The organism is Fictibacillus sp. b24 (assembly GCF_030348825.1).
Lineage (GTDB): Bacteria > Bacillota > Bacilli > Bacillales > Fictibacillaceae > Fictibacillus.
This window is the reverse complement of the sequence record NZ_JAUCES010000005.1, coordinates 1268018-1325688: the sequence shown is the minus strand read 5'-3', so window position 1 is coordinate 1325688 and position 57671 is coordinate 1268018. Positions and strand designations below refer to the sequence as shown.

At 40.0% G+C, this 57671-nt stretch carries 58 protein-coding genes, 2 tRNA genes, 1 riboswitch and 2 other annotated features (2 of these 63 running past the window's edge); of the genes, 8 read left to right on the top strand and 52 right to left on the bottom strand.

The genetic code is table 11. The annotated features are described in order from the left end of the window. The 25 genes from QUF49_RS06705 to QUF49_RS06585 form a co-directional block, all read right to left on the bottom strand. Window positions 1-480, bottom strand: partial view of a hypothetical protein gene (locus tag QUF49_RS06705; protein ID WP_289494940.1) — the beginning only. It extends 534 nt beyond the left edge of the window; the window shows 480 of its 1014 coding nt (coding positions 1-480); it begins with the start codon at window positions 478-480; the stop codon falls past the left edge of the window. Between the two features lie 263 nt (window positions 481-743). After that, window positions 744-1697, bottom strand: coding sequence for a threonine ammonia-lyase (ilvA, locus tag QUF49_RS06700; RefSeq protein WP_289494939.1), 954 nt, complete (start codon window positions 1695-1697; stop codon window positions 744-746). 43 nt (window positions 1698-1740) lie between these two features. Next, window positions 1741-2334, bottom strand: coding sequence for a 3-isopropylmalate dehydratase small subunit (leuD, locus tag QUF49_RS06695; protein ID WP_289494938.1), 594 nt, complete (start codon window positions 2332-2334; stop codon window positions 1741-1743). Beyond that, window positions 2321-3757 carry a 3-isopropylmalate dehydratase large subunit gene (leuC, locus tag QUF49_RS06690; RefSeq protein WP_289494937.1) on the bottom strand — a complete coding sequence of 479 codons (1437 nt, stop codon included), beginning with the start codon at window positions 3755-3757 and terminating at the stop codon, window positions 2321-2323. Before leuC ends, leuD begins: the two co-directional genes overlap by 14 nt. A gap of 12 nt (window positions 3758-3769) precedes the next feature. Beyond that, window positions 3770-4864: a 3-isopropylmalate dehydrogenase gene (gene leuB, locus QUF49_RS06685; RefSeq protein WP_289494936.1), complete on the bottom strand. Its 1095-nt coding sequence runs from the start codon at window positions 4862-4864 to the stop codon at window positions 3770-3772. Between the two features lie 18 nt (window positions 4865-4882). Continuing rightward, window positions 4883-6424, bottom strand: a complete 1542-nt coding sequence (locus QUF49_RS06680) for a 2-isopropylmalate synthase (RefSeq protein ID WP_289494935.1) — start codon at window positions 6422-6424, stop codon at window positions 4883-4885. After that, complete coding sequence (gene ilvC / locus QUF49_RS06675; RefSeq protein WP_289494934.1) at window positions 6411-7436, bottom strand: ketol-acid reductoisomerase; 1026 nt, start codon at window positions 7434-7436, stop codon at window positions 6411-6413. Before ilvC ends, QUF49_RS06680 begins: the two co-directional genes overlap by 14 nt. Window positions 7437-7451: 15 nt before the next feature. After that, on the bottom strand, window positions 7452-7970 hold the full coding sequence (gene ilvN / locus QUF49_RS06670) for an acetolactate synthase small subunit (protein ID WP_066243502.1): 519 nt from the start codon (window positions 7968-7970) through the stop codon (window positions 7452-7454). After that, entirely contained in the window at window positions 7967-9685 is a 1719-nt protein-coding gene (gene ilvB / locus QUF49_RS06665; RefSeq protein ID WP_289494933.1) for a biosynthetic-type acetolactate synthase large subunit, read from the bottom strand. The genes ilvN and ilvB overlap by 4 nt, the downstream gene beginning before the upstream one ends. A gap of 242 nt (window positions 9686-9927) precedes the next feature. Further along, window positions 9928-10196, bottom strand: a binding site (T-box leader). A gap of 3 nt (window positions 10197-10199) precedes the next feature. Further along, on the bottom strand, window positions 10200-11867 hold the full coding sequence (gene ilvD, locus QUF49_RS06660) for a dihydroxy-acid dehydratase (protein ID WP_289494932.1): 1668 nt from the start codon (window positions 11865-11867) through the stop codon (window positions 10200-10202). Window positions 11868-11891: 24 nt separating this feature from the next. Next, entirely contained in the window at window positions 11892-12794 is a 903-nt protein-coding gene (gene ilvE, locus QUF49_RS06655) for a branched-chain-amino-acid transaminase (RefSeq protein ID WP_289494931.1), read from the bottom strand. Window positions 12795-13042: 248 nt separating this feature from the next. After that, a complete protein-coding gene (locus QUF49_RS06650) occupies window positions 13043-13183 on the bottom strand; it encodes a hypothetical protein (RefSeq protein WP_289494930.1) in 141 nt (46 codons plus the stop codon). Window positions 13184-13346: 163 nt separating this feature from the next. After that, window positions 13347-13423, bottom strand: a tRNA-Arg gene (locus QUF49_RS06645). Between the two features lie 189 nt (window positions 13424-13612). Further along, window positions 13613-13686 (bottom strand) — tRNA-Gly (locus QUF49_RS06640). A 71-nt stretch (window positions 13687-13757) separates the two neighbouring features. Then, window positions 13758-14300 (bottom strand): metallophosphoesterase family protein, encoded by a 543-nt coding sequence (locus QUF49_RS06635; protein WP_289494929.1) that lies wholly within the window; start codon window positions 14298-14300, stop codon window positions 13758-13760. Next, window positions 14285-15064, bottom strand: a complete 780-nt coding sequence (locus tag QUF49_RS06630; protein ID WP_353958299.1) for an XTP/dITP diphosphatase — start codon at window positions 15062-15064, stop codon at window positions 14285-14287. Before QUF49_RS06630 ends, QUF49_RS06635 begins: the two co-directional genes overlap by 16 nt. A 524-nt stretch (window positions 15065-15588) precedes the next feature. Further along, entirely contained in the window at window positions 15589-16635 is a 1047-nt protein-coding gene (locus QUF49_RS06625) for a GerMN domain-containing protein (RefSeq protein ID WP_289494928.1), read from the bottom strand. Window positions 16636-16756: 121 nt separating this feature from the next. Then, window positions 16757-17551 (bottom strand): glutamate racemase, encoded by a 795-nt coding sequence (gene racE, locus QUF49_RS06620; RefSeq protein ID WP_289497593.1) that lies wholly within the window; start codon window positions 17549-17551, stop codon window positions 16757-16759. Between the two features lie 48 nt (window positions 17552-17599). After that, entirely contained in the window at window positions 17600-17746 is a 147-nt protein-coding gene (locus tag QUF49_RS06615; RefSeq protein ID WP_289494927.1) for a hypothetical protein, read from the bottom strand. 162 nt (window positions 17747-17908) lie between these two features. Further along, window positions 17909-19621, bottom strand: a complete 1713-nt coding sequence (gene ptsP, locus QUF49_RS06610; protein WP_289494926.1) for a phosphoenolpyruvate--protein phosphotransferase — start codon at window positions 19619-19621, stop codon at window positions 17909-17911. Next, a complete protein-coding gene (locus tag QUF49_RS06605; RefSeq protein WP_289494925.1) occupies window positions 19621-19887 on the bottom strand; it encodes a phosphocarrier protein HPr in 267 nt (88 codons plus the stop codon). The genes ptsP and QUF49_RS06605 overlap by 1 nt, the downstream gene beginning before the upstream one ends. A gap of 13 nt (window positions 19888-19900) precedes the next feature. Further along, entirely contained in the window at window positions 19901-21973 is a 2073-nt protein-coding gene (ptsG, locus tag QUF49_RS06600; protein WP_289494924.1) for a glucose-specific PTS transporter subunit IIBC, read from the bottom strand. Between the two features lie 214 nt (window positions 21974-22187). Further along, on the bottom strand, window positions 22188-23033 hold the full coding sequence (glcT, locus tag QUF49_RS06595) for a glucose PTS transporter transcription antiterminator GlcT (RefSeq protein ID WP_289494923.1): 846 nt from the start codon (window positions 23031-23033) through the stop codon (window positions 22188-22190). 233 nt (window positions 23034-23266) lie between these two features. Further along, entirely contained in the window at window positions 23267-23491 is a 225-nt protein-coding gene (locus QUF49_RS06590; protein WP_066243534.1) for a helix-turn-helix domain-containing protein, read from the bottom strand. Between the two features lie 154 nt (window positions 23492-23645). Beyond that, window positions 23646-24113 (bottom strand): acyl-CoA thioesterase, encoded by a 468-nt coding sequence (locus tag QUF49_RS06585; RefSeq protein ID WP_289497592.1) that lies wholly within the window; start codon window positions 24111-24113, stop codon window positions 23646-23648. A 291-nt stretch (window positions 24114-24404) separates the two neighbouring features. Here QUF49_RS06585 and QUF49_RS06580 point away from each other — a divergent pair, with 291 nt between their 5' ends. Then, window positions 24405-24593 (top strand): hypothetical protein, encoded by a 189-nt coding sequence (locus tag QUF49_RS06580; protein ID WP_289494922.1) that lies wholly within the window; start codon window positions 24405-24407, stop codon window positions 24591-24593. Window positions 24594-24609: 16 nt separating this feature from the next. Here QUF49_RS06580 and sdhB read toward each other — a convergent pair whose 3' ends face one another. Genes sdhB through QUF49_RS06565 form a run of 3 tightly spaced genes read right to left on the bottom strand, consistent with a single transcriptional unit; the run spans window position 24610 to window position 27752 of the window. Beyond that, window positions 24610-25365, bottom strand: a complete 756-nt coding sequence (gene sdhB, locus QUF49_RS06575; RefSeq protein WP_066243540.1) for a succinate dehydrogenase iron-sulfur subunit — start codon at window positions 25363-25365, stop codon at window positions 24610-24612. 2 nt (window positions 25366-25367) lie between these two features. After that, window positions 25368-27128 (bottom strand): succinate dehydrogenase flavoprotein subunit, encoded by a 1761-nt coding sequence (gene sdhA, locus QUF49_RS06570; RefSeq protein ID WP_289494921.1) that lies wholly within the window; start codon window positions 27126-27128, stop codon window positions 25368-25370. A 15-nt stretch (window positions 27129-27143) separates the two neighbouring features. Continuing rightward, window positions 27144-27752, bottom strand: a complete 609-nt coding sequence (locus tag QUF49_RS06565; RefSeq protein ID WP_289494920.1) for a succinate dehydrogenase cytochrome b558 subunit — start codon at window positions 27750-27752, stop codon at window positions 27144-27146. A gap of 302 nt (window positions 27753-28054) precedes the next feature. Here QUF49_RS06565 and QUF49_RS06560 point away from each other — a divergent pair, with 302 nt between their 5' ends. Next, complete coding sequence (locus QUF49_RS06560) at window positions 28055-28501, top strand: YslB family protein (protein ID WP_289494919.1); 447 nt, start codon at window positions 28055-28057, stop codon at window positions 28499-28501. 39 nt (window positions 28502-28540) lie between these two features. Here the strand turns inward: QUF49_RS06560 and QUF49_RS06555 are convergent, their stop codons facing one another. Together QUF49_RS06555 and uvrC are read right to left on the bottom strand one after the other, a co-directional pair. After that, complete coding sequence (locus QUF49_RS06555; protein ID WP_289494918.1) at window positions 28541-29779, bottom strand: aspartate kinase; 1239 nt, start codon at window positions 29777-29779, stop codon at window positions 28541-28543. A gap of 238 nt (window positions 29780-30017) precedes the next feature. Further along, a riboswitch (Lysine riboswitch) is annotated at window positions 30018-30206 on the bottom strand. Window positions 30207-30272: 66 nt separating this feature from the next. Continuing rightward, window positions 30273-32060: an excinuclease ABC subunit UvrC gene (gene uvrC, locus QUF49_RS06550; RefSeq protein WP_289494917.1), complete on the bottom strand. Its 1788-nt coding sequence runs from the start codon at window positions 32058-32060 to the stop codon at window positions 30273-30275. A gap of 261 nt (window positions 32061-32321) precedes the next feature. Between uvrC and QUF49_RS06545 the strand changes: the two genes are divergently transcribed. Next, window positions 32322-32465, top strand: a complete 144-nt coding sequence (locus QUF49_RS06545; protein ID WP_289494916.1) for a hypothetical protein — start codon at window positions 32322-32324, stop codon at window positions 32463-32465. A 237-nt stretch (window positions 32466-32702) separates the two neighbouring features. Here QUF49_RS06545 and trxA read toward each other — a convergent pair whose 3' ends face one another. The 10 genes from trxA to polX form a co-directional block, all read right to left on the bottom strand. Further along, the gene (gene trxA / locus QUF49_RS06540) at window positions 32703-33014 is read right to left on the bottom strand and encodes a thioredoxin (protein WP_066396676.1); all 312 of its coding nucleotides are present in this window, start codon (window positions 33012-33014) and stop codon (window positions 32703-32705) included. A 114-nt stretch (window positions 33015-33128) separates the two neighbouring features. Then, window positions 33129-33722, bottom strand: coding sequence for a histidine phosphatase family protein (locus tag QUF49_RS06535; protein WP_289494915.1), 594 nt, complete (start codon window positions 33720-33722; stop codon window positions 33129-33131). 64 nt (window positions 33723-33786) lie between these two features. After that, window positions 33787-34758, bottom strand: coding sequence for an electron transfer flavoprotein subunit alpha/FixB family protein (locus QUF49_RS06530; protein WP_289494914.1), 972 nt, complete (start codon window positions 34756-34758; stop codon window positions 33787-33789). Between the two features lie 12 nt (window positions 34759-34770). Beyond that, entirely contained in the window at window positions 34771-35541 is a 771-nt protein-coding gene (locus QUF49_RS06525; protein ID WP_289494913.1) for an electron transfer flavoprotein subunit beta/FixA family protein, read from the bottom strand. Between the two features lie 14 nt (window positions 35542-35555). Continuing rightward, complete coding sequence (locus tag QUF49_RS06520; RefSeq protein ID WP_289494912.1) at window positions 35556-36329, bottom strand: enoyl-CoA hydratase; 774 nt, start codon at window positions 36327-36329, stop codon at window positions 35556-35558. A gap of 28 nt (window positions 36330-36357) precedes the next feature. Continuing rightward, complete coding sequence (locus QUF49_RS06515) at window positions 36358-36957, bottom strand: TetR/AcrR family transcriptional regulator (protein WP_289494911.1); 600 nt, start codon at window positions 36955-36957, stop codon at window positions 36358-36360. A 193-nt stretch (window positions 36958-37150) separates the two neighbouring features. Then, window positions 37151-38842: an AMP-binding protein gene (locus QUF49_RS06510; RefSeq protein WP_289494910.1), complete on the bottom strand. Its 1692-nt coding sequence runs from the start codon at window positions 38840-38842 to the stop codon at window positions 37151-37153. Between the two features lie 258 nt (window positions 38843-39100). Then, a complete protein-coding gene (locus QUF49_RS06505; RefSeq protein WP_289494909.1) occupies window positions 39101-39505 on the bottom strand; it encodes a DUF350 domain-containing protein in 405 nt (134 codons plus the stop codon). Between the two features lie 89 nt (window positions 39506-39594). Then, window positions 39595-41952: an endonuclease MutS2 gene (locus tag QUF49_RS06500; protein WP_289494908.1), complete on the bottom strand. Its 2358-nt coding sequence runs from the start codon at window positions 41950-41952 to the stop codon at window positions 39595-39597. A 30-nt stretch (window positions 41953-41982) separates the two neighbouring features. Then, window positions 41983-43698: a DNA polymerase/3'-5' exonuclease PolX gene (gene polX, locus QUF49_RS06495; RefSeq protein WP_289494907.1), complete on the bottom strand. Its 1716-nt coding sequence runs from the start codon at window positions 43696-43698 to the stop codon at window positions 41983-41985. A 143-nt stretch (window positions 43699-43841) separates the two neighbouring features. On the opposite strand from polX, the gene QUF49_RS06490 reads away from it, so the two are divergent. Beyond that, window positions 43842-44084, top strand: coding sequence for a hypothetical protein (locus QUF49_RS06490; protein ID WP_289494906.1), 243 nt, complete (start codon window positions 43842-43844; stop codon window positions 44082-44084). Here QUF49_RS06490 and QUF49_RS06485 read toward each other — a convergent pair. Together QUF49_RS06485 and zapA are read right to left on the bottom strand one after the other, a co-directional pair. Further along, window positions 44023-44559 (bottom strand): CvpA family protein, encoded by a 537-nt coding sequence (locus QUF49_RS06485; protein WP_289494905.1) that lies wholly within the window; start codon window positions 44557-44559, stop codon window positions 44023-44025. The two genes, QUF49_RS06490 and QUF49_RS06485, sit on opposite strands and share 62 nt — an antisense overlap. Window position 44560: 1 nt before the next feature. Continuing rightward, complete coding sequence (gene zapA, locus QUF49_RS06480; protein WP_289494904.1) at window positions 44561-44824, bottom strand: cell division protein ZapA; 264 nt, start codon at window positions 44822-44824, stop codon at window positions 44561-44563. Window positions 44825-44980: 156 nt separating this feature from the next. Between zapA and rnhC the strand changes: the two genes are divergently transcribed. Further along, window positions 44981-45925, top strand: a complete 945-nt coding sequence (gene rnhC / locus QUF49_RS06475; RefSeq protein WP_289494903.1) for a ribonuclease HIII — start codon at window positions 44981-44983, stop codon at window positions 45923-45925. 245 nt (window positions 45926-46170) lie between these two features. Here rnhC and pheT read toward each other — a convergent pair whose 3' ends face one another. The 3 genes from pheT to QUF49_RS06460 all read right to left on the bottom strand — a co-directional run bounded on the left by pheT (window position 46171) and on the right by QUF49_RS06460 (window position 50745). Next, on the bottom strand, window positions 46171-48594 hold the full coding sequence (gene pheT / locus QUF49_RS06470) for a phenylalanine--tRNA ligase subunit beta (RefSeq protein WP_289494902.1): 2424 nt from the start codon (window positions 48592-48594) through the stop codon (window positions 46171-46173). 18 nt (window positions 48595-48612) lie between these two features. Further along, complete coding sequence (gene pheS / locus QUF49_RS06465) at window positions 48613-49647, bottom strand: phenylalanine--tRNA ligase subunit alpha (protein ID WP_289494901.1); 1035 nt, start codon at window positions 49645-49647, stop codon at window positions 48613-48615. 41 nt (window positions 49648-49688) lie between these two features. Beyond that, window positions 49689-49911, bottom strand: a binding site (T-box leader). 66 nt (window positions 49912-49977) lie between these two features. After that, window positions 49978-50745: a TrmH family RNA methyltransferase gene (locus tag QUF49_RS06460; RefSeq protein ID WP_289494900.1), complete on the bottom strand. Its 768-nt coding sequence runs from the start codon at window positions 50743-50745 to the stop codon at window positions 49978-49980. A 108-nt stretch (window positions 50746-50853) separates the two neighbouring features. On the opposite strand from QUF49_RS06460, the gene sspI reads away from it, so the two are divergent. Beyond that, on the top strand, window positions 50854-51060 hold the full coding sequence (sspI, locus tag QUF49_RS06455; RefSeq protein WP_066243600.1) for a small acid-soluble spore protein SspI: 207 nt from the start codon (window positions 50854-50856) through the stop codon (window positions 51058-51060). Window positions 51061-51340: 280 nt separating this feature from the next. Here sspI and QUF49_RS06450 read toward each other — a convergent pair whose 3' ends face one another. After that, entirely contained in the window at window positions 51341-51835 is a 495-nt protein-coding gene (locus QUF49_RS06450; protein ID WP_289494899.1) for a dUTP diphosphatase, read from the bottom strand. A 97-nt stretch (window positions 51836-51932) separates the two neighbouring features. After that, on the bottom strand, window positions 51933-52535 hold the full coding sequence (locus QUF49_RS06445; RefSeq protein WP_289494898.1) for a TVP38/TMEM64 family protein: 603 nt from the start codon (window positions 52533-52535) through the stop codon (window positions 51933-51935). Window positions 52536-52679: 144 nt separating this feature from the next. Here QUF49_RS06445 and QUF49_RS06440 point away from each other — a divergent pair, with 144 nt between their 5' ends. Together QUF49_RS06440 and QUF49_RS06435 are read left to right on the top strand one after the other, a co-directional pair. Next, window positions 52680-54020 carry a cytochrome ubiquinol oxidase subunit I gene (locus QUF49_RS06440; RefSeq protein WP_289494897.1) on the top strand — a complete coding sequence of 447 codons (1341 nt, stop codon included), beginning with the start codon at window positions 52680-52682 and terminating at the stop codon, window positions 54018-54020. 16 nt (window positions 54021-54036) lie between these two features. Continuing rightward, window positions 54037-55062 carry a cytochrome d ubiquinol oxidase subunit II gene (locus tag QUF49_RS06435; RefSeq protein WP_289494896.1) on the top strand — a complete coding sequence of 342 codons (1026 nt, stop codon included), beginning with the start codon at window positions 54037-54039 and terminating at the stop codon, window positions 55060-55062. Window positions 55063-55070: 8 nt separating this feature from the next. Here the strand turns inward: QUF49_RS06435 and QUF49_RS06430 are convergent, their stop codons facing one another. The 5 genes from QUF49_RS06430 to thrS form a co-directional block, all read right to left on the bottom strand. Next, window positions 55071-55322, bottom strand: a complete 252-nt coding sequence (locus tag QUF49_RS06430) for a DUF1294 domain-containing protein (protein WP_289494895.1) — start codon at window positions 55320-55322, stop codon at window positions 55071-55073. Between the two features lie 73 nt (window positions 55323-55395). Further along, window positions 55396-55755, bottom strand: coding sequence for a 50S ribosomal protein L20 (rplT, locus tag QUF49_RS06425; RefSeq protein WP_251311360.1), 360 nt, complete (start codon window positions 55753-55755; stop codon window positions 55396-55398). A gap of 38 nt (window positions 55756-55793) precedes the next feature. After that, window positions 55794-55997, bottom strand: coding sequence for a 50S ribosomal protein L35 (gene rpmI / locus QUF49_RS06420; protein WP_066243622.1), 204 nt, complete (start codon window positions 55995-55997; stop codon window positions 55794-55796). A gap of 24 nt (window positions 55998-56021) precedes the next feature. After that, window positions 56022-56525 (bottom strand): translation initiation factor IF-3, encoded by a 504-nt coding sequence (gene infC, locus QUF49_RS06415; protein ID WP_289494894.1) that lies wholly within the window; start codon window positions 56523-56525, stop codon window positions 56022-56024. Between the two features lie 572 nt (window positions 56526-57097). Continuing rightward, window positions 57098-57671, bottom strand: the 3' portion of a protein-coding gene (gene thrS, locus QUF49_RS06410) for a threonine--tRNA ligase (protein WP_289494893.1). It continues 1337 nt past the right edge of the window; the window shows 574 of its 1911 coding nt (coding positions 1338-1911); its start codon lies beyond the right edge, outside the window; its stop codon occupies window positions 57098-57100.

Sequence of the window (57671 nt, the reverse complement as noted above, 5' to 3'; positions counted from 1 at the left end):
AAAATCTGGATTAGGATTTACCGTTGCTTCAGGATCTTTTTTAACTTCTGGAACTCCTTCTTGTTCGATTACTTTTCTGCTGAATTGAAGGAGCTGGTAAAACGTTTCTGCTTTGTCAGCTGGAATCTTCTGCTCTTCTAAGACCGCTTCAATAACAGAAACCACGGTTATGTATTCAGATAGCTGCACTAAAATGCTTAAATAAATCTGAAGAACATCGTAATATTCACCGATTCCTTCTTTAAGCATTCGGTCACATCTCATTTTTGCCTCGTGTAATCTGCCCAACTCAACCAAACTTAATACGAGCCCAAGGTTGCCTTGTGAATGCATAGGATCAGAATGAAGCAATTGTTCAAAACAAGAAAGTGCTTCATCGTATTTTTTGTTTTTTAATGAATCCATGCCTTTTTCTAAAAGTCGTCCATTTAAATTAGGAAACCGAATGATTTTGTTTTTGTTGCTCTTATCGTTTGTCATCACAACTCTCCGCTTCCGTTAATGTTTGACTAAAGAATAGCAGGTTCACGAGGGGAACTCAAGACAACCTATTGTAATGTGACAGATTTCCTTTATCACATAAAAAGTGGTCGATATCACATAAAAAACGTCTGCCATCACATAAAAAATGACTTATATCATATAAAAATTGTACATCATCATATAAAAATCTTTCTCTTTTATGAAGATACCGTAAAAAACCCCTCAGAGAAGAAAGTTCCTTCTCTAAGGGTTTTATACACCTAACTTATTCTCTTCATATTCAGCTTGTCGGCCATCCCTTTGTACAGCGACCATTTTACAGGATCCACATTCCCTCCGCTTATGATGAGCCCAACTTTCTGATCAAGTGCAAGGTGACTATGAAACAGGACTGCCGCTAGACTTGCAGCGCCTGCACCCTCCACGACCACTTTTTCTCGTTCGAGCATAAACATCATAGCGTATGCGATTTGTTCTTCTGTAACAGTGACCATTTCATCTACATATTTTGAAATCACAGGAACGGTAATCTCTCCGGGTTTAACAACCGCGATCCCATCCGCAATCGAAGTACAGCGTGATAATGTTTTTTTAGAAGTACACGTGAAGGCTTGATAAACAGCACTGGCGTTAACAGATTGCACGCCGACTACTTTCACGTCTGGTCTGACAGATTTAACTGCCAAAGCGATGCCTGCTAGTAAACCGCCCCCTCCTACTGGTACGACAATCGTTTTTAATTCAGGGTTTTGCTGAAGCATCTCAAGCGCAACCGTACTTTGACCTGCAATCACGTCATAATCGTCAAATGGATGAACAAAAACACCGCCGTTCACCATCTCTTCTCTCTTAGCTGCTTCATATGCAGCTTGATAATTATCACCTTCTAAGACAATATCTGCGCCATATGATTTTACTGCTTCGATTTTGGAAAGCGGTGCATTTTCCGGCATAAAGATTTTTGATCTGATACCACGCAATGAACAGGAAAGCGCCAATCCTTGTGCATGGTTGCCTGCTGAAGCAGCAATAACACCTCTTGCGCACTCTAACTCATTTAATGTAGAAACTTTATAATAAGCTCCCCTTAGTTTGAAAGAGCCTGTTTTCTGCATGTTTTCAAGCTTCATATACACATTTCCGCCCGTCCACTTGTTTAACGTTGTAGATTGTTTGAGTGGTGTACGGTGCGCAATTTTTGACACTTCCTCCATCGCGTGAAATAAACGTTCCCCTGTGATTGTTAAATTCCCATTGTCAGTTCACAATCCTCTCATCTTCATATTTTTTAATGTTTGCTTCCTGTTGAAGAGTGACAGAAATTTCATCCCATCCGTTCAGGAGCATCTTTTTCCAATACGGGTCAAACTCAAACCAGAAAACCTCTCCATTTGGATTCGCAACGTGCTGTTCTTCCAGATTCACTTTCAGGTTCTCAATAACTTGTTTTGAAGAATTCTTACGAAGCTGTTGGATCTCATTTTCGGATAACCTGATAGGCAATATTCCATTTTTTACACAGTTGTTAAAAAATATATCAGCGAAACTTTCTGCGATAATTACTTGAAAACCATAGTCCTTAAGTGCCCATGGTGCATGCTCTCTCGATGAACCGCATCCAAAGTTTTTACCTGTAACTAAAATGGAAGCTCCTTTTGTTTCTTCTTGATTTAATTCGAATGCTGAGTTTTCGCTCCCGTCAGAGAGATATCTCCAGTCATAAAACAAAAACTCACCGTACCCTGCTTTATCAATTTTTTTCAAAAATTGCTTTGGGATGATTTGATCGGTATCTACATGATTACGGTCAAGAACTGCGGCACTACCCGAATGTGTCTTAAACCCCGGCATAACGATTCACCTCCAGTTCCTTAACAGGCAGTACAGAACGAACATCTGTAAATTTTCCTTTCAAGGCAGCAGCAGCGGCCATAATTGGACTAACTAGGTGTGTTCTCGCCCCTTTTCCTTGTCTTCCGGCAAAATTCCGGTTCGAAGTAGATGCACATCTTTCTCCTTCTGGAACGATATCATCATTCATCCCAAGACACATTGAACAGCCTGATTCTCTCCATTGAAATCCTGCATCCAAAAAAATCTGATGCAAGCCGAGTTTCTCAGCTTCTTTTTTAACTGATTGTGAACCAGGTACTACGATTGCACGTACATCAGGATGAACTTTCAAACCCTCTACAACTTTTGAAGCTTCGATTAAATCACTGAGCCTAGAGTTCGTACATGACCCAATAAACACATGCTGAACAGGTATCTCTTCTATTTTTTCATTGCCTTTAAAGCCCATATAAGTGAGAGCATTTTGCAAAGATTGTTTTTCTTCACTTGAGAATGACGGATCATCTGCAGGAATCACTCCACTGACCGGCAGACACATTGAAGGCGTTGTACCCCATGTGACCATTGGTTCAATCTCTGAAGCATTGATTTCAATAACGTGATCAAACTTTGCTTCTGGATCACTTGCTAGCTTACTCCAGCTCTCACAACTTTGTTTAAAATCTTGATCTTTCGGGGAATAGCGCTTGCCCTCGATATATTCAAAAGTGGTCTCATCAGGAGAGATAACCGATGCTTTGGCACCTGCCTCGATCGACATATTACAAAGCGTCATTCTTTCTTCCATCGAGAATTCTCTGACTGTACTGCCAGAAAACTCAATGATATATCCTGTGCCAACATTTGTTCCAAATTTCGCAATGAACCATAAAATCACATCTTTAGCTGTGACGCCAAAACCTAAATCCCCTTCAATATTGACCTTCATCTGTTTCGGTTTGTTCTGCCATAGTGTTTGAGTAGCAAGAACATGCTCCACTTCACTCGTGCCGATTCCAAATGCGAGTGCTCCAAACGCACCGTGTGTGGAAGTGTGGCTGTCTCCACACACGATCGTTTTACCTGGCAGAGTCAATCCCAGTTCAGGTCCAATAACGTGAACGATTCCTTGCTGTTCAGAATTCAGTCCTTCGAGCTGGATACCAAATTCTTCACAGTTTTTTTCAAGTGTTTCTACCTGCAAGCGGGATGTCTCATCTTTTATATTGAAACGGTCTACTGTCGGGATGTTATGATCCATCGTGGCAAAACATAAATCCGGTCTTCTAACTGTTCTGTTTTTTTCTCTTAATCCAGCAAAAGCTTGAGGTGATGTCACTTCATGAATTAAATGGAGATCAATGTAAAGAAGGTCTGGTTTATTTTCTTCTTTTACAACAACATGGCTATCCCAAAGTTTATCAATTATTGTTTTACTCAAAGAAATTCCTCCTTACACATAAACCTCTAGAAGTGTTGCGCTTGTTGAATCCTCAAGCATTCTAAAATGAATTTGATTAACCATTTCTTTTGTCGAAACGAGAGTGCCCGTTCCATCATAAATATCCTTTGTGCGATAACCTGCTTGAAGTGTTTCAAACACAGCCAATTCTACAGCTGCCGCTTCTTTTTCTAATCCAAAGGAATGGCGAAGCATCATCCCAACACTTAGAATCATTCCAATAGGATTTGCTTTTCCCGTTCCTGCAATATCAGGTGCTGAACCATGGATGGGTTCATAAAGGCCTGGACCGCTCTCACTAAGAGAAGCAGAAGGCATCATGCCCAGGGATCCGGTAATTACAGAAGCTTCATCAGACAAAATATCTCCGAACATGTTTTCCGTAACGATTACATCGAAACTTGAAGGATCACTTATCATTCTCATAGCAGCATAGTCTACCAGCACGTGCTCTGTTTCTACAGTTGGGTATTTTTCCGCCGTTTCTTCAACGATCTCTCTCCACAACTTGCTTGTTTCAAGAACGTTTGCCTTATCGACAGAAGTTACTTTTTTTCTTCTTGCAACAGCCAGTTCATACGCTTTTTCTACGATCCTCGTAATCTCTTCTCGCGTATAAGATAACGTATCAACTGCTCCGTCACCGTTTCTTGTCTTCGGTTCCGAAAAATAGATTCCGCCCGTTAATTCCCTAACAAAAACAAAATCGGCTCCTTTAACCCTGCTTGATTTAAGAGGAGATAGATGTTCAAGGCCAGGAAAGACTTGAACAGGTCTTACGTTGGCAAAAACATTTAATGCTTTTCTTAATGCTAATAATCCCTGTTCTGGCCGGACGTTTCCTTTATCCCATTTCGGACCGCCGACTGCTCCAAGCAGTACAGCATCACTTCCTTTACAGAATTCTAATGTGTCATCCGGCAAGGGAGTGCCTTCCTGGTCAATAGCAGCACCTCCAAATACTTTTTCAGTCGTTTCGAATTGATGACCGAACCGTGTTGCTACACCATCCAGCACTTGCAGAGCACCCTTGACCACTTCTGGTCCGATGCCGTCACCAGGCAAAACTGCTATCTTCTTTTTCATCTAACATCCCTCCTAAATTTAAATACTGATCTGTTCGTAACTCTTCTTCTCAGAATGGAGCTGCAGTTTATTAAATGCATGAACATAGGCTTTAGCCGAAGCTTCCAAAACATCTTGAGCTGTACCGCTGCCATTGATTTCATGACCGTCACTAACAATCTGAACAAAAACTTGTGCAAGTGCATCTCTGCCAGCACCGACAGATTGAATTCTATAATCTGTTAGTTTGAGTGATGATGGCAGCATCTTGCTAAGCGTATTGTAGATTGCTTCAACACTTCCCGAGCCTGTTGCTGCGTCTTGAATTAATGTGCCATCTGGAGTCAGCAATCGTAATGTCGCTGTTGGAATTTGATTCGTTCCGTAGTTCACTTGAATATCTTTTAACTGATACAGCGGTACTTCCGGCTGGATTTTATGGTCGATCAACAAGGCAAAGATATCTTCTTCTGTCATTTCTTTTTTTCGATCAGCTAACTGTTTAAAATCCTCAAAAAGAACTTTTAGTTTGCTGTCATCAGGATGAAACCCTAGTTTGTGCAGGTAATCCTTAAAAGCATGTCTTCCGGAATGTTTACCTAGCACAAGTTGATTAGACGGAACTCCAACAAGTTCTGGTGTGATAATCTCATACGTTGATTTTTCCTTTAGTACACCATCTTGATGAATACCTGATTCATGAGCAAAAGCGTTCTTTCCAACTACTGCTTTATTTGGAGGAACCGCAATTCCAGTCAACCGGCTCACAAGCTGGCTCGTACGGCTAATCTCATTTAATTTCAGGTTCGTTTTTGCTTTATAAAAGTCTTCACGAATGGCTAATGCTACGGCAATCTCCTCAAGTGATGCATTTCCAGCTCTTTCACCGATTCCGTTGATCGTACATTCCACCTGATTAGCACCATTTTCAATAGCTGATAAAGAGTTAGCTACTGCCATTCCTAGATCGTCGTGACAATGTGCTGATAAAATAGCGTTTTCTATATTAGGTACATTATTTAAAAGAAAACGGAAAATCTTACCGTATTCTTCCGGATTCGTAAAACCAACTGTATCCGGTATGTTAATCACCGTTGCTCCTGCATCAATGACCTTCTCTACGATACGAGCTAAAAACACAAGATCCGATCGGCAGGCATCTTCAGCAGACCATTGGACTACCGGGAATTTTTGACGAGCGTATTTTACCGCTCCAACAGCAATCTCTACTACCTGGTCAGGTGTTTTCTTTAATTTATACGTCATATGGATGGGAGACGTTGCAAGAAAGACATGCAGCCTTGGTTCGGCAGAATTCTTTAGAGCTTCCCATGCGTAATCAATATCACTCGTGTTTGATCTCGCCAATCCTGTAACCGTTGAGTTTTTCACGGTAGAGGCAATTTTTTTTACAGCTTCTAAATCACCTTTAGAGGCAGCAGGAAAGCCTGCCTCCATTACATCAACACCAAGCCGTTCAAGCCTTTTCGCTATTTCAAGTTTTTCAGCTGTATTCAGGTTGACTCCAGCTGTCTGCTCACCATCCCTCAATGTTGTGTCAAAGATTTTAATTTTTCGCACTAGCTACGGCCTCCTTCTTTTGTTTGGCCTTCACGAATGGCATCATTTCTCGTAATTCCCTCCCTACCTTTTCAATAGGGTGGTTTTTCTCACGGTTGTTCACCACATGGAAGACAGGTCGGTTAGCTTGATTCTCTAAAATCCAGCCTTTAGCAAACTCACCGGATTGAACGTCTTTTAATACTTCTTTCATAGACTCTTTTACTCTTTCATCAATAACGCGCGGTCCTGATTGGAAGTCACCCCACTGCGCGGTATCTGAAATGGAGTATCTCATACCTTCTAATCCACCTTCGTACATCAGGTCAACAATCAGTTTCAGTTCATGTAAACATTCAAAGTAAGCAACTTCAGGCTGATAACCAGCTTCTGTTAGTGTTTCGAATCCTGCTTTTACTAGAGAAGATAACCCGCCGCAAAGAACAGCCTGTTCTCCAAAAAGGTCAGTTTCTGTTTCTTCTTGAAAGCTCGTTTCAAGAACACCCGCTCTAGCCGATCCAATTCCTTTTGCATAGCTAAGAGCTGTTTCCCGAGCTGTTCCTGTAGCATCTTGATATACTGCAAAAAGTGCCGGTACACCTTCTCCTGCTTCAAAAGTACGTCGGACCAAATGACCTGGTCCCTTTGGAGCGACTAAGAAAACATCTACATCTTGAGGAGGTACCACTTGGTGATAATGAACATTGAATCCGTGAGCAAATACGAGCGCATTGCCAGCTGATAGTTCTGGCAGGATCTCATTTTTGTACACTTCAGGCTGCCTTTCATCCGGAAGTAAAACCATAACAACGTCAGCAAGCCTTGCTGCTTCACGAACTGGATATACGTCAAAACCATCTTTAACTGCTTCATCAAAAGAGCGACCTTCACGTACACCGACAACCACATCATATCCGCTTTCTTTTAAGTTCAATGCGTGTGCATGCCCTTGTGATCCGTAGCCTACTACCGCTACCTTCTTATTCTTTAATACGTCGTTAGAAAGATCGTTTTCGTAATATACTTTAGCCATTTTAATGAGTCTCCTTTACATAATAGAATAGGGATGAAGTTCAAGTACTTTCTTTTGTGTTCCACGCGGTATAGCAGTGACACCTGTTCTTGAAATTTCTTTGATGCCATATGGACGGAGCAGTTCGATAAGTGCATCGATTTTTTCACTGTCTCCCGTAACTTCAAGCGTCACATTTTCAAGGGAAACGTCCAGCACTGTTGCTCTAAAAGGTTCAATCAGCATTTTGATCTCACTCCTTGTGTCCGGAGTAGTCAACACTTTAATGAGTGCTAATTCCCTTGAGACAAGCGCCATATTGGTTAAATCTCGTACTTTTAAAATATTGATTTGCTTATGGAGCTGTTTAACGAGCTGTTCAGCTTTTCGGTCATCTTCTACCCAAACGGTAAGAGTCACTTTTGAGACAGCTGGGTCTTCTGTATGCCCTACTGTAATGTTTTCAATGTTAAATTGGCGTTTTGTCAGCAACCCGGTTAAACGGTTCAACACACCGCTTTCGTTTAATACGGTTGCCGAAATGATGCGTCTCATCCTCTCACTCCAATCATTTCATGAAGTCCTTTTCCTGGTGCAATCATCGGATACACATTCTCGTCTGCTGAAACGACACAATCGAGAACAAAAGGTTTCTTTGACGCAAGAGCAGCAGTTAGAGCTTCTCTTACTTCATCTTCATTTACAGCAAGTTTCCCATCAATACCGTAAGCAGAAGCTAGCTTTACAAAGTCGGGCTGAATATCAAGAAGAGAATGAGAGAATCGTTTTTCGTAAAATATTTCCTGCCACTGTCTAACCATCCCGAGCGATTTGTTATTGACGATCACAACGATTACAGGCAGCCCCCAATCTTGAAGTACACCAAGTTCTTGAAGTGTCATCTGAAAGCCGCCGTCACCAACAACTGCGATAACAGGAAGTTCAGGTCTTCCTACTTTTGCCCCGATTGCTGCTGGAAAGCCGAAGCCCATGGTCCCTAAACCACCTGATGTGATCCATCTGTTAGGGTCTGAAAACCTATAATATTGTGCCGCCCACATTTGGTGCTGCCCTACATCTGTAGCAACGATTGCTCCTCCTTGTGTAACTTCGTGAAGAATTTGCATTAATTTCTGTGGTTTCAGTTCAGAATCATTTGTTTTATAGGTTAGCGGGTACTCACTCTTAAATTGCGAAAGCTGTATTACCCAATCGTTATAGTCTCCTTGTTCAGCTGCAATCTGATTTAGTGCTGACAGTGTTTCTTTTGCACAACCTACAATCGGAATCTCAGTCGGAACATTCTTTCCGATTTCAGCTGGATCAATATCGATATGTGCAATCAATGCTTTTTTGGCAAAATGATCAAGATTTCCTGTTAACCTATCATCAAATCTAGCACCTACACCTATTAAAAGATCACAATCGTAAAGTGCCATATTTGCGGCATATGTGCCATGCATACCAGCCATCCCTAAACACAGTGGATGTTCTGCAGCAAAGCCTCCCAACCCTAAAAGTGTTTGAGCAACTGGAATCTGATGATATTCAGCGAATGCTACTAACTCTTTTTCTGCTTTTGCTGCCAAAACCCCAGCTCCTGTTAAAAGAACAGGTTTTTCGGCTTGCAGCAGCGCTTCATTTAACCTCTTAACTTGAAGGATATTAGGCTTTAAGGTCGGCTGGAATCCTGGGAGATGTATCCCAGGATCTTCTTTTACTTCAGCTGTTTTTACCGCAACATCTTTCGGTATGTCGATTAATACAGGACCTTTCCTTCCTGTATTTGCAATGTGAAATGCTTCCTTCATGATCCTTGGTAAGTCTTCCGCTCGTTGAACTTGATAATTGTGCTTTGTGATCGGCATCGTAATCCCGACAATATCGGCTTCTTGAAAAGCGTCAGTACCAATTACGTTCGTTGCTACCTGACCTGTAAAGATAACAAGAGGAATCGAATCAATCATGGCGTCAGCGATACCTGTGACTAAGTTGGTAGCACCTGGCCCTGAAGTAGCAAGGACAACTCCTGGTTTTCCTGTTACTCGCGCGTATCCTTGAGCTGCATGAATGGCTCCTTGTTCATGTCTTGTTAGTACGTGCTTCATTTCAGCTTTGTATAGTGCATCGTAGATCGGTAATACTGCACCGCCCGGATATCCAAACAAGACCTCTACGTCTTCATTCTGCAATCCTTGTATAAATAGTTCAGCACCAGAGACTAAGGAAGTATCAACTGAATTTTTTTCAGCCACCCAACTGGCCTTCATTTTCATTCCTCCTTTTACTTCGAACCTTTATTTAATAAATTTGGCTACTTTCGTATTCATTGCAGCTTTTGAAAGTAGTTGATTTCCGTTCCAGATGCTCGCTTTCCGCGGGAGTCTCGCACCTTGTACTCCAATCAACTTGTCGAAGAAGCGAATGAACAAAAAAGATTAAAAAGCAACAATCCTTTAGAAAACAGCCAATAAAAAAACTTCTCCACCCAAATGGACAGGTTAATCCTATCCAAAGGGGTGAAAAAGTTTATTTTTTCCACGGTACCACCCTTTTTTCACGGTACTTGTTCTTATTGCATACAAGGACCGCCTTAAGACGGACGAGCCGTCATTTGATAACAAGCGATAAAAAATGGAGTATCGCTTGGCCCTTCCTACTAAAATTCTTTCAAAAGGGCACTCAGGAGGGATGTCCTGGTATTAGGAATAACCGGTTCACAGCAACCACCGGCTCTCTGTGTATTCCACATCTACCATTGTTCTCCGTCATCGTTTTATAGTATTAAATTTTTAAGATTCCTCCAGTGTTAGCAGATGTTACGAGTGCGGCATACCGAGCTAAATAGCCTTTCTTGATCTTCGGCTCAGGTTTTACCCAGTTTCCTTTTCGTTCGATCCAATCTTCTTCCGTTAACAAAACTTGAATCGTTCTATTTACTAGATTGATTAGAATCGGATCTCCATTATTTACAAAAGCGATTGGTCCGCCTTGAGCAGCTTCAGGTGATATATGGCCGATTGAGATACCTCTTGAAGCTCCAGAAAATCTGCCGTCTGTTATTAACGCCACCTTAGTGCTTAACCCTCTACCCGCTATCGCTGATGTAGGAGTAAGCATCTCTGGCATTCCCGGGCCACCCTTTGGTCCTTCATATCGAATGACCACGACATGGCCTTCCCTAACTTCTCCATTATTGATACCTTGGATCGCCTCTTCCTGTGATTCATAGACGATCGCCTCACCTTGAAATGTTTTTATGGAAGGATCAACTGCTCCCACCTTGATGACACAGCCATCTGGCGCAACGTTTCCGTAAAGGATAGATAAGCCGCCAACTGGTGAATAAGCGTTTTCTTTTCTTCGGATAACATCGTCATCTAAAATTTCAGCGTGACGCACTCGTTCCTCCAGCGTTTTTCCGGTAATCGTTAATCGATCGTTATGAATAGCACCTTCCATTTTACAAAGTTCATTGATGATAGCGCTGACACCACCAGCTCTATGAACATCCTGCATGGAATAATCTGAAGCTGGACTAATCTTTGAGAGATAGGGAATTCTTTCTGCAATTTCATTGATTCGCGACAAGTCATAATCAATCTCAGCTTCATTTGCTATCGCAAGCATATGGAGAACAGTGTTAGTTGAGCCACCCATCGCCATATCTAATGCAAAAGCGTCATCAATAGCTTCTTTTGTGATAATATCTCTAGGTTTAATGTCGTTTTTCACAAGATCCATAAGTGATACTGCAGCTTCTTTATACAATGCTTTTCTATCATCTGATGTAGCTACGAGCGTACCATTGCCTGGTAATGTAATTCCTAGCATCTCCATAATGGAATTCATGCTGTTAGCGGTAAACATACCAGAGCATGATCCGCAAGTCGGACAGGCACTCGTCTCAAGTTCCAATAGTTCTTCGCGAGTCATCTTTCCAGCAAGGTGAGATCCAACCCCTTCGAAGACCGAGGCAAGAGAAAGCGATTTTCCTGCCATTGATTTACCAGCTTCCATCGGACCGCCTGAAACAAATACGGCTGGTACATTCGTTCGAACAGCCGCCATCAGCATACCAGGTGTGATTTTATCGCAGTTTGGTATATAAAACACACCGTCAAACCAGTGGGCATTAATCACGGTTTCTGCAGCGTCTGCAATGACTTCTCTGCTCGGAAGCGAATACCTCATTCCAATATGCCCCATCGCAATACCGTCATCTACGCCAATCGTATTAAATTCAAAAGGTATTCCGCCTGCTTCTCTAATGGCTTCTTTTACCCACTCACCAACTTTGTTGAGATGCATATGCCCCGGAATAATATCAACATAGGAATTACAAACACCGATAAATGGTTTATCCATATCCTCTGGTGCAACTCCCGCTGCGTGGAGAAGACTTCTGTGCGGGGCTCTATCGATTCCTTGTTTGATCATATTACTGCGCATATCTGTAACACTCCTATACTTCTTTTATCCCGCTTGAACGGATTGATTTGAATAAACTTTCACACCTTCTTCAACTACTTTTTTTCTAAAGGATTCTAAAAGTTTGTTTGTATGCTCACCTGGAGCACCGTTTCCGATAACTCTGCCATCCACTTTTACAACTGCTATAACTTCAGCAGCCGTACCGGTTAAGAATACTTCATCCGCTACATAAACATCGTGCCTCGTAAACGGTTCTTCCACCATGTTGTAGCCCTGGTCGCGTGCAATCTCGACAATCGCGTTTCGCGTGATTCCTTCTAGAGCTCCTAAGTAACCTGGAGGCGTCTTAATGGTATTGCCTTTTATAATAAATACATTGTCAGCTGAACCTTCCGCCACATAGCCTTGATCGTTTAGCATAAGCGCTTCACTTACACCTGCAAGACTCGCTTCGATCTTGACTAAAATATTGTTTAAGTAATTTAATGATTTTACTTTAGGACTTAATACATCCGGACGATTTCTTCTGCTTGCCACCGTGATGATTTCTAAGCCAGTCTCATATAGTTTCTTAGGGAAAAGAGCAAGCTGCTCTGCAATTACGATGACACCCGGCTGGCCGCAAGAGAAAGGATCCAGTCCTAAATTTCCTTTTCCTCGTGAGATAACTAATCGAATATAAGCATCACGATATTCATTTTTCTGGAGCGTTTCGACAATGATGTCTGTTAACTCTTCTTTAGTGTGTGGAATTTTAAGCATAATGGATTGAGCCGATTCGTATAAACGTTGAAGATGTTCGTCCAAACGGTATACATTGCCGTTGTAAACACGAATACCTTCAAACACCCCATCTCCATATAAAAATCCATGATCATAAACTGAGACTTTGGCGTCTTCCTTTAATACGTACTCACCATTAACGTAAACCCATTGCTCCTGCATCGTGATCCTCCTTTTCTTTACATTTCAAATTATTAGAATTTTTTAAAAATAACTTAATAATTGTTGACAATATTACGCCCATATTCCGTAAGGGTCAACCATGAATTTATAGTTTTTTTATTATATTCTGACTTTTCAGTTATTTTGTATACGCTTACATTCCCATGGACATAAGGATATTGAGTCATATAAAAACGTATTGTAAACATTTATAAAGCGCTTACAATTAGTGCGATAAAAAAAGAGCCTTACACAATCATTGGTGGTTTTGAAAGTAGTTGATCTTCGTTCCAGGTGCTTCGCTTTCCGCGGGGCAGCCGGTGAGCCACATTTGGACATTTCATTCTCAAGTGTCTCACCTGCCCGCCTGTCCCGCAGGAGTCTCGCACCCTGCACTACAATCAACTTATCAATGAAGTGATTCAAATAAATGCCTCAACAGCATCCCTCTTTTAGAAAAGAGCAAAAAAAAATTAACAAACAAAAAAACACACCTTATGTCCTTTAATGGAGGACATAAGGTGTGTCGATAATTGTTGTATGTAAGTATTATGGCGTCCCAGGAGAGATTCGAACTCCCGACCGTACGCTTAGAAGGCGTATGCTCTATCCGGCTGAGCTACTGGGACATATGTATTGGAGCCCATTCCGCATAGCAATGCGCTTTCCGCAATTACCATGCGCTGCGGGCACACAGTGATTTGTTCCACCTGTCGACCGTGGATACAAATATGTTTTTATGACATGCATTTTAAATGTAAGATCTGTAAACTTTAGATGTAACTTTTCATGTGCCATTTGAACGTGAGAAAAACAAATGGAGCGGGTGATGAGAATCGAACTCACGACCAGAGCTTGGAAGGCTCTTGTTTTACCACTAAACTACACCCGCAGACAATTTAGATCTTGTCGCGACGACATAACTAAATATACATGATATCTAAAAAAGAGTCAACCATTTTCTTAAACTTTTTTATTTTTATTATTTATCTTTTCCCCAAAGGTCTTACATAACTGATCTATACGTATACCATCTAGTGAATAAAAACTTACTGAGACTATTCCTTCTTCAATCTCAAGAACTGCATATGTCTTTTCAAATGTCCCTCTTGGCAGTCTTATACTTCCTGGGTTGATGAAAATCATCCCTTCACGTTCAAAGGCTTCAGCAACATGTGAGTGTCCAAAACAAGCTATCTTTGCCCCAGTTTCTTCGGCTCGATAAGCAAGAGAAAGGTATGACATCTTCACATCATACAAATGACCGTGTGTTATATATATACATGTTTGTCCTAACAGTTCAATCGCTTCATTGGGGAAATCATCGCCTAAATAATCCATATTTCCTTTTACAGTTACAAATCCAGACAGTTCTTCTGCATTTGTCGATAATTCGGAATCACCGCAATGTATCATTAAGTCAACTTCACTGTCAAAACGCTTCTTTAACGTTACTAATTCATCTGTTAAACCATGACTATCACTAACGATTAAGGCTTTTCCCATAGCAGATCCTCCTCATTGATCAGGTTCTTTAGTTTCATTAGGGCAACAGCTCTGTGGCTTATTTTATTTTTTTCTTCTTTCGCAAGTTCGGCCATAGAACGATTTAATTCAGGAACAAAGAAGATAGGGTCGTACCCAAATCCTTGAGATCCTCTTTTTTCTCTCAAAATTCCACCTTCACATTCACCTTTTACAACAATGGTCTTTCTATTCGGCCTTGCGAAAGCCAACGCACATACAAATCGAGCACTTCTTTGTGTTTCAGGTACGTTTTGAAGTTCAGCTAAAACTTTGTTCATATTATCTTCATCACTTTTCTGCAGCCCTGCATATCTTGCGGAATAAACGCCAGGCTTTCCTTCCAAAGCATCGATCTCTAAGCCTGAGTCATCAGCTATCACGGGTATGTTCATCTGGAGAGAGATTGTTTCCGCTTTTAAGATAGCATTTTCTTCAAACGTCGTTCCTGTTTCTTCGACATCAGGACTTCCTTCAATATCTGATAAAGAGAGGATCTCACACCCAAGATTCTCAAACATGGATTGAAATTCCTTTACTTTTCCTTTGTTTTTTGTAGCGATTAAGATCTTCATTATGTAAAACCTCCGTTTTCTAAATAGTTCTTTTCGTAAAATTTTGTCGTTATGGAAGTAGTTGATTTCCGTTCCAGATGCTCGCTTTCCGCGGGGCACGCGGTGAGCCACATTTGTACGTTTCACGTATAAGTGTCTCACCTGCCCGCCTGTCCCGCAGGAGTCTCGCATCTTACACTCCATTCAACCGTCAAAGAAGAAAAGAAAAATAAGGAGTGAAAGCACAAACTTTTTTAAAAAAACCCTTCCAAAAGTTTGCTGCAATAGGTGCCACCTGAGAGGCTTTTCACTGGTCAAAAGGCGAAAAAGTCCCTTCACTGCTATTTCTCGCTAGCAGACAATGCAGCTCACAGCACACCCCTAGAAAGAGACAACAAGAACTAAAATCAACTATTTTTTCAATAACTACAAAAGATAACAGCCTTTAATTGGCCCTCTTTTAAATAATTTGTTTCATTCATTTGTTTGTGTTTGTCCATTCTTCATTGACAAGTTGATTGGAGTGTAAGGCGCGAGACTCCTGCGGGACGAGTGATCAGGTGAGACCCTTAAAGGTGCAAAGCGGCAAGGGGCTCACCGGTCGCCCCGCGGAAAGGGAGCGGCTGAAACGGAAATCATCTACTTACAGAACAACATACCTCATTAAAAAAGAGACGATTCTCTCGTCTCTTTACTGTATCACAACCTATTTGATTTTAAAATTCACCTGTATTTACTTCTTTTGGTCTTGAAACCGGTGCTGTAAGTTCCTTGCCTTTTTCATTAAAGATTTTCGATTTACCATCTACTTTAATCGCTACTTTCTTTACTTCTGAAAGTTCAGTTAAAGAAAGAACGATAGAATTCAATACTTCATCCGCAATCATGCTCTCTTCTTTGTTATCTAGCAAAGCGCCGTTAAAGTTTAGTGTAACTACACCATCTTTAACTACAGGTGTACTCAATAGCTTCACATCTGTTCTAAAGTCTGTAAGAAGGCTGCTTTCTGCAGACGGGCCATCGATCAAATGTTTGATCGTTGCGGTAACTTTATCTGTTCCTTCCTTTGCTACTCGGCGTGTGACCGGAACATAATACGTCTGGTCTTGAGTCTGAGCCAAGAAATACAGAGTTACGAGTTCACTGTTTGTAATATCAGCAACGCTGCCATTCTCGAGGTTAATCCCGTCTACCCTGCTTACACCGTCACCCACAGGGGTATTGTTTACAGGCATTGAATTTTGGTTCTTTCCGTCGATTTGAATTTTCACCTTTTTAATATTATCGAACTGAGTAAGTGTAAATGTAATAGCTTGGAGAATTTTCATTTCATCTGTAGCATTATATTCAGTAAATTCTTTAGAGAAGTTTGCAGTCGCTGTCCCCTTTTTAATGTTTACAGATAGAACCTCTGTATCTGCGGGTAATACTGCTTGAAATCCATTAGGCAGAATATTGCTTACAGGACCATCTTTAACAAGATACTGCAAGACTTGCTTTGCTGTTTCATCATTTTTTGGAAGAGCCAAGACTTGTGGCACAACCATTCCATTGCTGTCGAATAAAAACAACTGTCTTTTTTGTGTTTGTTCAGCGCTTGCCGCTTTATCTTTCTTGCCAAGCGACTGCCCTTCCTTCACATAGTTCACTTTTGGGGGATCAAGCTCGTTTCCTGCTTTCTCTCCCCCAATTCCGCAACCCGATACCAGCAAAGACACTGACAACAAAAGCAACGGAGCCCCTGATTTCATCATTTTGCGCATACTTTCCCTCCTCAAGTGGTTGTACTATTATGTATACGAGCCATATTGTTCTGTTAGACCACTTGTACAAAAAATAAAAAGAGCAGAACCTTTAATAATGGATTCTGCTCTCTTTTGCATCTTATAATGAAACGCACTCTACTTTTTCAATTTTACGGTCAAGCCAATGGTTTGCGATTTGAAGAAAATGACTGCTTTCTGCTGTAGCTATGAATCGGTGGTTAGGTCTCGCGTCTTTTGTATTCAAAAGGCCACTATGATCGAGGATGACAGAAACCTCACGTGCTGTTTCTGCACCAGAACAAATCAGCTTAATGTGCTCTCCCATCACCTGCTGAATTACTGGGCGTAATAGCGGGTAATGTGTACAGCCGAGTATTAACGTATCAATGGAAACATCTTTTAATGGATAAAGAGTTTCTGAGACAACGTTGAGTGTTTCTTCACCTGAGAGTTTTCCTTGTTCCACTAAAGGTACGAATAGTGGACAAGCTAAACTTTCAACAATAACATCGTTGCGAATCTGCTTAAGAGCCTGCTTGTATGCCCCACTATTAATAGTACCCACAGTCCCTATTACGCCAACATGATTGTTTCGAGTTGCTTTTAAAGCAGAACGCGCCCCTGGATGTATGACCCCGAGAACAGGAATATTCAGCTCTTTCTTGGCTTCTTCTAATACGGCAGCCGTTGCTGTATTACATGCTATAACTAGCATTTTTATCTCCTGTTTTAACAGATAGTTAATCATTTCCCATGTATACGCCCTAACCTCTTCAAATGGTCTTGGACCGTATGGACACCTTTTTGTATCCCCTAAATAAATAATTTCTTCTTTTGGGAGCTGCTTCATGATCTCTCTTGCTACCGTTAAGCCTCCCACTCCAGAATCAATGACTCCGATCGGTCTGTTCAAAAACATCGCCTCATCTCTATATACCATACTGGCGTTAATCATTGTTTTCTATTTTGCTAATAATCTTATGAAATTGCAATAATAATCGTTAAAAAAACAATATTTGCATTCTTGCAGCTCGTGAAAGTGGTTGATTTCCGTTTCAGGTGCTCGCTTTCCGCGGGGCAGGCGGTGAGCCACATTTGAACGTTTCACTCTTAAGTGTCTCACCTGCCCGCCTGTCCCGCAGGAGTCTCACACCTTCCACTCCAATCAACTTGTCAATGAAGCGTGACCAAAACCACTTTAAAGTAACCAGCTTTTTGAATCAACCTAAAGAAAAGGACTATGGAATCTCCCATAGTCCCTTCTTCTTATTTAGAAGTTTTCTTCTGCAAATTTAACGACATCTTCCATCGTTTCCATTTGTAAAATTTGATCGATGTGCGAGCTGATCTTTTCTTTAGATAAACCTAAGATCTGACTGCGTGCTGGTAATACAGAAGTGGCACTCATTGAGAATTCATCGAGCCCTAATCCTAACAGAATAGGAATCGCGATTGGATCTCCGGCCATCTCACCGCACATTCCGGCCCATTTACCTTCTTTGTGAGCCGCGTCGATAACCATTTTAACTAGTCTCAAAATAGCAGGGTTGTATGGCTGATACAGATAAGATACCTGTTCATTCATACGGTCCGCCGCCATTGTGTATTGAATCAAATCGTTCGTACCGATGCTGAAAAAGTCTACTTCTTTAGCAAATGTGTCAGCCATCACAGCAGTTGATGGAATCTCAACCATGATACCAACTTCGATCGAATCAGAAACTTCAATTCCTTCTGCGACGAGCTTTTCTTTTTCTTCTGTTAAGATTCCTTTAGCTGCACGGAATTCTCCAAGTGTCGCGATCATAGGGAACATAATTTTCAAGTTTCCATAACGGCTAGCTCGAAGAAGTGCTCTAAGCTGTGTACGGAAAATATCCTGTTCTTCTAAGCAAAGACGAATCGCACGGAATCCAAGGAAAGGGTTCATTTCTTTTGGAAGATTTAGATAAGGAAGCTCTTTGTCACCACCGATATCAAGCGTACGGATAACAACAGGTTTTCCTTCCATTTTCTCTAGAACTTCACTATAAGCTTTGAACTGCTCTTCTTCTGTAGGTAGCTGGTCACGGCCCATGTACAAGAATTCTGTACGGTATAATCCTACACCTTCAGCTCCGTTTTCCAATACACCTTTAACATCTGCAGGTGTACCAATATTTGCAGCAAGTTCTACTTGAACGGAATCGCTTGAGAATGTTTTTTCATTCACTAGCTTTGCCCATTCCTCTTTTTGTTTTTGATATTGTTTTTGTTTTTCTTCGTAAGTAGCAATTTCATCTTCAGAAGGGTTTACAATAACATGTCCATCTAAACCATCGATGATTATCATTACACCGTTTTCAACTTTTTCAGTAATCGTTTTAGTCCCAACTACTGCAGGAATTTCCATCGAACGAGACATAATCGCAGAGTGAGAAGTTCTCCCTCCGATGTCTGTTGCAAAACCTTTAACGAAATTACGGTTTAATTGAGCAGTATCAGAAGGAGTCAAATCTTCAGCAAGAATGACAACTTCTTCAGAAATACTTGCAGGTGTAGTAAAAGTTACATTTAACAAGTGTGCTAAAACGCGCTTTGAAACGTCACGGATATCTGCTGCACGTTCTTTCATATATTCGTTATCCATTGATTCGAACATATTAATGAACATAGATGACACATCGTCCATTGCTGCTTCAGCATTCATTTTTTCATTTTCAATCTTTTGTTTTACAGCATCAACTAGTTCTGGATCGCTTAATACTAGAAGATGGGCAGCAAAAATAGCTGCCTTATCTTCACCTAGTTCTTTGTTCGCTTTTTCTTTAATAACAGAAAGTTCTTCTTTTGAGACAGAAAGCGCCGAATCAAAACGCTCGATTTCACTCGCTGAATCTGTAATTGATTTTCTTTCAATCGTTAATTCAGGGTTTTGAAGAACGAACGCTTTAGCGATTGCGATGCCGGCTGATGCTGCAATACCTGAAATTTTTTCAGACATTACTCACCAAGCCCTTCCTTTTTCATAACATCTTCTAATGCTGCAATTGCTTCTTCTGCATCTGAGCCTTCTGCTTTAATCACGATTGAAGATCCTTGTTGGATTCCAAGGCTCATAACACCCATGATTGATTTTAAGTTAACGCTTTTTCCGTTGTAATCAAGTGTAATATCTGAGCTGAATTGACCTGCTTGGTTAACTAATGTTGTTGCTGGACGTGCGTGAATTCCTGATTCGCTAGTTACTTTGAATGTTTTTTCTGCCATGATAATTACCCCTTTATTTTTTAAATGTAATAATATTTTCTTCTTCAATAGCGACAGTTCCTGTTTTTTCAACGGAAACCGTTTCACCCGATAAGTTCGTAAACACGATTGGCGTGATGATAGATGGAGCATTTTCCTTAACAAAGTTCAGATCGACCTTTAGGATCTTTTGGCCAGCTTTCACTTTGTCACCTTCAGAAACAAAGCTCTCAAATCCTTCACCTTTAAGTTTGACTGTGTCGATACCAAAATGAATTAGGATTTCTTTACCTGAGTCTGACTCAATACCAATGGCATGTTTAGTCGGGAAGATATTGATTATCTTACCATTAACCGGTGAAACCACCAAGCCTTCCGCTGGCTCAATTGCAAATCCGTCACCCATCATTTTTCCTGAGAATACTTGATCAGGAACTTCTGTGATCGAAAGTATTTTCCCTTTAATCGGTGAAACGAAACGATCATCAGTAGAAATTGAAGATGTTGGATTAACAACTTCCGTTTCTTTCGTATCAACAACTTTTCCTTGTTCAGGCGTCTTCTCGATATTTTTCGGCTTAGCTACTGTCTTACCATTAATAATATCTTGAATTTCACTCTTAATCGTATCAGAACGTGTTCCGAAGATAGCTTGGATGTTGTTGCCCATTTCAAGGACCCCGGAAGCTCCAAGCTTTTTCAAACGATTTTTGTCCACTTCCTTAGGATCATTAACAGAAACCCTTAGTCGTGTAATACACGCATCAAGGTTAGATATATTGGATTCTCCGCCAAGGCCTTCTAAAATGTTCGCTGCAAGAGAATCTTTATTGGACGCACCAATATTCGTTTCAACTTCATCATCAACGATCTCTCGTCCTGGTGTCTTCAAGTTCCATTTGCGAATCGCAAAACGGAAACCGAAATAATAAATAACAGCAAAGACTAGACCTACAGGAATAACGAGCCACCAATCCGTACGGTTAGGAAGAACTCCGAACAGCAAGTAGTCAATTACACCACCAGAGAATGTCATCCCTATTTTAACATTTAACAAGTGCATGACCATAAAAGAAAGTCCTGCAAAAATAGCATGAATTCCAAAAAGTACTGGAGCAACAAATAAGAACGTAAACTCAAGCGGTTCAGTAATCCCTGTTAAGAAGGATGTTAGAGCTGCTGAACCCATGATACCTGCTACAACTTTCTTGTGCTCAGGACGTGCTTCGTGATACATAGCAAGAGCCGCGGCCGGAAGTCCAAACATCATGAACGGGAACTTACCTGTCATGAATGTACCAGCCGTTAACTCAACGTTATCTTTTAACTGTGCAAAGAAGATTGCTTGGTCACCGCGCACAAGTCCTTCAGCAGCAGACTTGTAAGAGCCGAATTCGAACCAAAACGGTGAGTAGAAAATGTGATGCAAGCCGAATGGAATCAATGATCTTTCAATTACTCCAAAAATAAAGGCTGCAACAGTTAAGTTTGAATTGATCATACTTTCAGAGAACGTATTAAGTCCATGCTGAACTGGAGGCCAGATGAACGTCATTACGATACCAAGTGCTAAAGCAGATACAGCAGTAATGATTGGAACAAAACGTTTACCCGCAAAGAACCCTAAGTACTGGGGAAGTTCAATATTGTAAAAACGCTTGTATAGATATGAAGCCAAAATACCAACGATGATACCTCCAAACACACCTGTTTGAAGCGTTGGGATACCTAGTACGTTCGCAAAAGAAGGATCTTTTCCGATCATATCAGGTGTAACCCCTTCAATAACACTCATCGTCACGTTCATAATTAAGTATCCGATGATCGCAGCTAATCCAGCTACACCTTCACCGCCAGCAAGTCCAACGGCAACACCTACTGCAAATAGCAAGGATAGATTGGCAAAGACAATATCACCAGATTTCTCCATTACATCTGCAACAAGCTGAAACCATGATGCATCTAATGCTGGTATTACTTTAATCAATGCTGGGTTCTTGAACGCATTACCAAAGGCAAGCAACAAACCTGCAGCTGGCAGAATTGCTACCGGCAGCATAAGTGCTTTACCTACGCGCTGTAAAACACCAAAAAGTTTTTTCCACATAGGAAGTCCTCCTTTTATTATGATAACCCTTCCATTTACTTCCGCATAAAACAAAAAAAGACATAAATAAGAAACATGAGCAAATTTGTCTAATCAGATATTAATATATCCTAATTAGATGACTGCTACACTTTTGTTTCTTACTTATGCCTGATCGAATCAGTAACACGTAAAAACGATGTATGGTATATTCATTTACTTATTACAGTTTGTCTTAATTGTCATAACGCGAAAGCCTTTGCAAATGCATGGTTAAATAAACAGCTTCTGCATGTGGCACGGGTTTGTTTAAGGTGTTTTGCATCACCTTTATTAACTTCCAAGCCAAATTGTAGCATATCGGATATTCTTCTTTCAACACTTTTGCTAACTTTTCTTGTTCTTCCATAATATCACCCATAGATATCCGCTCTATCGCATGACGCAAATGGCGAACAAGCCGCAAATAATTGATGCTTTTTGTATCAATCGTCAAGTTTAATGAATGCTGAACCATCTGCATCAGTGTATTAATCAATTGAGAATGTTTTTTAATATCCGTCACACTTTTATTCGTAATTGCACTATGAATATGGAGTGCAACAAATCCAATCTCCCCTTCAGGAAGGTGAATGCAAAGAGACTTGTTAATGATCTCAATAACTTCTTCTGCAACCGTATATTCTTTAGGGTATAGTGTTTGAGTCTCGGTGAGAAATGGATTTTTTATATCCAGACCTTGCTCCAATCGTTTAATGGCAAATGTGATGTGATCTGTTAAAGCTACATGAATATGTTCATTCAAGTCATTCTCAAATCTTGCTCTTATATGAACGATAACATCATTAATCAATTCAACAATTTTTTCATCTATATGATTCAAAAGAGTCTTATATTGTTCCTGCTCGTTTTCATCTTTTAAAACAAACAGCTTGTCCACTTGATCAGGCAGAATCGGTTCGCCTTGCTTTTTTCCAAAGCCGATCCCTTTTCCAATTACGATTCGTTCTTCGCTCGTAGAATCAGTGACAATTACCACATTATTGTTAAGAACTTTTTTTACTTGGAGGTTTTTGTTCATGAATTTTCACCTTTTTCATTTAGGTCCATAAACCATTAACATCATAACCTTCATCATAGCTGAAAAAGGTCAGAAAAATCAATTACACTTTTTGCCTGCAAGGAAACCTGGGCAGATAAAATCTCTGCAGCTTCTTTAAAAAGCAACAAAGCATACGAAAACAGCTTCATAAAATTCCGCATACTTTCTTCATGCAAACTGAAAACGGCTTTCGCTTGAAAGCCGCTTTCTGACTAAATCTCGAGTTCTCCAAGCCTCAATAACTCTACAACGGCTTGAGAGCGTCCTTTAACCCCAAGCTTTTGCATGGTATTCGAAATATGGTTTCGAACTGTTTTCTCACTAATGAACAGCTGTTCTGCAATCTCTTTTGTAGTCTTATCTTGGACCAATAGTTCGAAAACTTCTCTCTCTCTTTTTGTAAGTAGAGGCTTCGGTCGGTAGTGTTTATCTTTCAATGAATTCACCCCTCCTTGCTAGGGTTTAGGAACCGCCAACGAATATTGGAAGTATTTAGTCAACATATAGTATGTAAAAAGGCAGATGTGAGTGACTTGGTTCAATCAAAAAGATGAATAATATTAAACATATACAATAAAAAAAGCCCATTTTTTAAACACGGGCTTTGTCAGAAAAATTATTTAATTGTTGTTTTAGCTCTTCATTCCACTTGGCAGGACGTCCACTTTTCCTAGAAATCTGTACGATTGCACCTCTTCCAGTAAAAACAGGAACTTGCTTTTCATTTATACCTAAGTAATGAATGTCGATGGAAGATGATCCTACTTCATTGATTTTTACATGTACTCTTAATTTTTCGTCGTACATGATCTGAGCCAGATAATCACATTGAAGGTCTGCGACAACCGGAATTTCTACCGAATTAGGAGCTCCCCAATCAGCCATTAATCCCAATTCCTTAAACATCGCTATTCTCGCTTCTTCCATATAGGTGAAGATATTCGTATTATTCACATGTCCAAATCCATCGATCTCACCAAATCTAACTTGCAATTCGTGATAAAAAGAAAAACCACTGCTCCACTCATCCATATTTGATATGTAATCTTGTCTAGCCATCATTTACCGCCTCTCTCAAATAGAAAATCTAATGGACACCACTCTATAAACATTGCATTTGTACAATCTTGTTAAGAGAATATCCTGTCTTATTGAAGAGTTTTTTCTGAAAAATGGTTACTGTTGGGTTGTCTTGTCTTGAATGTCCATTTTTTTGGAGACTCTTTGTACGCTCCCTTGAAAGCCAATATTCTGAAACGACGATCAACTATATTTTAAATGGCTCTTTTCTATAAGTATTTCTTTGAGTTCTATTTTTCTCTTCATTTGCAAATTGATTGAAGCGCAAGGATGCGAGACTCCTACGGGACGAGCGGTCAGGTGGAGACTCCTAATGGCGCAGAGCGGCAGGAGGCTCACCGTACGCCCCGTGGAAAGCGAGCATCCTGGAGCGGAAATCAATTACTAACAAAAGCAACATTGTATAAGAAACAGCCTTGTAAAAAAAGCTTCTCCCTAAAAGAGAGAAGCCTTGTTTAATTCATATAACAGATCCTTAACGATCGCTTCCAAAGAAGTTTTTAAATGCTTGGAAACTTGTATCACGATTTAGTGCTGCAATCGATGTTGTCAAAGGAATACCTTTTGGACATGACTGTACGCAGTTTTGAGAGTTACCGCAAGAAGCAAGTCCTCCGTCATCCATGATCGCATTCAAACGTTCTTCTTTGTTCATTTCACCTGTTGGATGTGCATTGAACAGACGAACTTGTGATAATGGTGCAGGACCGATAAAGTCTGACTTTGAGTTAACGTTTGGACATGCCTCTAAGCATACTCCGCAAGTCATACATTTTGATAGCTCATATGCCCATTGGCGTTTCGTTTCAGGCATACGAGGACCAGGTCCAAGATCGTACGTACCGTCAATTGGAATCCAGGCTTTAACTCGCTTAAGCGCATCAAACATTCTGCTTCTGTCGATTGCCAAGTCACGGACAACCGGAAAAGTTTTCATTGGTTCAAGACGAATCGGCTGTTCTAATTGATCAACTAGAGCCGTACATGATTGTCTAGGCTTTCCGTTGATCACCATTGAACAAGCACCACAAACTTCTTCTAAACATCCCATCTCCCACGTTACGGGAGTCGTAGCTTCCCCTTTTGAATTTACTGGGTTTCTACGAATTTCCATAAGAGCAGATATTACATTCATATTCGGACGATGAGGAATCTCAAACTCTTCTAAATATGGGGCAGTTTCTGGGTTATCCTGTCTAGAGATGATGAATTTCACCATTTTTGTGCTCATACTTACACCCCTGCCTTCTTCTTAGAATAGTCACGTTTACGTGGCTGGATAAGCGAAACGTCTACTTCTTCATATTCAAAATCTGGTCCGTTTGTCGCAGGATTGAATTTCGCTTTTGTTGTTTTTAACCATTGCTCGTCATTACGTTCTGGGAAGTCAGGCTTATAATGTGCTCCACGGCTCTCATCACGGTTAAGCGCCCCAAGAGTAATAACACGAGCAAGCTGCAGCATGTGCCAAAGCTGACGAGTAAACGACGCACCTTGGTTGCTCCACTTAGATGTATCGTTAATATTGATGTTCTTGTAACGCTGCATCAACTCTTGAATTTTTTCATCCGTTTGCTTTAACTTATCGTTGTAGCGAACCACTGTTACATTGTCCGTCATCCATTCACCTAGCTCTTTATGGATCACGTATGCATTTTCAGTTCCATCCATAGAAAGGATATTGTTGTATACTTCTTGATCTTTTTTCACTTGGTTGTCAAATACAGAAGAAGAAACATCTTCAACCGTTTTTTCCAATCCTTTAATATACTTAACAGCAGATGGACCTGCCACCATACCTCCGAAAATAGCAGAAAGCAATGAGTTTGCTCCTAATCTATTAGCGCCATGGAATTGATACTCACATTCACCAGCGGCAAAAAGACCCGGAATGTTTGTCATTTGATCATAATCTACCCACATGCCACCCATTGAATAGTGAACAGCCGGGAAGATTTTCATTGGAACTTTACGTGGGTCATCACCCATGAACTTCTCATAGATCTCGATAATTCCGCCAAGCTTAATATCTAATTCCTTAGGATCTTTGTGGGAAAGATCAAGGTATACCATGTTCTCGCCATTAATTCCTAACTTTAGATCTACACAAACGTGGAAGATTTCACGAGTTGCAATATCACGAGGAACAAGGTTACCGTAAGCTGGATATTTCTCTTCAAGGAAGTACCAAGGCTTCCCATCTTTATATGTCCAAACACGTCCACCTTCACCACGTGCTGACTCACTCATTAGACGGAGCTTGTCATCACCAGGAATAGCAGTTGGGTGAATTTGAATAAACTCACCATTTGCGTAATAAACACCTTGCTGATAAAGAGAAGATGCAGCGCCACCTGTGTTAATGACAGAGTTTGTTGACTTACCAAAGATAATACCAGGGCCACCAGTTGCCATAATAACAGCATCAGCAGGAAAACTTACGATCTCCATCGTTTTTAAGTTTTGAGCCGTAATTCCGCGGCATTGGCCTTCGTCATCAATGATTGCAGATAAGAATTCCCAGCCTTCATACTTCGTTACAAGACCCGCAACTTCATGACGTCGAACTTGCTCATCAAGTGCATATAATAATTGCTGACCTGTTGTAGCACCTGCAAATGCTGTACGGTGATGCTGAGTGCCACCGAAACGACGGAAATCAAGCAATCCTTCAGGCGTTCTGTTGAACATAACACCCATACGGTCCATTAAGTGGATGATTCCTGGTGCCGCATCACACATTGCTTTTACAGGCGGCTGGTTTGCTAAGAAGTCTCCTCCGTAAACAGAGTCATCAAAATGCTCCCACGGTGAATCTCCTTCACCTTTTGTATTTACAGCACCGTTTATACCACCTTGAGCACAAACAGAATGCGAACGTTTTACTGGAACTACTGAGAAGAGGTCAACATTAACACCAGCTTCAGCTGCTTTAATTGTAGCCATTAATCCGGCGAGACCTCCGCCAACAACAATAATTTTTTGATTACTCAATTTGTCTCACCCCTTTTAAATGAATGCAAAGATTGTTCTAACGCTAACAATAGCAAGAGCTACGAATACAGCCATTGTTACGTATGTTGAAATTTTCTGTGAACGAGGCGAAACTGTAAGGCCCCAGCTGACAAAGAACGACCATAATCCGTTAGCAAAATGGAATACCGCAGATAAAACACCTACAAGATAGAAGGCAACCATGAATGGAGAACTTAATATATCTGCCATCATATTGAAGTTTACTTCTTGTCCCAATGCAGCTTGTACGCGTGTTTCCCAAACGTGCCAAGCGATAAAAATCAATGTGATCACACCTGTTACACGCTGAACAAGGAACATCGCATTTCGGAAATAGCCATAACGGGTAACGTTATTTTTTGCTTGGAACGTAATGTAAAGTCCAAACACTGCATGAAACAAAAGTGGTAAATAGATAACAAACGTTTCTAGGAAAATACGAAACGGTAAACTTTCCATAAAGTGCGCCGCTTTGTTAAATGCTTCAGCATCCCTTGTTGCAAAATGGTTTACAACTAAATGCTGAACGAGAAAAAGCCCGATCGGAATTACTCCTAATAATGAATGAATTCTTCTGTTAATAAAATCTCTACTGCCAGCCATTTTCTTGCCCCCTTCAAATTTAGCCTCTCTCTGGCTGCTAATCTTTGTTCCTCTCCACATGTAAGCGTTTTAAGTTTCCTCTTTTAGAGGATGAGTGTTAAACAATTAGTTTAATTAACTAGCAACATGTCCATTTTACTCCCATCGTTTGACACCGTCAAGAAAACGCTAACAACTTAATGCGTAAATTTTATTGATAAATCAACGTTTTTTCCTGCTAAGATTTTCGACAAATACCGATAGTTGCTCTAGAGTTTAAACAGCATTCCCGTTATAATGAAAATAGAAAGAAGGGATGCAGAATGTTTAAACAAAAAACAAAGGATGATAACACCCCTGTAGAACAGCTTTCTGTTTCAGCTTTTGGGTATGAGATCCTTCGAAGCGATTTGTTGCCTGAACTTCTCGGTAAACAAGAACGAAATATTCTATATTGGGCAGGAAGACACTTAGCCAGAAAATATCCTTTACATACGATGGAAGAAGTACATGCATTTTTTATTGAAGCAGGCTGGGGTAATCTTGAAATGATTGAAGCATCAAAAACAGAGATGCTGTTCTCCTTACACTCTGTTCTCATTGAGCAGCGAATCGAGAATTTCAATCACCAAACGTTTAGCTTAGAAGCAGGTTTTCTGGCAGAACAAGTCCAGCTGCAAAAAAAATGTACGACCGAAGCATTAGAATCTGTTAAACGGAACAAAGTTTCCATCACCGTTCAATGGGATAAAAAAGATACGATCGAATAACACAAAAGCCGGCATAAGCCGGCTTTTTAAATGTTTTCATTACGTGTTCTGTACTGGAACACGTGCATCCAATTCAAATATATCATGCAGCGTTTCAATAGACTTAATCATATCTTGTTGTTTAACAACGGTTGAAACCTTAATTTCTGATGTGCTTACCATCTTAATCATAATATCTTTATCTGACAAAGCTTTAAACATTTTAGCAGCTACACCAGGATTAGAAATCATTCCTGATCCTACAATAGAAACTTTAGCAAGCTCCCCTTCATAACTAATGGATTCAAATCCTAATTGTTCTTGATGAGCAGCAAGTACTTCCTGTGTTTCTGATAAAGAGCTCGATTCTATCGAAAATGAAATATTTGTTTTTTCTTCATTTAATACATTTTGAATGATAATATCTACATTAATTCCGTTTGAAGCAAGTATTGTAAACAGTTCCGCTAATGCATGGATCTCATTAGGAATCGCTGAAACTGTGATTTTCGTTATATTCCCTTCAAATGCCAAACCTCTTACCATTAAGTTTTGTTCCATTGATGCTTCCTCCTCTACTAACGTTCCGCGTTCTTCACTCATACTCGATCTAACTTCTAACGAAATGGAATAGTTTTTCGCGAACTCTACTGCTCTAGGGTGCAGAACTCCTGCTCCAAGGTTCGCCATTTCCAGCATCTCATCATAAGAGATAGAAGGTATTTTTCTTGCTGATTTTACTACTCGAGGATCGGTCGTATAAACGCCAGTAACATCTGTATAGATATCACATCGGTCAGCTTTCAATGCTGCTGCTAATGCAACGGCTGTAGTGTCCGATCCGCCTCTTCCAAGAGTAGCTATATCTTTTGTCTCAGAGATCAGCCCTTGGAAACCAGCTACAACAACAATGTTTCCTTCCTTTAGCAAACCGTTTATTCTTTCGGAATCTATGTCTAGTATCCTAGCATTCGAAAAAGCATTTTCTGTTTGAATCCCAGCTTGCCAGCCTGTTAAGGATTGAGCTTTGTATCCTTCATGATGAAGAGCCATCGTTAATAGTGCAATCGTAACTTGTTCTCCTGTAGTAAGAAGCATATCCATTTCACGCTTGGAAGGATTACGATTGATTTCTCCAGCCAGTCTTACAAGCTCATCTGTTGTTTTACCCATTGCAGATACGACAACAACGACTTCATTCCCGCCATCAACTTCATGGATGATCCGTTTTGCAACATTTTGTATCCGCTCAACTGAACCAACACTTGTACCGCCAAATTTTTGTACGATTCTCCCCATGATTCTCTAATTCCCTTCTTGTTGTAATAATCTATCTCTTTTAATAGAAAACTTTGTTGACGTTCAATCTATTCACGTCTACTTAGTTGCACTAATACTCTCAACAATAACTTTCACCAGCAGATAATCGATCATGCGGGAAAAGTTATATTATTCTGAAAGTAAAAACAAAAAAAGCAACAATAAGGAAAAAACCTTATTGTTGCTATTATCCGCAGCAAGCCAAGTTTGTTTCCCCTAGTGAGATAGTCCTCCACACAAATCCTGGGGGGACTTGTGTGACAGCTCTGTATTTATTCAATACAGGTCCAGCATAAAAGGCTAGAAGTCCTTTTACACTTCGGCAAGAATCCCCTTTCCTCCATCATCTTAAGAGCTTCTTCTCTTCAGATGGTCTACTATTGGTTCCTGCTCCTCTACCATCACTTCATTCGAAGCATGGCATTATTTATAAAGTTGGATTCATTTTAACAAAGTTATTCTTTAACTGCAACTACTCATTTGATAAAAAGGCTTTTGTAATGAGTTCAGCAACAGGTTTAGGCACTCCAGCTTCTTGTATCTCTTCGACAGACGCTTCCTTTAGTTTTTTCAACGAACCAAAATGGCGAAGAAGCATCTTCTTTCTTTTATCCCCAATCCCCGCTATATTATCTAATGTGGACTCAAACATACTTTTAGAACGTACTTTACGATGAAACGAGATTGCAAATCGATGCACTTCATCCTGAATACGCTGCAAAAGATAAAATTCCTGGCTGTTTCGCGGCAAGTGGATCATTTCTGGAGGGTCACCTATCCATAGTTGTGACGTTCTATGTTTGTCATCCTTCGACAGTCCTGCAACAGGTATAAAAAGATTGAGCTCATTTTCTAAAACATCCTGAGCGGCTGAAATCTGACCTTTACCTCCATCAATAAGAATCAAACTTGGAAATTCCCCTTCTTCCCTTAATACTCTTGTGTATCTTCTTCTGACGACTTCTTTCATGGAAGCATAATCATCAGGACCTTCCACCGATTTGATCTTATATTTTCTATAATCTTTCTTATATGGTTTTCCATCTACAAAAACCACCATCGCCGAAACAGGATCTGTTCCATGAATATTGGAGTTATCAAACGCTTCTATTCGATATGGTGGAGCTACACCCATTCTCTCACCCAGGTTCTCTACTGCTTTTATTGTTCTAGCTTCATCCTGTTCAATCAAAGCAAATTTTTCGTTAAGAGCAAGGGTCGCATTTTTAGTCGCTAATTCAACTAGCTCTTTCTTCTGGCCTTTTTTTGGCTGAAGAACTTTTACTTGAAGAAGCTCTGAAACGAGTTCAGCGTCAACTTCTTGCGGAAGCAGAATCTCTTTAGGCAGCAGATGATTTTTTTGCAGATAAAACTGACCAATAAATGTAAGTAGATCCTCGTGAGCCTCTCCGTAAAAAGGAAAAACTGAAATATCTCTAGCGATCACTTTACCTTGACGGATAAAAAAGACTTGAACACACATCCAGCCTTTATCAAAGTGATAGCCAAAGACATCCCGATCCACTAGATCTGCTGTCATCATCTTCTGCTTTTCCATTACAGCTTCTATGTGCTGAATCTGATCGCGAAGTTCTTTTGCTCTTTCAAAATTTAGGGCTTCAGACGCTTCAAGCATCTTTTCAGATAACTGGCTTTTCACATCTTGATATCCGCCATTGAGAAACTTCACAATGCCTTCTACCATCTTCTTGTTTTCTTGTTCTGTAATATCGTAAACACACGGCCCTAAACATTGACCAATGTGATAGTACAAACACACTCGTTTAGGCATCGTGTCGCATTTTCTTAGTGGAAAAATACGGTCTAACAGTTTTTTCGTTTCTTGGGCCGCATATGCATTTACAAACGGTCCAAAATATTTGCCGCCATCTTTTTTTATTTTCCTTGTGTATAATAGTCTTGGCTGTTTTTCAGAAGTAATTTTTAAATATGGATAGCTTTTATCATCTTTCAGCATGACATTATACCGAGGATCATGCTTTTTTATTAGGTTCATCTCGAGAACTAATGCTTCCATCTCAGTAGAGGTGACAATATATTCAAAGTCTCTGATCTCACTGACGAGTCTTTGTGTTTTGCCATCATGTGTTCCTGAAAAGTAAGATTTCACTCGATTTTTTAAAACCTTTGCTTTACCTACGTAGATTACTTTACCGAACTCATTTTTCATGAGGTAGCATCCAGGCTGATCAGGAAGCAGCATTAATTTTTGTTTTACCGATATAGAGGTCAATGTCATCCCCCTTTAACTTCATTGCAGTCTTTTCTTTAATCATATCATGTATGAGGTAAATCATTATACTCTCGTGATTAAATTACCATATACATTCATTTATCGACAATATTTCCTAGAAAATAGTACAAAAGGGATGGTTTTTCTTTTAGAAATATTAGTTGATTTCCTTTCTTTAATGCTTGATTGTATGCGGTTGATCACCTGAACTCATCAGTTATGCTTCTCCTGCCTAGCTGCAACTCATAATGGTTCTTTTCAAAAGAAATGTTACTTTTGATTGAATTCTCTCTTCATTTGCAAGTTGATTGGAGCGCAAGGTGGCGAGACTCCTACGGGACGAGCGGTCAGTCCGAAAAGCGGAAGTGGCTCGTTCAGCCCCGACCAGCAAAAGGTGAATGGGCTAGCTAGGCACACTTTGCCTTGTGGTCCATTTAACTTTTGACCTCGAGGGGCTAGCCGCTGTAGCTAGACAGGTGGAGACTCCTAATGGCGCAAAGCGGCAGGAGGCTCACCGCACGCCCCGTGGAAAGCGAGCTGCCTGGAGCGTAAATCAACTACTTTTAAACTACATTGAATCGCATTTAAAAAAACTTGAAATCTATCCCACAAAAAAAAGCCCGAAGTTCGGGCTTTTTTGAGGATCGCTTACTTATGTTTGTTTAAAAGCTCTACTAAAGCTTCTTTAGGCTGGAAACCTACAACTTGGTCAACCACTTGACCATCTTTGAATACTAGTAAAGTAGGAATGCTCATTACGCCATATTTACCCGCTGTTTCTTGATTTTCATCAACGTCCAGCTTTACTACTTTTACTTCTTCCATTTCTTGATCTACTTCTTCAAGTACTGGAGCAATCATTTTACAAGGTCCGCACCATGGTGCCCAAAAGTCAGCAAGTACTAAACCTTCATTCGTTTCTGTATTAAATGTTTGATCTGACGCATTAACAATAGCCATTTATTTGGCCCTCCTTTTAAATAACAAAGTGTAAACAAAGTATATCTTACAAATTACACAGTTGCTAATAGTTTGCTCAACCTTATGGTACCCAAGTTTTCATTTCGACAAACGTTAAATAGTTGCTGTCTCCTCAAGGTGCTTTTGGCAGTTAAACAATTCGCATTTCCAGCGATCTTGCGGTGTTAGTTGGAAAACAGAAAATGAAGTGTTGTTCAGTCCATACCATTGATCCGTCTTGTCTTGAAGAAGATCCTTAAATATTCTTACAAGGAGTGCACCATGTGTCACAATAATCACTTTTTGATTTTTGTGGTTTACAGTAATTTCTTTTAACACTGCTCTCCAGCGAAAATCAGCCTCTTCATTCGTTTCTCTGCCGAGATCAAGATTCATCCAATCCTCTCCCCAGCGTTCAACCCGTTCAGCTTCCGTTGTCCCTTCTGTCTCACCGAACGAGATTTCACGAAGTCTTTCATCGGCTATTACAGGTAAACCCGTCACACCACTTAAAGCTTCAGCAGTCTTAAACGCTCTTTTAAGGGGACTGGCATATATGACATCCCATTTTTCATCAATCAATCTTTCTGATAGCCTCGCAGCCTGATATATTCCTTTATCATTTAGAGGTATATCCTTGCAGCCCTGCGCCCTTCTCTCTGTGTTCCAATCTGTTTCACCGTGACGAATAAAAGCGATTGTAGTCATTTAACACCCTCCATATTCGCTTAAAAAAAACGTCCAATGTATGGACGTTTTAAACGTTTTTCTTCTATACTAACACTTTCTTAAACTCTTCTGTTAATAAAGGTACTACTTCAAACAGATCTCCTACGATTCCATAATCAGCAACAGAGAAGATGCTTGCCTCTGGATCTTTATTGATTGCTACAATAACTTTTGAGTTGGACATACCAGCTAAATGCTGAATAGCTCCTGAGATTCCACAAGCAATATACAGATCAGGAGTAACTACTTTACCTGTTTGGCCAATTTGAAGTGAATAATCACAATAATCAGCATCACAAGCTCCACGAGAAGCACCAACAGCTGCTCCAAGTACATCCGCAAGCTCTTGAAGAGGTTTGAATCCATCTTCAGATTTCACACCGCGGCCTCCCGCAACGATTATTTTAGCTTCAGAAAGGTCAACCCCTGTCGATGCTTTACGAACAACTTCTTTTACAATTGTTCTTATGTCCTTGATTTCAACAGAAACTGACTTAACATCACCTGTTTTAGACTCATCCTTTTCTAGAGGGGTGATGTTATTTGGACGAATCGTCACGAATACTAGTCCATCGGAAATTAATTTCTTTTCAAATGCTTTCCCCGAATATACAGGACGAGTAAATACAGTGTTCTCACCAGCTTGTTCAAGACCTGTTACATCTGAGATCAGTCCTGATTCTAAACGTGCTGCAAGTCTTGGTGACAAGTCTTTACCTAGTGATGTATGTCCGAATACGATGGCTTCCGGGCTCTCGTCGTCGATGATTTGCTTCAATGTTTGAAAATAACCATCTGGTGTATAGTTTGCCAGTTTCTCATCTTCAGCCACAAGAACACGGTCAGCACCATAGTGGAATAATTCTGCTGCTAACGCTTGAACGGAGTCACCACATAATACAGCGAACACTTCTCCTCCGCCAGAAATTTCTTTTGCTGCTGCAATTGCTTCAAATGAAACATTACGTAATGCACCGTCACGGGATTCTGCAAGTACTAAAACTTTTTTTGCCATGATGACTCCTCCTTATATTACCTTCGCTTCGTTTCTTAACAGAGATACAAGTTCTTTCACTTGGTCTGGAGTTTCACCTGATAGGATTTTTCCAGCTTCCTTTTTAGGAGGAAGATAAACTTCTACTGTTTTTGTTTTTGCTTCTACGTCATCTTCATCAATATCGAGATCATCTAACTCCAGGGTTTCAAGCGGTTTTTTCTTCGCTTTCATGATCCCCGGAAGAGAAGGATAACGAGGTTCATTCAATCCTTGCTGCGCCGTAACTAGTAAAGGAAGAGTCGTTTCAATTTTTTCAAGATCTCCTTCAACATCACGTTCAATATTTACCGTTGTTCCATTCACTTCAATCTTCGTAATTGTCGTTACGTGCGGAATATCTAGAAGTTCTGCAAGTCGCGGACCTACTTGACCTGTTCCATTATCGATCGCAACGTTTCCACCTAGAATAATATCGTACTCTTTATCTTTAAAATATGCCGCTAATACTGATGAAGTCGTAAATTGATCTTGACTGTCTAAGTCTTCATTTGAGATAAGAACCGCTTGATCAGCGCCCATTGCTAAAGCTGTACGAAGTTCTTTTTCAGAGTCTTCATCCCCAACCGTTACAACCGTTACTGTACCGCCATGAGCATCCTTTAATGTGATCGCTTCTTCGATCGCATACTCGTCATAAGGATTAATGATAAATTCTGCGCTGTCTTCAGAGATCTTATTGTTTGAAACAGTGATTTTTTCTTCTGTATCAAAAGTACGTTTTAAAATAACAAAAATATTCATCGTTACCCTCCTAATTATCGGTCCTGAAATTCAGGCTTTCTTTTTTCAATAAATGCAGCGATTCCTTCTTGTCCGTCGAAACTTTTAAATGCTTTGCCAAACAACTCTTGTTCTTTCTCAGCCCCTTTTTCATAAAGGCCGTGTTTTGCATAATTCAATAACTCTAGCGTGTACTTGATGGATACAGCACTTTTTTCTGAAAAGTCCCCCGCCATTTTGTAAGCCTTTTCAAAAAGTTCTTCAGCTGGAAAAGCATCATTCGCTAAACCGTATGTGACAGCATCTTTTCCAGAGATCGGTTTACTAGAAAGGAGCATTTCACAAGCTTTCGGTACTCCAACAAGTTGAGGAAGCCTCTGCGTTCCCGCAAAACCAGGTACTAAGCCTAGCGTAAGTTCTGGAAGTCCTAGCTTAGCATCTTCTGTAACAAGTCTTATGTGGCAGCTCATCGCAAGTTCCAAGCCACCGCCAAGAGCCGCGCCATGAATAGCTGCTATTACCGGTTTTGAAAATTGTTCAATTCTGTTGAAAACATCCTGTCCTTTTTTCCCTAGCTCAGCGAAGCCTTTTTCGTCAGGTACTTCTGTAAATTCTTTTATATCAGCTCCTGCTGAAAAGAATCGGCCTTCTCCAAGAATGACAACGACTTTTATAGAGTTATCGTTTTCAATCTGATCGAGCGCTTGAACAATTTCTTGTATAACTCCAGTGGACAACGCATTGGCAGGTGCGCGGTTGAGTTTAATTGTTGCCACTTTATTTTGTGTTTCGATTTGTAAGAATTCCAATTGTGCAACCCCTCCTTATTTATAGATATCAATCTGATTGAACAGACCTGACTGACAGACCGTTAACAAGCATTTGGTGCACAGGTCCCGCAAGAGCAGGAAGATCATATCGATGATCATTCATCACCCAGTTTGTAGCAGTTTCATCAATCGTCCCGAAAATCATTTGTCGAGCCAATCGGTAATCCATGTTTTTTACAAACACACCTTCATTCATGCCGTCTTTTAAAATAGAGTCGATTAAATTCAAATAACGCTTTAATACCTCTCCGATTTTTGCACGAAGCTGTCTGTTTGTTTGACGGAGTTCCAACTGTGTAACGATTGATAGTTCAAAATCAGCAGTGAGTTGCTTAAAGTGCATCTCCACTAGAATTCTAAGCTTCTCTATAGCTGAATCATTGTTTTTCAGCTCGTTTTCTGTCTTTTCAATAAAGGTCCCCATCTTTTCATTAAAAACAGAAACAAGCAGATCTTCTTTATTTTTAAAATATAGATAGATGGTGCCATCAGCGACACCCGCTTCTTTCGCTATCTTTGAAACTTGGGATTGATGATAACCGTTTTCTGCAATCACATTAACAGCAGCATCAATTATTTTTTCATATTTTGGACCTTTACGTTTCATTGCTATCGCCTCTTTTTGTATAAGACAATCACTTTGTAAAAAATGAATGATTGTTCATTCATAATTGTAAAACAAATCTTTCTTTTCTGTCAATTTCATTATGTCACTTTTTAAATATATTTTACAAGTGTAAGTTAAAATGAACTGCAAATAAAAAAGCATTTAAACGTAAAAAGCCGCCTATAGGCAGCTTTTACGTTTTTTGGATTGCTTTTTCACGTTCTTCTTCTAAAAGAACTCTTCTTAATATTTTTCCTACCATCGTTTTCGGAAGTTCAGTCCTAAACTCGTAAAGTCTTGGAACTTTAAAGGATGCAAGATGCTCTCTGCAGAATTTGTTTAATTCTTCTTCCGAACATTCAGCACCTTCTTTTAACACAACAAAAGCTTTTACTGTTTCGCCTCGGTATTCATCTGGAACACCAACTACTACAGCTTCTTTTACTTTTTCGTGTTCATAGAGAACTTCTTCTACTTCACGTGGATAAATGTTAAATCCGCCAGCGATAATCAAATCCTTCTTACGGTCCACGATATAAAAGTATCCATTGTCATCCATATAACCCATATCCCCTGTGATTAGCCAATCTTCCCTGAAAACGGATGCGGTTTCCTCGGGTTGATTCCAATAGCCTTTCATAACTTGAGGTCCTCGAACAGCCAACTCCCCGATCTCTCCAGGTTCTGCCCAATCTCCTGTTTCTGCAGAGATAATAGCTGCCTCAGTATTTGGCCACGGCAAACCAATACTTCCTTTTATTTGTTTTCCGTAGATTAGGTTGGCATGTGTAACAGGTGATGCTTCAGTAAGTCCATATCCTTCAACAAGCGAACCGGATATGACTGCCTGAAATTTTTCTTGAACTTCTAACGGAAGTGCTGCTGACCCGCTGATACACGCTTGAATAGAAGATAAATCATACTTCTTTAAATCTGGATGATTAAGCAATGCAATATACATAGTTGGAGCTCCTGGGAAAAGTGTTGGGCGCTCCTTATGAATTGTTTTAAGAACTTGTGCAGGATCAAAACGAGGCAATATAATCATCTCTGCTTTGGTAATGATGCCTAAATTCATAACACATGTCATGCCGTACACATGAAAAAATGGCAGAGCACCAAGTATCTTTTCTTTACCGTCTCTATTCTTGTACATCCACGCATTGCATTGAAGTGCATTTGTCACTAGATTCTTGTGAGTGAGCATTACACCTTTTGCAGGCCCTGTAGTACCTCCGGTGTATTGCAGCAGTGCAAGATCTTCATCTGGTACGATCTCTGTTTGAGGCTTAATCGCCTGTGAGCGTTTAAGCAGATCACGAAACGAATGAACTTCGTGATTATAAGAGATATCGACCACAACAGTTGGATTCTGCCTTTTTTGAACAAAAGGATACAGTAGGTTCTTTGGAAATGGCAGATAATCCTTAACCGATGTCATGACAATGTGCTCAAGGTTCGTATCCCCACGAACTGCTGAGATCCTGCCGAACAACAAATCTAATCCAACGATGACTTTCGCACCGCTATCAGAAAGTTGATGGCGAAGTTCTCTTTCTGTGTAGAGCGGATTGGTTTGAACAACGATTGCACCTAAGAAAAGGCTTCCGTAATAAGCAATCACTGCTTGAGGACAGTTAGGCAGCATGATAGCGACCCGGTCTCCTTTTTTCACTCCAAGTGTTGACAGAGCATGTGCGAACCGCAAACTGCTTTCGTGAAGCTCACCAAACGTTAATGTTTTCCCTAAAAAATGTACAGCAGTATTGTCTCTTTTTTCTTCTGCTGCTAACTCTAAATACGCGAATAAAGGTTTGCTGTCGTAATCAAGATGTCCCGGAATTTCACTTGGGTAACTGTTAAGCCACCGTCTTTCCACTTGCATCTCCTCCTTTAATTCACGCCTTCCTTCAAAATTTCTATATCTTTATTCCTATTATATTGAAAACGGATACAATTTTATATACTTTTTTAAAAATTAAAAATTATTAGTTAAATGAGGAATAAAAAACCCAGGACCAAAAAACTAGTCCCGGGTTTTCGCTTACGCAAAGAAAAATAAGTATATAAGACCTGCGGCGATAAAAACTCCGCTTAGTACAAACAAAACTTTAAATAATGTTTCCATATTTATTCCCTTCAGCTATTCGATTCCTTCACCGATTACAAACGATAAACCAATAGAAATGACCATTGAAATAAAACCAACCGCTCGGTTATCATTCTCGATTTCTTTATCAATCTGAAACTTAGGAGTCAGAAATTCAAAAATAAAATAACCGATCAAAAGCAATACAAACCCATAGATTCCCCATGTAATCATCATGATCAAGGAATCATTCTGAGCAATAGAATAGCGGAAAATATTTGCGATACCAAAAATTTTCCCGCCTGTAGCCATTGCAACGGAAAAATTTCCATTTTTGATCTCCACCCAGTTTTTATAACGGGTAACAAGTTCAAATACAGCCAAAAAGACGACAAGACATAGCACTACAACACTGTAGTTTGCGGCTGTTTTAACAAACGCGTTACTCATAAAATCCATTCAGCAATACCCCTTTGTAAATGGCTTGGTTATGTGTGTTATGTGTGTGAGATTAGGGTCTTTTCCATGAATGAACCCAGAATCTCCTCTTACTTTAACACAGCTACGGTTACTCCGCCCCCGCCTTCACCGGCGGCACCCATCCGAGTGGATTTCACATTTCGATGAGTTTTCAAAAGATCTTGAACGCCCTTTCTTAATGCACCAGTACCTTTACCATGTATGATATACACTTGATTAAAGCCTGCCAATAGAGCTTCATCCAAATAGCGGTCCACTTCGAGCATCGCATCTTCGTATCGTTTCCCGCGAAGATCCAGTTCAGGTCGTGAAGAGTCTGAGTTTCCTGTTACTTTTACGAATGAACGCGGTTCAGGTTTCGGTTTACTTTGTTTTACCCATTCCAAATCTTTCTCTGAAACATTCATTTTTAAGATTCCGATTTGAACTTGGTATTCGGTGCTGCTCACCTTTTCAACAATATGTCCTTTTTGCCCAACGCTGAGTACTCTTACTTCATCTCCAGGAACATATTCTTTCTTGGTTGATACGGCTTTGGGCTTCTTGCTTTTGGTTTTTGATTGAGGAACGGCTTCTTCCAATCTCTTTTTCGCTTCAATTAGCTTATGTTCTTTAATCTGTCCGCCAGCTTTTTGAAGCTCGCGGATCTCATGAATGATTTCTTCAGCCGTTTCACGCGCTTTTACAACAGCTTTCTCTGCTTCTGTTTTCGCTTTTTCATACAGTCGTTCTTTTTCATTTTGGAAAAGCTCGAGCTCTCTTGCCAAGTCAGCTTTTATAGACTCTGCTTCTTTTCTTCGGCGTTCAGCTTCTTCCATCTCTTTTTCTGCTTGTTTGCGGTTATCCTCAAGAGACTTAATCATATTATCAATCTTGTTTTCATCTTCACTGATCTGTGATCTCGCTAAATCAATAATATCCTGGCGGAGTCCTAGTCTTTTCGAAATTTCAAACGCGTTGCTTCGGCCCGGAACTCCAACTAATAACCGATATGTCGGCCTTAGAGTCTGCACATCAAATTCAACGGATGCATTCATTACACCGGGACGGTTATAAGCGTATGCTTTTAGTTCACTGTAGTGTGTCGTTGCTACAACCCTTGCTCCTCTTGCGAAAACAAAATCCAGGATTGAGATAGCAAGTGCTGCCCCTTCCTGGGGATCTGTTCCTGCACCTAATTCATCAAAGAGTACAAGTGATTCGAAATCAATCTTGTTTAAAATATCCACAATATTCACCATATGTGAAGAAAACGTACTCAATGATTGTTCAATCGATTGCTCATCACCGATATCAGCGTAAATACTCTTAAACACAGCCATTTCCGATTCTTCCTGAGCAGGAATTTGAAGTCCGCATTGTGCCATCAGCGTAAGGAGTCCTATTGTTTTAAGTGTAACTGTTTTACCCCCGGTGTTAGGACCAGTAATAACAAGTGATTGATATTCACCGCCTAACATAACGCTTGTTGGGACAACAGTTTCTTGATCGAGAAGAGGGTGTCTTCCGCTGTTCAATGAAATAAATCCTTTATCATTCATAATTGGACGCGTACACTTTAACTCATGAGAAAATCTTGCTTTCGCTAAAATGAAATCCATTTCAGCTAGAATGTCTACGTTTACTAAGATATCGTCAGCACTCTCAGCTACCTGTGAAGTGAGCTCTCTTAAAATCTTTTCGATCTCTCGTGCTTCTTTTGCTTTTGCTTCCTTCACCTGATTGTTAACCGTTACAACGGATTGAGGTTCGATGAACAAAGTTGCTCCACTAGCAGATTGATCATGCACCATTCCGCCAAAATTGCCTCTATACTCCTGTTTAACCGGAATAACAAATCGATCATTACGAATGGTGATTATCGAGTCTGATAACATCTTTTGATAGCTCGAAGACCTTACGATGGATTCAAGTTTTTCTCTTACTCTCGCTTCAAACGTACGAAGCTGCTGACGAATCGCGCGCAGTTCCGGACTGGCACTATCCATCATGTGACCATTGTCATCAATACAATTTTTTATGGCTTGTTCAAGTTCGTGAAGAGGGACGATTTGATCTGCCGCATAACTTAAAATACGCAGTTCGATCCCATCCTCAGTTAATCCCTCAATAAATCTTTTGAACCGTCTTCCCCCATAAAGAGTGGAAGCAATATCCATCAGGTCTTCTTCGTTAAGCAGGCTTCCTATTTTAGAACGCTTCACGTTTGAAGAAATATCAAAGATCCCGCCAAACGGAACTTGTCCTTTTAAACGCAGGACTTTTACCCCTTCATCTGTCGCTTCTTGTGCTTCAGTCACTTCTTCAAGTGTTGTAAAAGGCATGAGCGAATCAATTTTATTAAGTCCAAGTGAGCAGCTTGCATGCTTTTTTAGCCGATCAATCACTTTTCTCAATTCTAAAACACGCAGCATTTTTTCTTGCATATTGTTTCCTCCTGATTCGAGGATCTAGAGCTATTTTTTACGGTTAAGATAGGTTTCTAGTTCTTTTAAAGTCATCGTGTTTATTACACTGCTTTTTTTAATCAAACCTTTTCGTGCAACCGCTGCTCCAATCTCCATATGTTTCATTGTATCTTTATAATGTGCATCTGTGTTTATCGCAATCTTTACATCGAGCTCTTGTGCTTTTTGCAGCCATTCAGGTGCAAGGTCCAACCGATTAGGGTTTGCATTTAACTCAATTGCCGTATCCGTCTCAGAGGCGAGCTTCAGCAGCATCTCTATGTCCACGTCATACCCTTCTCTGCGGCCGATCAATCGTCCAGTTGGATGAGCGATAAGGTCTACTTTTTTATGCTCTAGAGCTGTTTTTAAGCGTTTCATGATTTTGCTTTTGTCTTGTGAAAAGGCGGAATGAATACTTGCTATAACAAAATCCATTTCCTCTAGTAGTGCATCATCATAATCTAAAGTGCCATCGGGTAGTATATCCATTTCAATCCCCGCGAAAATTTTAAAATCTGAGTATTTTTTATTCAATTTATTAATTTCTTGACGCTGCATACGAACTCTTTCAGGTGTAAGACCATTCGCTACACGCAAATATTGAGAATGATCAGTGATCGCCATAAACTCATAGCCTCTATTTCTTGCTTCTTCAGCCATTTCCTCAATAGAGAAAGCTCCATCACTCCAGGTTGAGTGAAGATGAAGATCGCCTTTTATATCCGACAATTGAATAAGCTCATGAGTCTCTTTAAAAAGCTCAATTTCATCTCCGGTTTCTCTAGCTTCAGGCGGTATCCAGTTTAAATTAAAATGCGAATAAAATTCTTCTTCAGTCTCAAACGTTTTAACCTCACCTGTTTCAATATTCTCAACACCATACTCACTGATTTTTTCCCCTCGAGCCTTAGCAAGCTGCCTCATTTTCACATTATGCTCCATCGAACCAGTAAAATGATGCAGAGTTGTAGCAAATTGCTTTGGTTCAACGATTCGGAAATCAACTGAGACGGACAACTTTTCATCTAGCACCACAGAAACTTTTGTACCGCCGCTTGCAATTACATCTATGACACCCTCTAAATTCAGAAGCTGTTCCTTCACTTTCTCAGGATTTTTACTAGAGATAATAAAGTCCAAATCCTTTATCGTTTCGCGGTAACGTCTAAGGCTGCCCGCTCTAGAAAACTTCTCAATGTTTGTCATTCTTTTCAGCTGCAACTCGATCTTTTCAGCAATCGGGAGCATATAGGCTATCGGCAATCTTTCTGGGCGTTTACCAAGATCTTTTAGAGAAGATAATATTTTTTCTTCTGTTTTTGCACCAAAGCCTGCCAGTTCTCTTACTTTACCATTTTCACATGCTTCTTTAAGAGATTCAATATTCGTTATACCTAACTCTGAATAAAGTTTCGCAATCTTTTTTCCGCCAAGATTAGGAACTTGCAGCAAAGTAATCAATTCAGATGGTACTTTTTCCTGAAGTTCTACTAAAAGGTCCGACTCGCCTTTTTCCATCATTTCAACGATAACAGTTGCTGTTCCTTTACCGATTCCTTTCAACTTTGACACATCGCCGATCTCATCCATCGTCCGCTCATCACTCTCAAGAGCATTCGCCGCTTTACGATAAGCAGAAACTTTAAATGAATTTTCACCTAAGATTTCAAGGTACAAAGCAATCTGTTCAAGTGTACGTACTACCTCTTTTTTATTAACCATAATGAGCTCTCCTCTTTTGTTAATTGTAAGGCTAGAAAGACAACGTATGTTTTCTTTTGTGTTGTACTTTTTATGGCTATTTTTTAAAGAATTGTTGTTTTCGAATTTTTTCCTCTTCATTTGCAAGTTGATTGGAGCGCAAGGTGCGAGACTCCTGCGGGACGAGCGGTCAGGTGGAGACTCCTAATGGCGCAAAGCGGCAGGAGGCTCACCGCACGCCCCGCGGAAAGCGAGCAACCTGGAGCGGAAATCAACCACTTTCAAGAACAACAGAGTATAAATGTAAACAGAAAAGACAAAAAAACTTCTCCGCTTTGGGAGAAGTTATGCCATATGTTTCATCCACATTTCCTTTACTGACTCAGAAAATACGGGGGTGTTTTTGACCATTCCCTGTGCGATCCATGAATTTTCATAATGAGCTTGAAAGGCTTCAATCGGTACTAATGTTGCGATATACAACAAAATAAACACAATCAGATATACTTCTACAAAGCCTAATAAGCCACCAAACCATCTATTAAATGTATGCAGGATTGGCAGGTTGGCAAGAAAATCGAGCATTGAACCAAGAATTTGCAAAATAATCTTTGTCGCAAAAAACAGAACAGCAAAAGCAATGGCATTATAGTATGCCTGTTCTAGTGATATACTGTTCAGCAGAAATGATACCGAACTATCATTTGAAGAAGGGTATGGAATCCATAACTCCAGCTTTGGAGCTAAATCGTCATAATACAGATAAGCAACAATGTAAGCGGCAATAAACCCGATCAAGTGTACCAGTTGCATAATGAAACCGCGTTTTAATCCAATCAAAAAACCGCCAATTAATATGACAAATAAAATTAAATCTAACATGCTATCTTTCCTCTTTTCCAATTCGCTGTTGCAATTTTTTCAGCTCTTCTTTAATCTTTAAATATTCACTCATTGTATTTACTGCTGTTAGTACAGCAAGTTGTTTCGTATCGAGAAACCGATTATGAGATTGAATTTCTCTCATTTTCAAATCTACTTTATCAGCTACTAAATGAATGTGGCTGGAAGTTTCGGTCCCTGCAATTACATAACGTTGGCCATAAATCTCGACCGTAGTACGGTTTTTATTTTTGTCTTCCGCCACAAAATAACCTCCTTATCATAAAAAGGATCATTCATTTAATGAATACTCTAATCTTTATCTTATCAAATATCGTACATAGTTGAAAATATTTCTGTTCTATCGTAGCTTTTTTTTGATATATTTGGAAATCTCTTCATTCATAGGAGGAAAATACGCATGGCTCATGTAGTAAAAAAAATGACGAACTCGGAAATTCTAGCAATGAAAAAAGAACTTTTACAAGTCCTCTCACCTAAAACACCTCCTGGAGCCGTTTTTTCGGCTAAACTTACAGATTGCACGGTAACGGCCTATCATTCAGGGAAAGTCCTGTTTCAAGGAAAAGGGGCCGAGGAAGCGTCTCAAAAATTTTCAGGTCAAGTCGCACCCTCTAAGGAAAAAAGCAAAACAGCTAAACCAGCACATCGCTATGCACCGCCGCAAAATGCCGCTGAGTTATCTATGATCGGAAGCGATGAAGTTGGCACAGGTGATTATTTTGGTCCGATGACAGTTGCTGCAGCGTATGTATCAAGAGATCAGCTAGATCTGGTAAGGGAACTTGGGGTTAAAGATTCGAAGCACTTAAACGATAAACAGATCATTCAAATCGCAAAAGAGCTGATTCACACCGTCCCTTATTCTCTGCTTGTACTAAACAATGAAAAGTACAATGAACTGCAGCAAAAAGGAATGACTCAAGGAAAGATTAAAGCGATTCTTCATAATCGCGCTCTTCAAAATGTAAAAGCTAAAATTGAAGGAGAAGAGATTGAAGGCATATTAGTAGATCAATTTTGCGAACCTGGTGTTTACTTTAACTATTTAACGAAAGAGAAAAACCTTTTAAAAGAAGGTCTCTATTTTGCGACAAAAGGTGAATCCATTCATCTTGCGGTGGCGGCCGCTTCTATTTTGGCAAGATACAGCTTCTTAAATGAGATGGATAAACTAGGGGCTCGCTTCAATACTATAATCCCAAAAGGAGCAGGTCCTCATGTCGATGTTAAAGCGGCAGAGCTTGTTGAGAAGTTCGGACAGTCTGTTTTTGATACAGCAACCAAAAAGCATTTTGCAAATACCCAAAAAGCGCTAAATTTATTGCGTAAAAAGAAGATTTAAGAGGCAGAGAGGATGAATCCATAAGGAATCATCCTCTTTTTCGTAGAGCGAGCATCCGCCATTGGTTACTATAAAGTTCTAATCACATAAAAAATGAAATCCATCACATAAAAATGATCCCCTATCACATAAAATTGTCCAGTTCACATTGAAACCATTTTCAAGAACGGCAAAGTATACAAAAACAGCCTAATAATAAAGACAAAAAACTGGTCCATCTCTTGATGAACCAGCTTCTTCAACAATTATTTTCTTAATTGAGCGCCAAAGCGTTCTTCTAAGCTCTTCAATACACGATCATGTGCCGTTACTACTTCTTCATCTGTAAGTGTACGCTCTGGATCGAAGTATTTTAAAGAGAAAGCAAGTGATTTCTTACCTTTCTCCATCTTTTCTCCTTCATACAGATCAAAAAGATTTACTTCTCTTAACAATTCTCCACCCGCGGCTTGTATTACGGTTGTCAGATCACCTGCTGGAAGTTCTTGATCAACAACTAATGCAATATCACGTGTGATAGAAGGATAACGAGGCAATGTCTGATATACCATCTGATCTGTTTCCTTCTCCAAAAGATTTGTTGCGTTCAACTCGAACACAAACGTATCTTTTAAATCTAATTCTTTTTGGAGTGCAGGGTGAAGCTGACCAACAAATCCAACAGAAATACCATCAAGTTTCACGATGGCTGTTCTTCCTGGATGCATATTTTCAATTTCGCCTGCTTCATATGTGATGCGTTCGGAAAGGTTCAGTTCGTTCATTAATCCTTCTAAAATTCCTTTTAGAACATAAAAGTCGACTGTCTTTCTTTCACCTTGCCACAGATGTTCATTAAATACACCTGTTACTGCGCCAGAAACAAATGCATACTCCTCTGGAAGTTCTGCCAACTTTTCTTGACGGTTTATGAACACAGAGCCCATCTCATAAATAGCGAGATCTTCCATTGAACGGTTTCTGTTATATTGAAGCACTTCAAGAAGCTGAGGCAGCAAGCTCATTCTTAGCGTACTTCGCTCTTCACTCATAGGATGAGCAACAGAAATCGGATATACTTTTTCACTGCTAAATGAAAAATGTGTGGATTTAGCTGGAGTCGTTAATGCATATGTTACAGCTTGATAAAGTCCAGCACCTTCAAGATACGTTCGAATGTCACGGCGTTGTGCCTGGTTCTTTGTTAATCCGCCAGGACGTGCTTCTGATAAAAGGTATGTCGTTGGAATGCGGTCATATCCGTAAATACGGCCTACTTCTTCGATCAGATCCGCTTCAATCGTAATGTCTGGTCTTCTTGAAGGAACAACCACTTCAAACTGGCCATCTGCCTCTTTATATGAAAATCCAAGTCTGTCAAAGATTGCTGCTGTTTGTTCAGACGAAATTTCTGTTCCGAGAAGACCATTCATTCTAGAAACGTCCATCTTCACGCTATATGTGTTTACTTCACGCTTTCCTGCTTCAACAATTCCCTCAGCCACTTTACCGCCAGCAAGTTCAGCCATTAATCCAGCCGCTCTCACAGCTGCTGCGTATACACGGTTGCGATCAATGCCTTTTTCATATCTAGAACTCGCTTCACTGCGTAAACCTAGATCTTTAGAAGCTGCTCTTACTCGTTGTGAAGCAAAATAAGCTGCCTCTAAAAGAACATTCGTCGTATCATTTTGCACTTCACTCGTTGCTCCGCCCATCACACCAGCAACAGCAATTGGATCTTTGCCGTTTGTAATCACTAAGTGTGTGTCTTTGAGCGTACGATCTTGATCATCAAGTGTAAGAATGTGCTCTCCTTCATTTGCACGGCGAACAACGATCTCTTTAGAACCTAAACGATTATAGTCAAATGCGTGAAGCGGCTGACCATATTCCAGCAATACATAATTTGTAATATCAACAATGTTATTGATCGGACGAATTCCAGAAGCCATTAAACGATTCTGCATCCAAAGCGGTGAAGGACCAATCTTAACATCACAGATAATCATCGCTCCATAATACGGATTATCTTCCAGTGAATCGATGTGAACAGAAATAAAGTCTTCTGCTTTTTCTTCTGTAGCTGCAATCGAAAGATTTGGAAGCTTCACTTCCTGCTCAAGAATGGCTGCCACTTCATATGCAACACCGATCACATTTAAGCAATCAGCACGGTTTGGTGTTAGGCCTAATTCAAGTACGTGATCATGCAGGTTTAAGTATTCCAAAGCATCGCTTCCTGGCTCTGCATCAGAAGGCATCACAAAAATACCTGTTGAATATTCTTTTGGTACAAGTTTTGTGTCTACGCCTAACTCTTGAAGAGAACAAATCATACCGTGTGATTCTTCTCCGCGAAGTTTTGCTTTTTTAATTTTAAAGTTCCCTGGAAGAATTGCTCCAGGCACCGCTACGGCAACCTTTTGACCTTGTGCCACGTTAGGTGCACCGCAAACGATCTGAGAAACTTCTCCTTGGCCGACATCTACTTTACAAACTCTAAGTTTGTCAGCGTTAGGATGCTGGATACATTCTTGAACATATCCTACAACTACTCCGCTGATTCCTTTATTTAACGATTCGACCATTTCAACTTCAATACCACTTTTTGTGATTCTGTCTGCTAATTCAGACGGAGTGATTTCGATGTTTACATATTCTTTTAGCCAGTTATAAGAGATTAGCATGTAATTCCCCTCCTCAAGTTATGCATTTTTGAATTGTTTTAAAAACCGGATATCGTTCGCATAGAAATGACGGATATCATCAATTCCGTATTTGAGCATCGCGATACGCTCTGGCCCCATACCAAATGCAAAACCTGTGTATTTCTTTGAATCAAATCCAGCCATCTCAAGAACATTTGGATGAACCATACCCGCTCCTAAGATTTCAATCCATCCCGTTTGTTTACAGATCGAACACCCTTTACCACTGCACTTAAAACATGAAATATCCATCTCAACAGACGGTTCTGTAAAAGGGAAAAAACTTGGACGCAGGCGGATTTTACGATCTTCGCCAAACATTTTCTTAGCAAACGTTTCAAGGACTCCTTTTAAGTCACTTAAACGAACGTTCTGATCAACCACAAGCCCTTCAATCTGCATGAACTGATGAGAATGTGTTGCATCGTCGTTATCTCTGCGGTAAACCTTCCCTGGAGAGATAATTTTCACAGGTCCTTGACCCTCATGCTTTTCCATCGTACGAGCCTGTACTGGAGACGTTTGAGTACGAAGCAAAATGTCTTCAGTGATAAAGAACGAATCCTGCATGTCGCGTGCCGGATGACCTTTTGGCAAGTTCAACGCTTCGAAATTGTAATAGTCCGTTTCTACTTCTGGACCTTCCGCAATGGTAAAGCCCATGCTAAGAAACAGATCTTCAATCTCTGTTACAACCGCTGTTAACGGATGAGCATTACCTTTCTTTACAGGTCTGCCTGGTAATGAAACATCGAGCGTTTCTTTTGCCAGTTTTTCTGAAATTGCTGCATTTTCCAGCTCAGTCTGTTTTTTATCAAGCTCCTGCTGAATGCTGTCACGCACTTCGTTGGCATATGCTCCGATTACAGGACGTTCTTCTGCGGATAATTTACCCATTCCTTTTAAAACTTCAGTGATGGGTCCTTTCTTACCTAGATAAGCAACTTTCACAGCTTGAAGATCTTTTAAATCTTGGCTTTCTTTGATTTGGCCGATCGCTTCTACTTTTAGAGCTTCTAAACGGTCTTTCACCGTGCAACCCCTCCTTAAAAAAATAAAAAACTCCTCATCCAATAAGGGACGAGGAGTTCGCGGTACCACCCAATTTAACAATGAAAAATACACTGTTCACTTCATTTCAATAACGGCTCTTCACCGGTCAGCCCTACTTAGATCCTTCAGGTGACAACTCAGGAGTGAATTCAATAATACCTACCAAAGAAATGCTCGCAGTCCAGGACATTTCCTCCCTTTTTGGCGGAATCATTATTTACTTTTCTCCATCTTTGTTTTTTACTCTATTTCATTCATCTTTTTCATTATATATGAATAAAATCATCAATTGCAACGCTTTGGAACAAATTACGTTCGATTTCGCTGTAATTCATACAAAAGGATGCCTGTAGCAACGGACACGTTTAGTGACTCAGCACTTCCGAAAATAGGTATCTTTACATTCATCGTCGATTCTTGCTGCAATACTTCCTGCACGCCGGCTCCTTCATTCCCAACAATTAAGGCGAAACCTTCAACTTCTGGCGCTTTCCTCATGTCGACAGCTTCTTGCAGAGAAGTTGAAAGTACAGTGATATTCCGCTCCTTACATTGCTCGATAATCTCTAAAAGATCAGCTTTTACAATCGGCAGATGATAAAGAGAACCTTGAGTAGACCTAACTGTTTTACCATTATAAAGGTCTGCGGTACCCTCACCTAAGAAGACTCCATCAAGTCCAGCACTATCCGCTGTACGAATGATTGTTCCAAGATTACCTGGATCTTGTACTCCGTCTATCAATAAGTAACGGCCATTTTCTTTTATAAGCTCTGCTGACTGATCCATCATTTCACATACAGCCACAATCCCTTGCGGCTTTTCTGTTTCAGAAAGCTGTTTCATCAATTTAGCCGGAACCGACCATAGCGTAAACTTTTCTTTTAGCCATGATTCATTTATTTCAAAATTTTCTTCAATAATGACATGCTGCAGCTTTGCACCAGATTTTATTGCCTCTTCAATAAGATGTGGGCCTTCAATCAAATATGTGCCTGATCTTTCTCGCTCTTTTTTTGTATGCAGCTTCTTCCATTGCTTTAAAGAAGCGTTGGATTCTGATTCGATGTGCTTCATTATAAGGTGTACTCCTTTAAATCATAAATATTTAATATTTTTCCTCATAAAACTTACTCATAACGTACACAATAAAAAAAGAAAAAAATTAATAGAGGTGCTTATCCCATGAATCTTGATTTAAGAAAAGCAGTATTGCATAACGTTACTGGAAACAATAAAGAGCAATTACAAGATACGATTGTTGATGCAATCGAAAGTGGAGAAGAAAAAATGCTTCCTGGTCTTGGCGTACTTTTTGAAGTGATCTGGAAAAATTCAGATCAACAAAAGAAGGAAGAAATTTTAACAACTCTATCTGATGGCTTAAAGTAAAACCCGGGATTTCCGGGTTTTTTATTTTTTTGTTGTTTTATTACTCTTGATATAGTTTTGGCTCTCTTCTGTTGTTTTAGAAGCATTTTGTTCAATGCTCTTCTTTGATAAATTGATTGGAGTGTAAGGTGCGAGACTCCTGCGGGACGAGCGGTCAGGTGAGACCCTTAACGGCGCAAAGCGGCAAGGGGCTCACCGGTCGCCCCGCGGAAAGCGAGCCCCTGGAACGGAAATCAACCACTTCCACGAGCATCAAATTTTGCGCAGGACAATCATGGTATTAATAACCTGTATCCTGACGCTCGTGATTTACAGCATTTTTATCAAAATAAGCCGTTTCAATCTCTTCAAATGAAAAGCCAAGTTTTACGCCTAAACCTAAGAATTCATCAAAAAACGCATGAAACTCTTGGTGCGATAAAGATTTAGAGCCCCATTGATAAAGAGAAAGAAAGAGACTGTTTAACTCTATCTTGTCCATTTCCCCTCGAATTTCTACCTCATTTGACAGTTCGATCTTTGTAAAACCAAGGTCTAGCCCGATGGATAATACAAAATGCAGTCCGTCTACATATTCCTCTAAAATTACTTCTTTCTCAGATGCTGGACGTTTACTCCAATATTTAAAGCATCTTGTTTCGTTTGCCAGCTCCCCAAGTTCAACAAGAAATGCCAATCTTCTTTGTTCAGATAATGATGCATTCTCAAGGTTATGTTCTTTTACGATTCGTGAATTTAATTCATCTTGCATGGAAAAAAGTCGTTCAATCTCCACGTTCATCCCCTGCCTTTCATTCCTAAGCTATTATAACGTTATCTTGATCTACATTCGAGGATGAATTTATTCTAATTTCAACAAAAAAAAGCATACCCTATGCAGGCATGCGCTGTTTTTCACGTTTTACGTTGTCTTCTTCAAAAAATTCACTCCATTTTATGACCCATTCTTTTCTTCTTAATAGATAAAACAGAACGGATAACCCAATTATAACGGCAAGAGATGTAAATAATGACAGTGAAAGCAGTACGGATCCAAAAGAGGAATAGAAAATGGCTATTGGTATGTTTGAAATAATACTAGCCTTCGTGTACTCTCTAAAATTTGATGAAATCTCAATCAGACAAAGACTTAAAAGATGGAAATGCATGAATGGGACCATTTTTAAAATAGCAATCTGACCAACCGAGAATGGCATTCTTTTTCCGATCCACTTTTTCTGCAGTTTTTTTACTTTTTTCATAAGCTTTGGCATGCTTTTCATACCCCAGTAAAAAAGAACACTCGACAAGGTGATACCGATAACAGAATAAAATGTGCCCGCAACGGCTCCGAACAAAATTCCACCTGTCAGACAGATAAGACCTACAGGCAGGAAAAAGAATTGTCTGAAAGCCTGAAGAAGAATGAACAGCAAAGGGGCAAAGATTCCACTAAACTTGAGCACCTCGATATACACACTTGTATTGTCTAGCACGCACTCACCCCCCTTTAAGTCAGCATATGACAGAAGACGAGCTCTATATGACAAAATGTCGTGTGCATAATCCATTCTATATATTGACACCTTAAAGATAGATTGTTTACTTACAAAGTTCTTAGTTTTTAGGAGGAATCGGGCATGGATACAGTTGTACTAGCGAGAGCCTTTTTTGGAACATCACTGGGTTTTCATATTATTTTTGCTACGCTTGGCGTTGGAATCCCTTTAATGATCGTCATCGCAGAAATCATTCATCAAGTTAAAGGTGACAACGACTACGCTATTATGGCAAAACGTTGGACGAAAGCCTTCGCTGTTCTTTTAGGTGTTGCCATTCCATCAGGAACGATTGTAGGTGTACAGCTATCGCTTCTATGGCCAGGTTTTATGGAGATCGTCGGGAAAGTAATCTCACTTCCCTTTCAGATTGAGATTTTTGCTTTTTTCTTGGAAGCCTTATTTATGTCTATTTATGTATATGCAGCGGACAGATTACCAAGGTACTTTCGCTTAATCTCGGTATTCTTTGTTGCACTAGGCGCCGTGGCATCTGCGATTTTAATTTCTGCAGTTAATACATGGATGAATACACCTGCAGGATTTAAAATCAAACCTGATGGCACGATCTATGATGTAAATCCTTGGGACGCCTTTTTTAATCCCAGCTTTTTGTCTTCCTCCTTTCACGTTGCAGTAACCGCCTATATGACAGGCGCATTTGCGGTTGCATCTGTAGCGGCATTTAAACTATTAAAAAAACGTCCTGAACGTGAACGTGCATATCATTTAAAAGGGTTATTCATGTCTTTAGCTGTCGCTCTTGTGATGAGTTTTGTCTCTGCTACTTCCGGGCATCATTCAGCACAGATTCTTCATCAGCATTCTCCTGAAAAACTAGCTGCTGCTGAAGGGTTGTTTGAAACACAAAGATACGCACCGCTTGCAATAGGTGGTTATACAGATCCTAAGACAGAAGAAGTTAAATACGGCATAGAAATTCCATGGGCTCTCAGCTGGCTGGCTGCTGGAAAGTTTGATACGGAAGTTAAGGGACTATACGAATTTCCTCGTGAAACGTGGCCACCTTTCTATGTCCACACTCTTTTTAATTTAATGGTTGGTATCGGCACTCTTTTACTGGGACTCGCCGCATTCGTTTTATTTTATTGGTGGTTTTTTGTTAAAAAGCGAGGAAAGCCATTTCCAAAGTGGCTGCTTTGGTCGCTCGTATTGTCTGGACCTCTATCCATGCTAGGCATTGAATTCGGTTGGGTATTCAGCTGCAGCGGTAGACAGCCATGGACCATCTACAGAGTTCAGACAACAGCAGAAGCTGCAACAAAGAATGAAGATCTCGGAATGCTTTTCTTATTATTCTTAGGCCTATATGCCTTGCTAAGCGTTTTAACGGTTCTTATTTTAACTGCTTATTTCAAGCGAAACCCAGTTTCAAAAGATATGGAAAAACTTCAGAGTTAGAAAGGAGGAGTAAAGGATGAGCGAAGAAGTTTTAGCGATCCTGATGATGTGGACCTTTATATTTATTTATAGCATATTTGGATCCATCGATTTTGGAGCAGGATTTTGGGCGATGATCTACAACAATCATAGGACGATGGCAGGTAGGATCGCCAATCGTTTCTTATCACCCACATGGGAAATTACGAACACGTTTCTCGTTCTTCTAGTGGTAGCGTTTGTCGGCTTCTTTCCAAAAGGAGCCTACACACTTGGAACTGTTATGCTAGTACCTGTTTCATTGATTCTCTTTTTGCTGGCCATTCGAAGTGCTTTTATGGTGTTCTCCTATTCTGTACAAGGATATAGAAGGACGATGTTTATCATATCGGGAATATCAGGATTATTAATTCCTTCCCTACTCATAGCTGTTTTGCCTATTTCTCAAGGTGGATTTATAGCTGTTGATGGAGACACCCAAAGCCTTTTGTTAGGAAAATTGTTTACAAGTCCAACACTATATCTTTATGTACTTTTCGGCTTAACTTCTGAACTTTATCTGTCATCGTTATTTTTAGCAGATTACGCACGGGTTTCAAATAAAGAAGATGCTTACAAGCTGTATCGCAGCAATGCCATCATGTTAGGACCCCTTACTTTGCTTTCAGCTCTTTTTACACTTTTGTTTATGGCACCCGAATCTCGTTGGCTCATAGACAACTTAATGGATCAAAAGATATGGTTTATTCTATCTTTACTTGCGTTTCTAATGGCATACGCAGCCCTTTGGTGGCCAAAACAAAACCGCCCAGGAATTGGACGGCCGCGTTTTACATTATTGGCAACTGTATTTCAATATGGTCTAGCTAGTATCGGCTATGGTTTAGCTCACCTGCCGTATATCGTTTTCCCTGATTTAACGATTTATGAGGCTTTCACCGCTAAAGAAACCTTTTATTCCTTGATGATTATGTATATCGTAGGTCTTGCCATACTCGCTCCTGGTTTTTATATATTCTGGAGGCTCTTCTTAAAAGACAAACGATACCTTCAACAGGATTAGTGTGTTTTCTATATAAACCAGCCGGCCAAAACAGTTATTACGATGCTTAAGACAGGTAAACCATTTCGAAAAGATGGATGTTTCGTCTTATGACGGAACTTTTTCATAGCTAGCCACATTCCAGGTGCTCCACCTATAAAAGCGATCAGCCAAAGCCTCGCTTCAGGAGTGCGCCATTTTCCTTCTTTTGCGTTCGCTTTGTCTTTTTTCATAACATAATAGGCGGCTGCGTTTAAAATGATTAAATATATGATTAACACCTTGTTGTTTTCCCTTCAGAATGAAAAAAGATCATCTCCATCAAATGAGGAAATGATCTTTTCTTTTTTCTAATTAAGCTTTTAGGCTTTCTTTAGCTTTTGAAGCCAATTCAGCGAAAGCTTTTTCGTCTGTGATTGCAATCTCTGAAAGCATCTTACGGTTGATGTCGATACCCGCAAGTTTAAGACCGTGCATTAAACGGCTGTAAGAAAGACCGTTTGTACGTGCAGCAGCGTTAATACGAGTGATCCAAAGCTTACGGAAATCACGCTTCTTCTGACGACGGTCACGGTAAGCGTACATAAGTGATTTGAATACTTGTTGTTGTGCTACTTTAAATAATTTATGTTTAGAACCGAAATAGCCTTTAGCTAACTTAAGAACTTTTTTACGACGACGACGTGTTACATAGCCACCTTTTACTCTTGGCATATTAAAAACCTCCTAATTTTAAATCGAATGACGAACGATTAACGTTTTTTGTAAGTTAACAGTGTGCGGATACGCTTGTAATCACCGCTGTGAACAAGTTTTGCTTTACGAAGCTTACGCTTAGCTTTTGTAGACTTGTTAGCAAACAAGTGACTAGTATAAGCGCGAGCACGCTTCAATTTACCTGATCCAGTTTTTCTAAAGCGCTTTGCAGCACCTTTATGAGTTTTCATTTTAGGCATAATGGTTATCCTCCCTGGTAAAAATTATTTTTCGGCTTTAGGTGCAAGGATAAGGAACATGCTACGACCTTCCATTTTCGGTTTTGTTTCAACCGTAGAAAGATCTTCACATTCTTTCGCTAACTTTTCCAATACCGTTTTTCCGATTTGAGAATGAGTAATTGCACGTCCACGGAAACGAATACTTGCTTTTACTTTGTCGCCTTTTTCAAGGAACTTACGGGCATTTCTAAGCTTTGTATTAAAGTCGTTTTCCTCAATTGTTGGACTTAAACGAATCTCTTTAGTCGTAATGACTTTTTGATTTTTTCGTGCTTCACGATCTTTACGCTGTTGCTCGTATTTAAACTTACCGTAGTCCATGATACGACACACTGGCGGTTTAGCAGTTGCAGCAACGAGAACAAGGTCAAGATTTGCGTTTGTTGCAAGGTCTAAAGCTTCCTGTCTTGTTTTAATGCCAAGCTGGCTTCCATCAGGACCGATTAATCGAACCTCACGGGCACGAATACCTTCATTGACAGACATGTCCTTACTAATAGTAAGTCACCTCCAAAATTTTTCAGTGAGTGCAAATACACTCGACTTGTTATTTCTGCAAATAAAAAAAGCGTCGGCGCAACGATCACCCACACATAGTAAACCGGCTATGTACACTTTGACATGCCTGAATATCCATCTACCCATCAACAGTCTAAAGACGTCGAATCAGGTGAGAAGCGGGTGCTTCTGCTTGTTTGATGCTTTTGCTTATTTTATTAACCTTACATACTATAACATATTGGAGACAATTGTGTCAAACAACGAATATAACAACAAGCAACGAAATTAATTTTACTTCGTTTACAGAAAGAATGCAAGAGTTTTTTTGAGCGAACCACTTTAATGATAGTAAACCCATTTGTTGTGTGTCTAAAATTGATAATCTGTCCAATCTCATCGTTAATTTGTCGGATTCCTCTAATTATCTGTCCAATTTCTAGATTAATTTGTCGGATTGAAGGTTTTTTTCTGTCCGTTTACTGAATTAATCTGTCCATTTCAACTTTCATATCAAATAAAAGCAGCCAACTTTGAAATTGGCTGCTTCGCTCTTTTATCTATCTCTTCTCGTTAATTTGAGCTAGAATCTTGTCTCTGAAATCTTCATATGAAACAGTTTCAGATTTTTGCTCACCATACTTACGAACGTTTACCGCATTGTCTTCGATCTCTTTATCACCTAGAACAAGCATGTAAGGAATCTTCTTCATTTGAGCTTCACGGATCTTGTAGCCCATCTTTTCATTTCTAGTGTCGATCTCTACACGAATTGCATGCTCTTTCAAATCTTCTTGAAGCTTATGAGCATACTCGTTATGAACATCGGAAACAGGGATTAGTTTCACTTGAACTGGTGCTAACCATGTAGGGAATGCTCCAGCAAAGTGTTCAACTAGAATTCCTAAGAAACGGTCAATTGATCCGTAGATTGCACGGTGAATAACAACTGGACGTACCTTTTGGTTGTTTTCATCTACATAAGTTAGGTCAAACTTTTCTGGCATCTGGAAGTCCAGCTGAATTGTTGCACACTGATGACTTCTCTTCAAAGCATCTTTTATATGGAAGTCAATCTTTGGACCATAGAACGCTCCATCGCCTTCATTAAGGTGATAATTCATTCCAAGATCT

Coding starts and splice junctions, on each gene's coding strand:
- ilvA (WP_289494939.1), bottom strand. CDS start 1,697: ATGGAGGAAGTGTCAAAAATTGCGCACCGTACACCACTCAAACAATCT.
- leuD (WP_289494938.1), bottom strand. CDS start 2,334: ATGCCGGGGTTTAAGACACATTCGGGTAGTGCCGCAGTTCTTGACCGT.
- leuB (WP_289494936.1), bottom strand. CDS start 4,864: ATGAAAAAGAAGATAGCAGTTTTGCCTGGTGACGGCATCGGACCAGAA.
- ilvC (WP_289494934.1), bottom strand. CDS start 7,436: ATGGCTAAAGTATATTACGAAAACGATCTTTCTAACGACGTATTAAAG.
- ilvN (WP_066243502.1), bottom strand. CDS start 7,970: ATGAGACGCATCATTTCGGCAACCGTATTAAACGAAAGCGGTGTGTTG.
- ilvB (WP_289494933.1), bottom strand. CDS start 9,685: ATGAAGGCCAGTTGGGTGGCTGAAAAAAATTCAGTTGATACTTCCTTA.
- ilvD (WP_289494932.1), bottom strand. CDS start 11,867: ATGCGCAGTAATATGATCAAACAAGGAATCGATAGAGCCCCGCACAGA.
- ilvE (WP_289494931.1), bottom strand. CDS start 12,794: ATGCAGGAGCAATGGGTTTACGTTAATGGTGAGTACGTATTAAAGGAA.
- QUF49_RS06635 (WP_289494929.1), bottom strand. CDS start 14,300: ATGGGAAAAGCCTTAATCGTTAGTGATAGTCATGGTTTAACAGATGAA.
- QUF49_RS06630 (WP_353958299.1), bottom strand. CDS start 15,064: ATGCGAGACTCCTGCGGGACAGGCGGGCAGGTGAGACACTTATACGTG.
- QUF49_RS06625 (WP_289494928.1), bottom strand. CDS start 16,635: ATGCGCAAAATGATGAAATCAGGGGCTCCGTTGCTTTTGTTGTCAGTG.
- ptsP (WP_289494926.1), bottom strand. CDS start 19,621: ATGTCTGAAAAAATTTCAGGTATTGCAGCATCAGCCGGCATCGCAATC.
- QUF49_RS06605 (WP_289494925.1), bottom strand. CDS start 19,887: ATGGCAGAAAAAACATTCAAAGTAACTAGCGAATCAGGAATTCACGCA.
- ptsG (WP_289494924.1), bottom strand. CDS start 21,973: ATGTGGAAAAAACTTTTTGGTGTTTTACAGCGCGTAGGTAAAGCACTT.
- glcT (WP_289494923.1), bottom strand. CDS start 23,033: ATGAACAAAAACCTCCAAGTAAAAAAAGTTCTTAACAATAATGTGGTA.
- QUF49_RS06585 (WP_289497592.1), bottom strand. CDS start 24,113: ATGGCTAGACAAGATTACATATCAAATATGGATGAGTGGAGCAGTGGT.
- QUF49_RS06580 (WP_289494922.1), top strand. CDS start 24,405: ATGCGAGACTCCTACGGGACGAGCGGTCAGGTGGAGACTCCTAATGGC.
- sdhB (WP_066243540.1), bottom strand. CDS start 25,365: ATGAGCACAAAAATGGTGAAATTCATCATCTCTAGACAGGATAACCCA.
- QUF49_RS06565 (WP_289494920.1), bottom strand. CDS start 27,752: ATGGCTGGCAGTAGAGATTTTATTAACAGAAGAATTCATTCATTATTA.
- QUF49_RS06560 (WP_289494919.1), top strand. CDS start 28,055: ATGTTTAAACAAAAAACAAAGGATGATAACACCCCTGTAGAACAGCTT.
- QUF49_RS06555 (WP_289494918.1), bottom strand. CDS start 29,779: ATGGGGAGAATCGTACAAAAATTTGGCGGTACAAGTGTTGGTTCAGTT.
- uvrC (WP_289494917.1), bottom strand. CDS start 32,060: ATGACATTGACCTCTATATCGGTAAAACAAAAATTAATGCTGCTTCCT.
- QUF49_RS06545 (WP_289494916.1), top strand. CDS start 32,322: ATGTTACTTTTGATTGAATTCTCTCTTCATTTGCAAGTTGATTGGAGC.
- trxA (WP_066396676.1), bottom strand. CDS start 33,014: ATGGCTATTGTTAATGCGTCAGATCAAACATTTAATACAGAAACGAAT.
- QUF49_RS06535 (WP_289494915.1), bottom strand. CDS start 33,722: ATGACTACAATCGCTTTTATTCGTCACGGTGAAACAGATTGGAACACA.
- QUF49_RS06530 (WP_289494914.1), bottom strand. CDS start 34,758: ATGGCAAAAAAAGTTTTAGTACTTGCAGAATCCCGTGACGGTGCATTA.
- QUF49_RS06525 (WP_289494913.1), bottom strand. CDS start 35,541: ATGAATATTTTTGTTATTTTAAAACGTACTTTTGATACAGAAGAAAAA.
- QUF49_RS06515 (WP_289494911.1), bottom strand. CDS start 36,957: ATGAAACGTAAAGGTCCAAAATATGAAAAAATAATTGATGCTGCTGTT.
- QUF49_RS06510 (WP_289494910.1), bottom strand. CDS start 38,842: ATGCAAGTGGAAAGACGGTGGCTTAACAGTTACCCAAGTGAAATTCCG.
- QUF49_RS06505 (WP_289494909.1), bottom strand. CDS start 39,505: ATGGATTTTATGAGTAACGCGTTTGTTAAAACAGCCGCAAACTACAGT.
- QUF49_RS06500 (WP_289494908.1), bottom strand. CDS start 41,952: ATGCAAGAAAAAATGCTGCGTGTTTTAGAATTGAGAAAAGTGATTGAT.
- polX (WP_289494907.1), bottom strand. CDS start 43,698: ATGGTTAATAAAAAAGAGGTAGTACGTACACTTGAACAGATTGCTTTG.
- QUF49_RS06485 (WP_289494905.1), bottom strand. CDS start 44,559: ATGTTAGATTTAATTTTATTTGTCATATTAATTGGCGGTTTTTTGATT.
- rnhC (WP_289494903.1), top strand. CDS start 44,981: ATGGCTCATGTAGTAAAAAAAATGACGAACTCGGAAATTCTAGCAATG.
- pheT (WP_289494902.1), bottom strand. CDS start 48,594: ATGCTAATCTCTTATAACTGGCTAAAAGAATATGTAAACATCGAAATC.
- QUF49_RS06460 (WP_289494900.1), bottom strand. CDS start 50,745: ATGAAGCACATCGAATCAGAATCCAACGCTTCTTTAAAGCAATGGAAG.
- sspI (WP_066243600.1), top strand. CDS start 50,854: ATGAATCTTGATTTAAGAAAAGCAGTATTGCATAACGTTACTGGAAAC.
- QUF49_RS06440 (WP_289494897.1), top strand. CDS start 52,680: ATGGATACAGTTGTACTAGCGAGAGCCTTTTTTGGAACATCACTGGGT.
- QUF49_RS06435 (WP_289494896.1), top strand. CDS start 54,037: ATGAGCGAAGAAGTTTTAGCGATCCTGATGATGTGGACCTTTATATTT.
- rplT (WP_251311360.1), bottom strand. CDS start 55,755: ATGCCAAGAGTAAAAGGTGGCTATGTAACACGTCGTCGTCGTAAAAAA.
- rpmI (WP_066243622.1), bottom strand. CDS start 55,997: ATGCCTAAAATGAAAACTCATAAAGGTGCTGCAAAGCGCTTTAGAAAA.
- infC (WP_289494894.1), bottom strand. CDS start 56,525: ATGTCTGTCAATGAAGGTATTCGTGCCCGTGAGGTTCGATTAATCGGT.